This window comes from Vibrio hibernica (genome assembly GCF_015223435.1).
GTDB classification, from domain to species: Bacteria; Pseudomonadota; Gammaproteobacteria; order Enterobacterales; family Vibrionaceae; genus Vibrio; species Vibrio hibernica.
Genome location: NZ_VHKO01000017.1, coordinates 1 through 57,286, shown reverse-complemented (window position 1 = coordinate 57,286; position 57,286 = coordinate 1). Strand labels below are relative to the sequence as shown.

Sequence of the window (57,286 nt, the reverse complement as noted above, 5' to 3'; positions counted from 1 at the left end):
AAAAAGAACACTATGAAGATAATCAACGTTGGTCGATTGGTACCACCTACCAGCCTGTAGATAGTGTCATTTTACGCGCAGGTTTTGCGTATGATGAACAAGCAGGCGCAGCGACATTAAGTATTCCAGATACCGACCGCTACTGGTACACCGCTGGTTTAACTTACTTGTGGACTGATAATTTATCACTTGATGCAGGCTTTGCTTATATTGATGGAAAATCAGGTTCATTTGATGAAGACGGTAAAGCTGGAACCATGAATTTTGATTCATCAGGTCCGGCTTATATCGGCTCTGTGCAGTTGAACTACGCGTTCTAAATTTAACCTGAGATAAGCGTTCAAAACCCACCGAATACATACGGTGGGTTTTCTTTTTATTCCTCTAACATTTTTTCTGATTTAATCTTGTGGCTTTACACTTCACTTCTCAGTACCCTACTTTTCTGTTTATCGACCAATAATACTCACCCATGTTTACTTTACGCCCTTACCAAGCTGATTCCGTCAAAGCCGTTATCCATTACTTTAGATATAATAACGATCCTGCCATGATCGTATTGCCCACTGGTGCTGGTAAAAGTTTGGTCATTGCCGAGTTAGCCCGCTTAGCCAAAGGACGAGTGTTGGTATTAGCGCATGTGAAAGAATTGGTTGAACAAAACCATGCCAAATATGAAAGTTATTCCACCCCAGATCGCCCGATTAAAGGTTCGGTATTTTCAGCAGGTCTTGGTCGCAAGGAAACCGAGCAACAAGTGGTATTTGCTTCTGTTCAATCTGTGGTGCGGAATTTAGATTCATTTGCTAATCAGTTTTCATTATTGGTGATAGATGAATGCCACCGCGTGCCCGATAACCCTAAAAGCAGTTATCGAAAAGTTATCTCTCATCTTCAATCGATAAATTCTGGCATTAAAGTCTTAGGGCTCACCGCAACCCCTTATCGTTTAGGCATGGGCTGGATTTATCAATACCATGTGCGCGGAAAACGTGGCCAAGTCAAATCACAAGAGCCACGGTTTTTTCGCGACTGCATCTTCGAACTTCCTATTCAGTATCTACTCGATGAAGGCTTTTTGACACCAGCTAAAATGATTGACACGCCAGTATTAAGCTATGATTTCTCCCACTTAAAACCTGCACTGGCAGGGCGTTATAAAGAATCTGAATTGGATTTAGTGATCGAACAATCCAAACGTGCAACACCACAGATCGTGGCGCAAATTATTGAGTTATCCAAAAATAAACAAGGCATCATGATCTTTGCGGCTACCGTACGTCATGCACAAGAGATCTTAGGGTTATTGCCGTCAGATCACTCTTCGCTGGTGATCGGTGATACCCAGCAAATTGAACGCGATCGCATTATTAATGCGTTCAAAAATAAGCAGATTAAATATTTAGTCAATGTTTCCGTTCTTACCACTGGATTTGACGCACCACATGTCGATTTAATCGCTATTTTACGCCCAACTGAATCGGTCAGTTTGTATCAGCAAATCATTGGGCGTGGGCTTCGTTTAGCCGATGGAAAACAAGAATGCTTAGTGTTGGATTATGCTGGCAACAATTACGACTTATACCAACCAGAAGTGGGTGAGCCAAAACCAGATCCAACAAGTGACACTGTAACCGTTCCGTGCCCCACCTGTGGTTTCAATAACAGCTTTTGGGGCAAACTGGATAGTAATGGAATGTTGTTGGAGCATTATGGAAGACGTTGCCAAGGTTATTTCGAAATATTAGATGATAATGACCAATCAACAGGCGAAAGAGAACATTGCGGTTATCGCTTTAAAGCTAAGTTTTGTGGGGAGTGCGGCGCCGATAACGATATTGCAGCGCGTATCTGCCACCAATGTGACGCCACGTTAGTTGACCCAGATAAAAAGCTGCGCGACGCACTGAATCTAAAAGATGCGTTAGTTTTCGAATGTACCGATATGCAATTCGATGTCCACAAAGATACAAATGGTAAATCTCAACTCAAAATCACTTACTTAGGGGATTCAACCGAGGAGAAACAACACGCTCAAGTGCATGAATTTTGGCCATTAACCACAAAAAAACAAAAGCAAAATTTTGCCGATCAATTTGTACGCCCCCACCTTGCAGACAGGCACCGCCCCTTTGAAGAAAGCTCTCCTACAAAAGTCGTCAACCATCAACATCGGTTTCGATTACCATTATTTATTATTGCCAGAAAATCAGGTCGTTTTTGGAAAATAAGAGATAAAATTTTTTCAGATGAATTAAATTAAGCCGCTTTCTTTCCTTCACTATTTTTATTTATGTTTTAATTTAAGTCCTATAAAACTCGTGAAAAACTAATATCTCTTTGATTTAAAATCAGAATAAATCAGTCGTTCATCTCTCCTAGTCATTATTCATAAAATCTTATTATGTGATCTAGTTAATAGCTTACTAGAATAGTTACCGGTAACATTTATTTTACAAAGTTACCGGTAACATAATTCTAATAAATCGGAAACTAGTACCGTGAAACGTACATCAATATGTAAATAAAAGGATAGAGCATGAAACTTACCTATACCCTGATCACCACCGCGCTCGCTGGGATATTCTCCACCTCAGTGTTGGCTGCAGATTTTAATCTTAAAATTCAATCTTCAGATCCATCTGGCGATAAAAACTTCCAAGTACAACAAAAATGGGCCAAACGTGTTGGAATAATGACCGATGGCCGCATTAAAATCACCTTGCTTCCAACCGGAAGTGTCGTCAAAAACACTGAAACGTTAGATGCTATTCGCCAAGGTATTTTAGATGGTCAAGTCACTGCAACGGAGTATTTCTCTGGTAAAGATCCTGCTTTTGGTCTGATTGGTAATATGGTCGGTGCTTGGTCTAACACCAGCCAACTTCTGCAGTACATCAACTACGGCGGTGGTTATGAGCTAATGACTGAACTTTACAAACCTTACGGTGTGAAGTTTGTGGGTGGTTCAACAACTGGCGTCGAGTCGTTAGTGTCTAAAGTGCCACTCGATAGCGTGGCTGATCTTAAAGGCTTAAAAATCCGTGCTCCAGAAGGCTTAGTTCAGCAAGTATTTGCAGCAGCAGGTGCTACTCCAGTGAACTTACCGGGCTCTGAGGTTTTCACAGGTTTAAGCAAAGGTGTTATTGATGCCGCCGACTACACCGTTTTTTCTACCAACCAAAAAGCAGGTATGAATGAAATCGCACCTCATCCTGTTCAACCTGGCTTCCACTCTTTACCTTTAATTGATATTTCGATTAGCCAGAAAAAATGGGACAAAATGACACCTGATCTGCAAGAAATCTTAACTGTGTCTGTGCGTGATTTTGCCTATGATATGACGACAGAACTTCGCATTGCAGACCAAACAGCCGTTGCAGAAGCTGAAAAAGATCCGAAAATCACTATCCATAACTGGTCTTCAGAAGAGCGTAAAAAGTTCCGCGCTATCGCAAAGACTCAGTGGAAAGTGTTTGCGAAACGTTCACCAAACGCTCAAAAAGTGTATGACTCAGTCACTCACTACTTAGAAGTAAACGGACTGCTTTAATACTAGCTGTGTAAGGGCTGAGCTCACTCACGAGAACAGCCCTTAATCTTGATAGGTTTGCCAATATGACTGAAAATTCAACACCTCAACATTCAGATGAACAAGAAGAACAACCCAAAAATCGACTTGATGCGTGGATTATTAAGATCAGCCAAGCATTAAGTCTGTTATTTATTTTCACGGTGTTTATTTCATTTTATGAAGTTCTGATGCGCTATGTCTTTGATGCGCCAACGACTTGGGTACATGAAAGCGCTTCTTTTATCGGTGGCAGCTTGTTTGTTGTTGGCGGCATTTACGCTTTTGCTACTGATAAACATGTACGAGTAGTCTTAATCTATGATGCCGTATCCAACCGAACTCGTCGTTATCTTAATATGTTCCACCACATTGTAGGGCTTGCATTTGCAGGCATGATGGCATGGGCTTCTTTCACCATGGTTGAAACTTCTTGGTTTACACCTTGGGGAGAGTTCCGCTTAGAAACATCAGGATCGTATTTCAATCCTCCTTATCCTGCACTTTTAAAAGCTTTAATTTTCATTATTTTTTGCATTCTCGTCATGCAATTCATCTTACACATCATTGGTGAAATCAAAGGATTAAGGAATAATAAAGATGTTTGATTTATCTTCGATTGGTATCGGCTACGGCAGTTTACTCATGCTGATTATGATGATTGCCTTATTACTTACCGGTATGCAGCTTGCTTTTGTTACGGGTTTTGTGGCGTTATTTTTTACGCTCGGTTGGTTTGGTGTCGATGCACTGCCGCTAGTCTCAAGCCGCATGTATAGCTTTGTTGATGGCTATATTTTCCTTGCGGTTCCCATGTTTGTATTGATGGCAGCATTGCTTGATCGATCTGGTATCGCTCGTGATTTATTCGATGCTATGAAATCGGTTGGTCGTAAAGTACGTGGCGGCGTCGCGGTTCAGACTCTATTAGTCGCGGTTTTATTAGCCTCAATGTCTGGCGTGATTGGCGGAGAAACCGTATTACTTGGCATTTTAGCGCTTCCTCAAATGCTGCGCTTGGGCTACGACCGTAAATTGGCCATTGGTACCACCTGTGCTGGCGGAGCACTAGGCACAATGCTTCCGCCAAGTATTGTTCTGATTATTTATGGTTTAACCGCGAGTGTTTCCATTGGTGATCTATTCAAAGCTTCATTTGTTCCGGCCCTACTCCTTGCTTTGTTTTACATTGCTTACGTATTAATTCGTAGCCACCTAAACCCCGCGCTTGCTCCTCTTCCTACTCAAGAGGAATTAGAAGAAGATGCGAGAACCAAACCTAATTATTTTAAAGCTTTATTCTTTCCATTACTGTCCGTTGCGACGGTTTTAGGTAGCATTTATAGCGGCGTGGCTTCGGTGACAGAAGCATCCGCATTAGGTGTAGTAGGAATCATGATCAGTGCGGTGATCCGCCGTGAAATGAATTGGACCATGCTAAAAGAAAGCGCCATCGCCACTATGCGTACCTGCGGTATGATCATCTGGATTGGTATTGGTGCGACCGCTCTCGTTGGTGTCTATAACTTAATGGGTGGTATCGATTTTGTAGAAGATACCATTTTAGCGCTAAGTGGCGGCAGCCCAATGGGCACATTATTGATCATGATGGTCATTTTATTAGTACTTGGTATGTTCTTAGATTGGGTTGGCGTAGCCCTACTAACGATGCCAATTTTCGTGCCTATTATTATCAACCTCGGTTTTGATCCTGTGTGGTTTGGTGTGGTGTTCTGCTTAAACATGCAAGTATCATTTTTATCACCACCGTTTGGCCCAGCAGCGTTTTACCTTAAATCTGTTGCGCCTAAAGACATAAGCCTTGGTGAAATATTTACTTCTTTATTACCATTCATTGGCTTACAAATTATAGCGCTCGCGTTGGTTATTATATTCCCTCAGCTTGCTCTTTGGTGGCAGTAATTTACAAGCTTTAAAGCAATCATTTTTTTAAAACTGCGCCTTAGAATAAACCGCGCATTACTTTCAATTTATACCCTACGGACTAAGTAGGGTTTTGGTAAGGCCCCGTTATGGTAAAAGATAAAGCATTAGGCACGAAAGAAGCCGGCCTCGAAAAAAAAAGCATCACACAAAAAATACTCGTAATGGGTGTTTCGGGTTGTGGTAAAAGTCATGTAGGAAACTTATTGGCACAACAATTAGGCTTTCCCTTCTTTGACGGTGATGATTTCCACCCCGAGCCCAACGTCGAGAAAATGAAGCAAGGCATTCCACTCACAGACCAAGATAGAATTGGCTGGCTACATACACTTAATCAATTATTTTTAGATAATGACCAAGCCGTTATTGCATGCTCAGCTCTAAAGCCAGAATATCGAGATATTTTAAGGCATAACAATAACGACCTCGTCATCGTTTATTTACAGGGTGATTTTGATACTATTTGGAAGCGTCACCAAAAACGAAATAACCATTGGTTCAATGGTAAAAGTATGCTCGAAAGCCAATTTGATGCGTTAATTGAACCTCAGACAAGTGAAGCGATTTTTGTCAACATTTCACCATCAATTTCAGATGTTATTATCAATATCCACCAACAACTTGATGCCTATTCATTAGAACAAGGAGCGCCCATGACCAGCACTTTAAAAACGCCCCAATGTCATATTGCCATGATCGGTCTTGGCGTGATGGGCAAAAGCCTAACCCTAAATTTATTGGATAACGGCTTTAATGTGGCAGGCTTTGATTTAAACAGCGTCAATTCGGATAACACAGCACATGAAGCTGAAAAACTAAATAAAGGACAATTTTTTGCATCTTCATCACTGGAATATGCATTGAACCAATTACCTTCACCACGTGTTATTGCGCTTTCTGTTCCTGCTGGCGATATTGTTGATACCGTCATTCAAGACTTATTAAATGCAGATCTAGAGCCTGATGACATTGTCATTGATACTGGCAACAGTTTATGGACCGATACCATTGCACGCGATAAAAAATATCAAGGCCAGCTCAACTTCTTCAGCACTGCGGTTTCAGGTGGAGAACAAGGTGCACGCTTTGGTCCTGCGCTGATGGCTAGCGGCGATCCTAAAGCATGGCAATATGTGAAGCCAATGTGGAATGCCATTGCGGCGAAAGTAGATCCGCATGGAATGCCAGTAGAACCATTGCAAGATGGCGAAGCTTGTGCCACTTACACGGGGCCAAGTGGCTCTGGTCATTATGTCAAAATGGTGCATAACGGTATTGAATACGCCGATATGCAAATTATTTGCGAAGTGTACCAATACTTGCATCAAGTCATCGGATTAGAAGCGGCAAAAATCGGCGATATTTTTAGTCAGTGGAATCAAGGCGTTCTTAATAGCTACTTAATGGAAATCAGTGCCGATATTTTGCAGCAAAAAGATTTTCACAGCGACAAGCCTTTAGTTGAAATGATCTTAGATAAAGCGGGCCAAAAAGGCACTGGCGTTTGGACTGCAATCAACAGCTTAGAAGTAGGTTGCCCGGCTCCAAGTATTGCCCAATCCGTTTATGCTCGCTCTCTTAGCAGCTTAAAAGAGCGCCGCCTGCAAGGAGAACAAAAACTGGCCGTGGTAACGGAGCCTCAGCAACAAGACTCACTCAATACGACAATAGCTGAGCTTCACGATGCTTTATACTGCGCGAAATTATGCATTTATGCGCAAGGTTTCGATTTAATGAAAACCACCTCAGAGCAGCAAGGATGGCAACTTGATTTTGCCCAAATAGCAAAAGGATGGCGCGCCGGTTGTATTATCCGCGCGGTATTTTTACAAAGCATCACACAAGCATTTGAAACGAGCCCGCAATTAGATAACCTCCTTTTTGATCAAAAGTTTGGGGACGAAATCAAAGCCCGGCAGCTCAATTGGCGTCGATGTGTTGCCCACGCCAGTTTATACGGCGTTGCAATTCCAGGTATTGGTTCAGCCTTGAGTTACTTTGATTCCATGCGTTGCGCCACACTGCCCGCTAATTTATTACAAGCCCAACGCGATTATTTTGGATCTCATACTTATTCTCGAATTGATCAACCTGAAACGCAGAAATATCATGTAGAGTGGAGCCAAAACCCACGTGTAGAAATCCAAAAATAATCATCAGGAGAAGATCATTACTTAATGATCTTCTTCTACTTTTTATCGTATTTTGATTTATATCGAATCCTTTTATTACATCAATGGCAGTCAATATGGCACCGAAAAAGAAACGACCTACACTGCAAGATGTGGCCAATTTAGTTGGCGTGACAAAAATGACGGTCAGTCGTTACTTACGCAATCCCGAGCATGTTTCGACGACTACGCACAAAAAAATAAATGAAGCGATTGAAACCCTAGGTTATATTCCCAATAAAGCGCCGGATCTCCTTTCCAATGCAAAAAGTCGTGCCATTGGTATTTTGGTTCCTTCTTTAACCAACCAAGTATTTGCTCAAGTCATCCGTGGGATTGAAAGTGTTACCGAAAAAGCAGGTTACCAAACGATGCTTGCGCACTATGGTTACAGTCCAGAAGTGGAAGAGAAACGCGTCGAATACTTATTGTCTTATCATGTTGATGGTTTAATTTTATCGGAAAGCATGCACACCAATAAAACAAAAAAAATGATTGAAACCGCGGGGATCCCTGTGGTTGAGATTATGGATATCACTTCGCCTTTTATCCAACAAGCCGTTGGTTTTGATAATGTAAAAGCGGCTTTTGATATGACGAATACTATCCTGGATTCAGGATATAAAAATATCGTCTATCTTGGTGCTCGTTTAGATGTGCGCACCCAATTGAAATTACAAGGCTATCAACAAGCGGTACTAGCAAGAGGTTTAACGCCTAAAAGTATCATGACAAATCAAGCTTCGTCTTACAGCTTAGGGGCTGAATTAATCCAAAAAACACTTAAAGATTACCCTGAAACGGATTGTGTCTTTTGCACCAATGACGATTTAGCGATTGGTGCTATTTTTGAATGCCAACGCCAGCATATCTCTGTTCCGGAACAAATGGGTGTTGTCGGCTTTCATGGCCATAACTTTGGGCAATCTATGGTTCCTCAGTTAGCCAGTGTGATCACACCTCGTTATAGCATTGGCGAAATTGCTGCCCAAGAACTGCTGAATGCGATCAATGCTGAGGGTGATGCCACATTGCCACAAAAAATCATCGACACAGGTTACACCATTCACAAAGGTGAGAGCCTTTAGTTTCTGTTACTTTTACGACCTATGAATATTAGGAATGATTTACTTTCCACCATTTTGCCAATTGCCTCGTTTCATTAGTGTTATATTGATGACAATTGATTATCTACAGGAAAGAAAATGGACATTTCGCTTCAAGTCATGGCGCTACTAGTTGGTGTTGCAGGAATAGCTGGCTTTATTGACGCGATTGCCGGTGGTGGTGGATTGTTAACATTACCCGCATTACTTGCAGCCGGCATTCCACCAACTCAAGCCTTAGCGACAAATAAACTGCAAAGCTCTTTCGGCAGTTTTTCTGCCAGTTTATATTTTATTCGCAACGGCGCTGTAAAACTTCAATCGATGTGGCTTGCCATTGCATGTACATTTGTCGGTTCCGCCTGTGGGGCACTTGCGGTCCAATACATTGATGCTAGCGTATTAATGAGTTTGATTCCTATTGTATTAATTGCCATCTCTACTTATTTCCTGCTGTATTCTTCTACTCCAAACTCTGATGTCACTCCAAGAATATCTGAAGCTACTTTTGCCTTTGTTGTGGGTGGAAGCGTAGGGTTTTATGATGGCTTTTTAGGCCCAGGAACGGGTTCTATATTCAGCGTCTGTTTTGTTGCACTGGCGCGTTATTCAATTGTTTCTGCCACCGCGCACACTAAGGTGCTCAACTTCACTTCCAATATTGCTGCTTTGGCGTTTTTCATTATTGCAGGTTTACCTATTTGGGAGTTGGGTTTAACCATGGCGGTGGGTGGATTTATTGGCGCACGTTTAGGCGCAAAAATGGTCTTGGGTAACGGTCAAAAGTGGATTCGTCCGTTAGTCATTGTTATGTCTATGACAATGGCTATTAAGATTCTGTGGGAACAACATCCGCAATGGCTTTCATCAGTTTTTTAATCCGTTCATTTCGATAAGTATTCGCTCGGACACATAAGTGAACCGGGCGATATAAAGGCTTTAATTCATCAAAACTAAAACAATACTGAGACTCTATTTTTAACGCATTAATAATGGAAAGTGGCACAAGCGATGCCGCCACCCCACCTAAAGCTAACTGAACACTGGCTGTATAAGAATCCATCTGCATCAAGGGCTCTATTCCCAATTGAGATAAAATATCCAACTGATAGCGGTTGGCCGGATTTCCTAAATCATTGGTTAATATTTTTTTTGGTAACTCAGTCAATGATTGCTGACTCACTATGACAAAAGGTTCTTCCCACAACTGAATTACTTTCAATCCATGGGATGAGGTGATGTAACCCGCGCAAAACCCTAATGTGGCTTGACCTGATTGAACACGCTCAACAATTCTTGGCGTATGGTGCGTAGTAATAGTAATAGCGGAGTCTTGTTGTAAATAATCGCCCATCATTTGATTCAAATAACCGGCCACTAAAGTTTCAGAGCAATCTAATCGAATAAGCGTATCATCTTGCAAAGCATGCTGATCATAAAGTCGGCCTTGTAACTCTTGGAAAGTTGGAGCCACGCTATCAATTAATTCTTTTGCATCTGCCGTTAAACGAATGTAGCGCCCATCTGGCACAATCAATTTTTTTCCCAGCTTTTTTTCCAGTAACGAAATTCGCTTACTCACTGCTGATTGGCTGATATAAAGCTGACTACCCGCTCGACTCATGGTTTTTTCTTGGCTCAGCATTAACAGAGTTTCAATACCCTCAAGTAACATAATAAAGCTAATATCGGTTGGAAATCGGTCGCTCGATAATAACTTAAAATCAGGCGTCAATCACTCTCACCATCATGGTTAATCGCAACGCTTTTTAAGCATGAATAACCAGGTATTTGAAAACGGATATGACTTGCTCAAACGTAGCTTGAATGGTAGTATCCGCGCTCGTTTCAGTCCTTCTTTTATTGATATGGATTTGAAACAACGCTTAATCACAAGGTCGCTATGTGATTAAACATCTTTTAATTTACTAATTTTGAGAGTAAATACTATGAAATTTGAAACAGTAGTACGTACTGAACTAGGTAAGGGTGCGAGCCGCCGCCTACGTCTAACTGGCCAATTCCCTGCAATCATCTACGGTGGTGAAGCTGCGCCTGTATCTATCGCATTGGTTCACTCTGACGTGATCAACCAAATGGATAAGCCTGAGTTTTACGAAGCAATCACTCTAGTAGTTGATGGCAAAGAAGTAAAAGTTAAGCCACAAGATGTTCAACGTCACGCGTTTAAGCCAAAAGTTGAGCACATGGACTTCATCCGCATCTAAGACTACCCGTCTTTGATTCGATTGAATCCACCTTTTGCATAAAAGGAAAAATGAGACTCGAATTTACCACTCGAACCTCAGCTAGAAATAGCAAAAACACAGAAAGCCCGATAGCTACCAACTATCGGGCTTTCACCGTTCTAATATGCTTCAATTTACCACTGCATCATCTTTTAAGCGGCATTCTCAATTTATTGCGTTTATATCAATCAAGTATAAATCCGGCTCAGCGACGAGTTATTCTTGAGCTCGAGAACAAACTTGAGTGCTAGAACAAGCTTAGGTGCTAGAACAAGCTTGGGTGCTAAAACAAACTTCCTTGCGGTGGCAATGGATCTTAATCTATTGATTTAATTGGGGATTTGTTGTCTCTGTGCGAGACGTTTACGATAATAACGTTGTTTACATAATTTAATAATGTTGCGTTGCTCGGCAGGAGTGAAACTTAACCAATTGAAACGCTCTTCTCGTTTACGCATCAACCTTGGCAGAGGCCTTTATCATCGACAGTACAAACGCCAACGCAAGGACTTGGTACGGTAAAGAATTCAAGTTGTTCCATACGTCCTCCTATCCAAAGACTTCATGATTGATTCAAACGATGCCAAACATTAAAGATAACGGTTTATAGTTCGAACGATCTCCGTCATCACTTTGTTATAAAATCAGCGTTCAGTAAATGAATGTAAAATAACAAGGTTAAATTTGTCATCTTCTCTCCCATTTCATTATACTAGCTCCATTGGATGTTTGCTTTTCTCTATCCATTAAATCGGAGACGATAATGAAAAAAATTATTCCTTTAGTTGGATTATCAATGTTACTCGCGGCTTGTTCTTCTCATGATAAAGCGGATTTTGTTACTGCCAGCGATTTACAGCATCATCATTGGGAGCTTTCTGCAATAGATGGCAAACCCGTAGCCAAAAACAAATTAGATAAAGTGGCCGATATTGAAGTAGGTGAAAATCTAAATACTCATGGCTTTGCTGGTTGTAATAGTTATCGTGGAATGGCAGAAATCAATGCTGAAACCGACGAATTTCGTGTCAGTCAAATGGCAATGACAATGAAAATGTGTATGGATGACTCAATGGCGACGGAGCGAGCAGTTGCCAGCACCTTATCGGCTTGGAGCAAGATTGATTTAGATAAACAAACGCTCAAACTTTCCAATGATGAACACACGCTTACCTTCACATTAAAAGATTGGGTGCAATAAGCGCTTTACCTTCTTAGCTGACAAATAAATACAAAAAACACCGATGAAAGTCATTCAGGACTGCATCGGTGTTTTATTTTAGGTGCCAATTCTAGGCTATAACAGATTCTGATTAACTTGCTTTTTGTGTATTCTCACTCACTTGGTAAAGAGCACGTAATGTTTTAGCTGCTTCTACCATATTTTTTAATGACGCTTCCGTTTCTGCCCAATTACGCGTTTTTAAACCACAATCTGGATTCACCCATAAACGTTCAACTGGAATTTTCGTTGCCGCGGTTTCAAGTAAGCTTACAATCCATTCTTGAGTGGGAATATTGGGTGAGTGAATATCGTAAACTCCAGGTCCTATCTCATTTGGGTAATTAAACGCTTCAAAGGCTTTCAGTAACTCCATATTCGAGCGCGAGGTTTCAATGGTGATCACATCAGCATCGAGCGCGGCCACCGAATCAATGATTTCATTAAACTCGCTATAACACATATGCGTATGAATTTGAGTTTCAGGTTTTGCACTTGCCGCCGAAATCTTAAATGCATCCACTGCCCATTCTAGATATGCTTTATGGTCACGTTTTTTCAATGGCAGACCTTCACGAATAGCAGGCTCATCAATTTGGATAATATTAATGCCAGCTTGTTGTAAATCATCAACTTCATCTCGTAAGGCGAACGCTAATTGCTCCGCTATTTGCTTACGGGTGATATCCTCACGAGGGAACGTCCAACAAAGAATCGTGACTGGCCCGGTCAACATCCCTTTCATTTGCTTGGAAGTCAAAGATTGCGCATAGACCGACCAATCTACCGTCATTGGTTTTTCACGCTCAATATCCGCCACAACAATTGCCGGTTTGACGCAACGAGAACCATAGCTTTGTACCCAACCAAATCGAGTCACTTGGAAACCGGCTAAATTTTCAGCAAAATATTCCACCATGTCGTTACGCTCTGCTTCGCCATGTACCAATACATCTAAATCTAATGCTTCTTGGCGTTTAACGGCGTCTTGAATATGACCTTTTAACGCTTGTTGGTAATCCACTGCATTAAGCTGACCACTACGGAATGCACTACGTTGTTGGCGAATTTCAGCGGTTTGCGGAAATGATCCAATCGTCGTTGTTGGCAATAATGGTAAACCGAGTACTTTCGCTTGATGGTGAGCGCGCTCTGCGTATGGCGCGCTGCGTTCGGTCAACGCTTTGGTTAGCCCATTTAGTCGCTGTTGAACTTGTGGCTTATTCACATGGGTCGCCGTTAAGCGATCCTTAATCGGTTGGCTGTACGTTTCGCATGCCGCTATCGCATGACTATTTCTATCCAATGCTGCGCCAAGTAAACTCACTTCATTAAGTTTTTGTTTTGCAAAGGCGAACCAGCTTTTTACTTCTTCAGTTAATTCCGTTTCTAACTCTACATCAATGGGGCTATGCAATAATGAACACGAACTCGCCAACCATAATTTATCACCTCGTTGTGCTTTTAACGGCTGCAATTTTTCTAACCAAGATTGCAGATCCGCACGCCAGACATTACGGCCATTAATCACGCCGACAGACAATACCCAATGATGCGGAATGGTCGAATTCACGGCATCAAGTTGCTCTGGTGAGGCGGACAAATCAATGTGTAAACCGTCAACGTTTAACTCAACAATTTTCGTTAAATTATCTTCTACAGAATCAAAGTACGTGGTGAGCAACAACTTTACGTCGCCGCCAAGAACTTGATAAGCCAATTTAAAAGCATTGGACCATTTATCCTCTAGTTCTAAACTTAAAATTGGCTCATCGATTTGTACCCACTCGACACCCAACGATTTTAATTTACTCAATATCGCCTGATAAGCAGATAACAATCGTGGCAATAAACTCAAACGCTCAAAGCCATTTTCGACTTCTTCGCTGTTCACTTCCTTGCCAAGATACAAGTAACTCAAAGGGCCAAGTAAGACCGGTTTAACATTGTGACCGGCTTGAATAGCTTGGTTTACTTCATCAAATAATTGCGGCCAACTGACTTTAAAACTGTCGCCTTCGCTAAATTCAGGCACGATATAGTGATAGTTAGTATTAAACCATTTAGTCATATCAGAGGCAGCAGCGCCATTGCTGGCATCACTATGAGTGGAGCTACAACCACAGCTTTCACCATCTAATGCAGATTGACCACGTGCGACTTTAAATAAAGTATCAAGATCCGGGGTGCCACCATTAGAATGCCTTGCTGGAACATGTCCAACGAGAAAACTGGTGGTCAATACATGGTCATACCATGCAAAATCGCCAGCGGTAACATAACTTAAGCCACTAACCGCTTGATCGTTCCAATGACGCTGACGTAGTTCACTGCCCACTTGCTTGAGTTGAGCTTGATTAATGTCCCCTTTCCAATATTGTTCTTGCGCAAATTTTAGCTCTCTCTTATCTCCAACACGTGGGTAACCGAGAATATGAGTGATGGTTTTATTATTAGAATACGTTGCTGTGGTCATGCTGAATTCCTTATCTAAAAAAGTAAATAGGTCCACCTGCGAACTGCTTAATCAAGCTGTCTGGATGGCTAAATAATCACTCTTTGATCTAACATGAGCAAACGCTATTCATTCACATTGATTATGAAAAAACCTCATGAGTATAATCTTCTCTCTCCATACTTAGACATCTAGACGTTTACAATATGAGTTTTAGCGAGTACTTTATGAACATACCGAAAGGAATCAACTGATGTGATGAGGATTATTCATGATTGAGATAAAACATTTAAAAACACTCACCGCTTTACGTGACACAGGATCGCTAACTGCAACCGCAACCACACTGCATCTCACTCAATCTGCATTGTCTCATCAAATAAAAGATCTAGAGTCTCGAATCGGTGGACAATTATTTTTACGAAAAACTCGCCCGGTAAAATTCACATCAGAAGGAACGATTTTATTAAAACTCGCTGAAGACGTATTACCAAAGCTTGCTCGAGCGGAAAATGATATTGCCAGTTTAAAAGAGGATGTAAATGGTCGATTACACATGGCAATTGAATGTCATTCTTGCTTCCAATGGCTAATGCCAGCACTCAAAGAGTATCAAGTGACCTGGCCAAGCGTTACCTTGGACTTTTCATCAGGCTTTGGTTTTGAACCTCTTCCTGCTTTGGTCTCTGGTGAATTGGATTTAGTGATTACGTCTGATATTCAACCGAGATCTGAGGTGCATTACGAGCCCTTGTTTGATTTTGAAATGCGCTTAATCACCGCGACCAATCACCCACTCGCCGACAAAGAATATATTACGCCTGAGGATTTGCCCCACTTCACTATGTTGTCTTATCCTGTGCAAAAGCAGCGTTTAGATGTCGTAAAACACTTTTTACAACCAGCAGGAATTGAGCCAGCTAAGTGGAAACAGGCGGATAATACCTTGATGTTGGTACAAATGGTGTCGGCAGGTTTAGGTGTGGCAGCTTTACCTAATTGGGCAATTAGTGAATTTTCTCGTCAAGGGTTAATTACCAGTAAACCGCTCATTTCTCATGCTCCCAATAACACAGGGTTATGGCGTAGGCTTTTTGCCGCCGTAAGAAATTCAGAAAAAGATAAACGTTATTTAGAGGCATTCTTCAGCACCGCTAAACAGCAGTGCCAAAGTCATTTAGATGGGATAAAAATGGCCTAAGATTACCGAGAATAAGCTTTAAACTGATTGGTGAGTGGATCGTATTGATACCCTAATACATCCAACTTACCAATCAGATCTTCAATATCCATTTCATACATACTGATCAGTTCGTTGAAGCTATCGCATTCTAAGCGTAATTTTTCGTTCACAATTCCAAGCAAAATCACACTATCAATGCTTTTTACATTACTTAAATCCATTGTAACTCTCCTGCTTATCAGACTATATAAATAGCTTAATAAGCATAGACCGAGAGAGACAAATTTTCTGTGATCATTGGCTATAAGTTAAAATTGAAAAAGCAAAGCACTAAACCCGATCACTGATGTTAAGCAAACAATAAAACCACAGAAAGGCTGAGTTTTTTGAATGGTTTGTTGGGTAAATAAGTGCCAACTAGAAAAGACAACACTCGCAATTAAGGACATGTAACACACCATAAGAGGCACGATAATTTGATTTACATAGCTCATGCTGTACTGAAAAGCTTGCAGCAAAACCACAACAGTGATGAGGATTGCACCAATAATCACAGCAACTGGTAATAATCGGTGGAAAGCTTGCAATCGAGTACGAGCGAGCAGTAAGAAGAAATGACTCAAACTTGCCCCCAATATCACCATAACAACCAACATGAATAGCATATTGCCCCAGTCGCCCGCCAACATCAGTTGTATATTAAAAATACTTGCTGCTGCGATGGCAAAATACAACAACCAAATAGGACCAGAGTCACGAGTTTTACTCACTTTTACCTGAGAGAAAAAAAACAACATTAACATACCGACGAGAGTCAGCGGCCAGTATAGAAAACCTAATACTAACCAACCGAGCGCAATGATCGGCAATTGTTTATGGATACGACCACGTTGCCCCGGGCAAATATCACCTTTCAGCAATATCAGTAATAAAATAAGTTGAGCCCCAAGTAACATGGGTGGAATAACACTCAATAAATAAGTAAACATAATTAATTCAATTATCCAGCAGTCATCTTTTAAGTGCCGCAAACTCTACCAAAATTGAGGATAAAAATCTTGAACAATTAAAGCCTATAATTCTAGAACAAAAAACACCCAACAAATCAGTTTATTGAGTCAATAATTATGCAATTTATCGCCAGTAATGGTTAGATCTCATCAACATATAGCCCTTGATAGTGCAGGGCTATAACCAAGAAAATAGTTCTCTTTTACCCTAGTGGTTTACCCCTGAAATCTGTATACTTCGGCATCCCAAATTAGAGGTCGATTTATGTACAGTGACATCCCACTTTCATCCAAGCCAACACCGATCAATCAATATCCAAAGTATTGGGCGGAATGTTTTGGCCCTGCTCCGCTCTTACCGACCAGTCGAAAAGAAATGGAAGCCCTTGGTTGGGATAGCTGCGACATCATTATTGTAACGGGTGATGCTTATGTTGATCACCCAAGTTTTGGCATGGCAGTGATCGGTCGCCTGCTTGAAGCGCAAGGTTTCCGCGTTGGAATTATTGCTCAGCCTAAGTGGGATAATAAAGACGATTTTATGCAGCTCGGTCAACCAAACCTCTTTTTTGGTATTACCGCTGGCAACATGGACTCCATGATAAATCGCTACACCGCCGACAAAAAGCTTCGTCACGATGATGCTTACACACCAAATAATGAGGGTGGTAAACGCCCTGATCGTGCAGTATTGGTTTATTCTCAACGCTGCCGTGAAGCTTACAAAGAAACGCCAATTATTTTGGGTGGTATTGAAGCTAGTTTACGCCGTATCGCACATTATGATTATTGGTCAGATAAAGTTCGTCGTTCAGTATTATTTGATGCAAAAGCCGACATTTTATTATTTGGTAACGCGGAACGTGCATTAGTTGAAGTGGCGCATCGCCTTGCCAACAATGAATTGGTTTCAGACATGACCAACATTCGTGGTACCGCGATTAATATTGCTGCCGCACCTGAACACTACAATGTGATCGACTCGTCTCGAATTGAAAAACCAAGCAAAGCTGTCTTTGTTGCTATCAATCCTTATGAAGTCGAAAGTAATTGCGATACACAATCTAAAGATCAACAAGCAGAAGATGCAGCGAAAAATGCGGTTCAAATAGTAGAAATGCAACCTGCGCCGATCAAATTAGATCGTAGGCCTCGTCATGATTCAAAAACGACAGTCGTACGTTTACCACCTTTCGAAAAACTCAATAACGATCGTATCTTGTATGCTCATGCTAGTCGCGTGATGCACTTGGAAACCAACCCTTATTCTGGTCGTGCTCTCATTCAAAAACACGGTGATCGTGAGTTGTGGGTCAACCAAGCACCGATCCCTCTTTCCACAGAAGAAATGGACTTTGTATTTGGTCTTCCTTATGCACGCGTTCCACATCCGATGTATGGCAAAGCGAAAATCCCTGCCTATGACATGATTAAAACATCGGTCAATATTATGCGTGGCTGTTTTGGTGGTTGTTCTTTCTGCTCAATTACGGAGCATGAAGGCAGAATCATTCAAAACCGTTCGCAAGAATCTATTTTGAATGAGTTAGAAGAAATTCGCGATAAAGTTCCAGGATTCACTGGTACCATTTCCGATCTTGGTGGCCCAACAGCAAATATGTACCGATTAGGTTGCTCTGATCCTAAAGCAGAAGCGAACTGTCGTCGCCCATCTTGCGTATTCCCAGGAACATGCAACAAGTTAGACACCGATCACCAGCACACCATTAATTTATACCGCGCCGCTCGTAAAGTGCCAGGAATAAAGAAAGTTCTGATTGCTTCTGGTGTGCGTTATGATCTTGCGATTCAATCGCCTGAATACGTTAAAGAGCTAGTCACGCACCATGTTGGTGGTTATTTGAAGATTGCACCAGAACATACTGAAAAAGGCCCATTAGATAAAATGATGAAGCCGAGTATCAGTGCATACGATACCTTCAAAAATATGTTTGAAAAATACAGTAAGGAAGCGGGTAAAAAACAATATTTGATCCCTTACTTTATTTCAGCCCACCCCGGCGCTGAAGATGAAGACATGTTGAACTTAGCGTTATGGCTGAAAAATAATAACTTTGAGTGTGATCAAGTACAAAACTTCTATCCATCACCAATGTGTAATGCAACGTCTATGTATTACTCAGAAACCAACCCATTAAAACGCGTTAAATATAAGCAGCGTGAAAATATTGTAGTTGCCAAAGGTGAACGTCAGCGTCGTTTGCATAAAGCTCTACTTCGTTATCATGATCCAGCTAACTGGCCGATTATTCGTGAAGCTTTGATCAATATGGGTAAAAAACATTTAATTGGTGATAAGCCAAGTTGCTTGATCCCAACAGAAGATTCGGTTGATGTCTTAACGCCGGCGCAGCGTCGCCAAACGGGTCGTCATGGGGCAAAACGTTTTGCCACTAAACATACCAATTTCACCAGTAAAAACGGTGGAGGCCAGCCTGACATTCGTAAAGAGCATGAGCGTAAAGAAAAAGAGCCTAAAGCTGGCGGCAAGAAAAATACGGTTAGTCAGACTAAAAAGCCAATAACCGCTAAAAGTAATTCTAAGCAAACACCCTCTACCCAAAATAAGACAGGCGCAGGGAAAGCAACTTCAGCAGGTAAGGCGCACACGGGTAACAAGCCAATGAATAATAAAGCACCGAACAGAGCTAGGCAGCCATTTTAAATTAATGTCATCTATCGCCTAATATCAAGCCAGTAATACATAATTTACAGGTTTGATATTTCTAGGTTATGTTTTCTAAACGCTATTTTCTAAGGCGTGTTGGGATTAAAAAAAAGCTCAGTTCAAACTATGAACTGAGCTTTTTTAATTTCATTCAATCAGCGCTAAATTTACTCTTTTGCGATGATCTTACGCACTAACTCTAAATCTTCGGGTGTATCCACCCCTGCTGCTGGAGCTTCTTTTGCTACGGCTACATGAATTTTTTCACCGTACCAAAGCACGCGTAATTGCTCTAATGATTCGATTTGTTCGAGCGCGCTAGGCTGCCAACTAATATAAGTATTGATAAAGCCAGCACGATAAGCATAAATACCTATATGGCGCATTAAGGCATTCTTCACTATTTTAGGATCGCTCGCCCAAGCATCACGATCCCAAGGAATAGAAGCGCGGCTAAAATATAAAGCATAGCCATCTTTATCGGTGACCACTTTCACGGCGTTGGGATTAAACACTTCACTTTCATGTGTTATTTCGACTGCAAGTGTCGCCATTGGCGCAATACTATTCGCAAGGTTATTAGCAACTTGCTTAATAATACTTGGCGGAATCAAAGGTTCATCACCTTGAACATTAACAATAATGTGAGCATCGGCAATCGCCATTTTTTTAATCACTTCCGCTAGACGTTCAGTGCCCGATTGATGATCGGGTGATGTCATACAAACTTCACCACCAAAGCTTTCCACTACCGATTGAATACGGGCATCATCCGTTGCCACAATGACACGTTCTGCGCCAGATTGCATAGCTTGATCGTAAACCCGCTGAACCATAGGCTTGCCAGCAATATCCGCTAATGGTTTACCCGGCAGACGAGAGGACTGGTAGCGAGAAGGAATAACAACAGTGAAAGACATTATCTGCCCTCATCCATCGCTATTTTACGCGCTTCCACTTCAAGCATCACAGGAATGCCTTCTTTGATTGGATAAGCAAGGCGATCAAACTTACAAATAAGCTCTTGTTTTTCTTTATCCAATATCACTTTGCCTTTACATACAGGGCACGCCACTATTTCAAGTAATCTATGATCCATAACCGCTTTTTACCTTAATAATTTTTTGAATAATTCGTTGTGTACTTTCTTCACTGATATTGGCAGAAACCGGTAAATACCACCAATTCTCTTGTGCAAATTGATGACATTTAACCGCATCTTTTTCCGTCATGATTAGGTTATGTCCTTGCTTGGCCAATTCATTCAATTCAGATTGATCAAAATCTTTATGATCGGCAAAGCCTTGAGTTTTTACTACCTGAGCACCTAAATCATTTAAAGTTTGAAAAAATCGCGGTGGATGGCCAATACCAGCAAAAGCAACAAGCTGAGATAACTCTGTAACGGATTTTTTTTCGCCCGTTTTTAGGTTTACCGCTAAACTTGGTTTCAAACTCATCGAGATTTCATGCCCTTGAGCATTCCCGCCATTGGTAATAAGAAAATCGACTTGCTTTAAGCGATCTAACCCTTCACGTAATGGGCCAAATGGAATGAACTGCTGATTACCAAAACGGCGCTTTCCATCAATGACGATAAACTCAATATCACGCTGTAAGGCATAATGCTGTAAACCGTCATCGGTCACAATAATATCCACACCTTGTGCTTCCAATGCCTTAACCGCTTGACTGCGCACAGGATCAACGACAACAGGCACCCCTGTTCGACGCTTTATCAGTAGAGGTTCATCTCCAGATTCGGCTGGCTTTGAATCTGATTGCACCACAAATGGGTATTCTGCCGCTTTACCGCCATAACCTCGCGATACCACGCCAGGTTTAAAACCAAGTTCTAATAAAGTTTCCACTAACCAAATCACAACGGGCGTTTTACCATTACCACCTGCCGTGATATTACCGACAACCATGACTGGAAGACAGGCACGGTAACTGAGTTTATCTCCAGATGAAAACTGGTTGCGACGACGTTGGCTAATCCATTTAAATAAGAGGCTTAGAGGCCATAGCACGGGTGATAATAAAAAGCCCAACCAGTGGCGTTGAAACCAAATTTTTTCAATCATATTCTGCAGCATCCATGATTACATTGGTTTTACCCTCTATATGATTGAACTGATTAGAGGCAGCGGCAACTTCAAATAGGGAACATGAATTACTCACCGAATTGAATCCGGTGTAGTTGTGCATACGCCCCATCTTTTTCAATCAATTGAGCATGATTACCACGTTCAATGATTTCACCTTCATCAACAACTAAGATTTCATCAGCACTTTCAATCGTTGATAATCGGTGCGCAATCACTAATACCGTTTTATTCTTTTGAAGTTCATCTAAAGCGGCTTGAATAGCTCGTTCTGATTCAGTATCTAACGCCGATGTCGCTTCATCTAAAATCAGCACCGGAGAATCACGCAGTAATGCACGAGCAATAGCTAAACGTTGGCGCTGACCACCCGAAAGGCTGGCACCGTTCTCACCAATCATGGTATCAAAACCTTGATCCATGCCTTCGATAAATTCCGTGGCATGCGCTAATGTCGCAGCCTGTTTGATTTGTTCGATGGTGTATTGGTCTTGTGCCGCATAAGCAATATTGTTGGCAATCGTGTCATTAAATAAATGCACATTTTGCGAAACCAAAGCAAACTGCGTGCGTAAGTTTGACAAGGTATAATCGCGGATCTCGGTGGCATCGAGGAAAATTTCACCTTCATCAATATCATAAAAACGAGTAAATAAGTTCGCAATAGTACTCTTACCAGAACCAGAACGGCCAACTAAGGCGACTGTTTTACCCGCTGGTAGATCAAAGCTGACGTTGCGTAATGCTGGAGAGTCTTTACTTGGGTAAGTGAAGGTAACATCTTTTACTTTAATATTGCCTACCGCTTTCGACTTTTCAAACTTACCGTTATCTACTTCCGTCTGCATTTCAGTTAAACCAAATAAAGTTTGACACGCAGCCATCCCTTTTTGGAAATCAGAAGTTACGTTCGTAAGTGATTTAAGTGGGCGCATCATCGCAAACATAGCAGAGAAAATAACCGAAAAAGTCCCCGGGGTTAATTGCTCTTTAATCGAATCAATACTAGCAAGGTACAGTACGACGACGAGTGCTATTGAAGCAATCACCTGAATAATTGGGTTTGCTGCCGCCTGCGCCGAAACCATTTTCATGGATTGTTGACGCATTTGATTACTCACTTTATCAAAACGTTCTTTTTCAACATTCTGACCGCCATAACTGAGTACAACTTTATGACCTTTTAACATTTGTTCGGCTGATGAGGTAACGTGCCCCATCATATTCTGCATATTTTTACTGATCTTACGAAAACGCTTAGAAACCAGCCCTATTGCCCAAGCCACAATAGGCGCGACTGCAATCAAGACAATCGATAACTGCCAGCTGTTATAAAACATTAAGAATAGTAAACCAATAATACTCGCGCCTTCACGCACAATACTCACTAATGCTTTACTGGTAGCAGAAGCAACTTGTTCAGAGTCATAAGTAATACGAGACAATAACGAACCCGTCGATTCTTTATCAAAATAACTAACGGGCATTTCCATGAAGTGATTGAATAGCTTGCGGCGCATTTGCATCACCACATTACCAGACACCCAACTTAAGCAGTAAGTCGATACAAACCCACTCAAACCACGAACTATCATCATCCCCATAACGATAAGTGGTAGGATTTTCAAGAAATTAGATTCGGTACTCCCAAAGCCTTCATCCAGCAATGGCTTTAGTAATGACACCATGTAAGTATCACTCGCGGCATTAATAATAAGCGCGATACTGGCAACAATAAGACCCGCTTTATAAATGCTGATCATTGGCCATAATTTTTTAAAGGTTTGGAACGTGCTTTCGTCTTTTTCCAATATCGTGTCTTTTTGGGTAGTCATAGAGGCTTATAATTTAATAGACAATTGCTATCATTCTAACCCCTTATGCACAATCTGCCTATACCAAGGGTCATATTGCTGCTGCCTTAATGACCGAATAGACCAATTGTTTTCTTCAAATTGGATACTGATTTGCCCTGCATTCTCTGTATCCCACCAGTTTATACCTTGATCCTTATATCTTTGCTTCACAATCGGTGATGGCAGGCCCCATTGATTATTTTTCGCTAAAGACGCAATAGCCATCTCGGCATGAGTCTGTTGCACAAAATGGATAGACGATGAGGTTTTGCTCCCATGGTGTGGGACAATAAGAATATCGGACGGTAGAATAGAAGAATATTGATACGAATTTCTGGCAATTAGCATTTCTGAAAGAGCATCAATATCACCGGTAAGTAATACACTATATCGACCATCTGTGATTCTAATGACACAAGAATGCGGATTATAAGCACGAGGCACTAACTTAGGAGGCCATATTACGGTAAACGTAAGTTGCTTCCATTTCCAACGCTCTCCTGCAATACAAGGTTGATAACCAATGATCGTTTGACTGCTCCGTTTCCATTTTGGCTTTAACGCTTTCTCTATAATGTCTCTACCACCAGCATGATCTGAGTCGGTATGGCTAATGATCATCCCCTCAAGTTGATCAATCCCTTTTTGTTGCAACACAGGTAAAATAACGGATTGTGCCATACTACCACCCTCCCAACGATTACCAGTGTCATACAACACCCATTCTTTTTTCTGCCCAATCAATATTGCGAGTCCTTGCCCTACATCCAACACTTCTACCTGCCACTTAGCCGAAGGTTTGAATCCATAGTAAGTCATCGTTCCAAGAATGCTTAATCCTACAAAACTTCGATACCAACCTAGATATTTAACAATTAATAGCAATACCGCTATCAGTAATGCACTGTAAGCCCAAACATGCGAAGCTAGGATCCAGCTGCCTTCTACTTCTTTCATCACAATGAAAACAGGCGAAAAGCTCCAATCAGCCAATTGCCATAACGCTTTTGCCCAATCAAACGGCAATCCTATTGCCGTGAATAGAGTCATTATCAAGGCAATAAAAACAATCGGAACCGTGAGTAAACTCACCCACGGAACCACAATAATATTCACCAAAGGTGACACCCAACTAAATCCGCCAAAAATGAAAGTCGTCGTGGCAACCAAACCGATAAATAAGCCAAGTTGGATAATGCAAACATTGATAATTTTAACCAACAACGTACGAGATTTTGATTGAGTTTTGACCCAAAACCATGACGACATATAAATCACCATCACAGCAGAAAAAGATAACCAAAAGCTTGCCAATAGAACCGCGAAGGGTTGAACCACTAAGATAATCGCTAAAGAAAATAATAACACTTGCCATAGCGACCAATGAATATGGATTACATTACGAAATAGAAAGCATAAACCGAAAATAAACGCTCGCTCTGTTGGCAACGAAAAGCCAGCTAAGTAGGCATAGATCCCCGCACATAAAATAGCCAAACCATAAGGTAAAAAGTAAGCCACTGGATCAAAATGGCTATAGATAAAAACTAGGCTCATCAATCTCTTGCCTAACCACCATCCGATAAAAAATGCTAAGCCAATATGTAACCCTGAAATAGCCATCAAATGAGATAAACCACTATCTCTGAGCCATTGCCAATCTTGCGATGACATTGATGCGCGCTCACCAAAACTTAATGCTAATAAATAAGGTGCTGCATTCATATTTGAAATCATAGATTCCGCTTGTTGGTGCAGCCAGTTACGCGGCGATCGGCTATCTTGACGTTTGTTATTTTCGAGTGATTTGGTATCAACAACGGCTTTCGCATGCCAACCATTCGCAAGGTAATATTGTTCACTGTCGAACCCAGCTTGATTCAGCTGGCCGATGATTGGTTTAAGAGTAACTTTAAATTGCCACTTTTCACCCAATTGAGGAAGTGAAGACGATATGCTGTCAGAATTGTGAGGCAGAAACACATTAAGCTTAGGAACATACCACCACGGTAAAGGTTGATGGTTTATCTGCCTCACCTGAAGAGTAAATTTACCGCCATGATTCTGTGATTTAAAAAAATCGGAAACCTGACCTTTTATGATAATATCATCGCCACGTTGAAAGAGGGTTTGAGTCATTAAACTGAAGTTATTGGCTTGCGTGATCACAACTAAGCAGCCTAAAATCAAACCACGCGACCACTTAGCGAAAGCCCAGTGAGTGAAGTAGCTAATAATAAAAAGAAAAACAATCGGTACTAGCCAGAACAATGTCGGCATCCATGGCCAAAATGCACCACTTGCGATGCTGATAATAAAACTGAGCAGATTCCAATTGCGATTAATGTGAGCCCCCCTGACTTATGCCAAAAAAATTAATTAAACGTTTTATGCCCGATCATGAAACGATAAAACGCCAAAAAGCCTTAAAGATATTTGGCTCTGTTTTATACAACCCAAATTTATGGTCTTTGAACCGACGCTCTGCAGCCGGCGCTTTTGCTGTGGGTTTATTCATTGCGTTTATCCCTCTTCCAAGTCAGATGATCATGGCCGCGGGAGTCGCGATTTTATGTGGTGTAAATTTACCATTATCCGTTGCGTTGGTATGGGTAAGTAATCCGCTAACGATGCCAATCCTCTTCTATTTTGCCTATCGTATTGGGGCTTGGATAATGCATACACCACCACAAGATTTTCATTTCGAATTGTCGTGGAATTTCTTCATAGAACAGCTTCATACTATTGGCCCGCCGTTGCTACTTGGCTGCTTTATCTGTGGTCTTGTATTATCTATCGTCGGTTACTTTGGTATTCAAGGCTTATGGCGATATTCGGTAGTACGAAGCTGGCAAAAACGTCGTTTACGATAACTGATTAACGTTAAAATTAAGACCTCTACATCAAGACAAAATAGGAGACATAAAAAAAGTGCTATCCAGTTAAAGTTCTTGATGAACCAAACTGATAGCACTCTTATTTTTAAGACTCGATACTCGTCTTACTTATCTTAGATTTCTTACTTAACCTTTACTTAGCACTCAAAACCGTCGCTGGGTTCAAGTTACTCGCACGAGATGCCGGATACCATGTGGCAAGTAAGCTTAATGTGATAGCCGTTCCCGATACTAGAAAAACATCAGACCACACCACTTGCGATGGTAGAAAATCAATAAAATAGATATCTCCAGACAAAAATTGATGCCCTATTAATGTTTCTAGACCTTGTATTAACGGCGTTAGATTCATAGCGACTAGAATGCCAAATACACTCCCGACAATACTACCAAATACGCCAGACAATACGCCATACCAAATGAATATCCGCTTTATCAAGCCATCACTTGCGCCCATCGTTCGTAGAATCGCAATATCAGAAGCCCTATCTTTCACTGCCATCATTAAGGTTGAGACAATATTAAAACTTGCTACGCCAATGACTAGCACCATCACTAAGTACATGATTGTGCGTACCATTTGAATATCATGATGTAAAAAGCCATACTTTTCTTTCCAGCTTTTTAAATACGCATAAACTGGGATTTGAGATCCTACCTGACGCACCACAATATCCGCATTGAAAACATCACGAACCTTCAATGAAACGCCCGTCACACCATCGCTCAACTTCATATATTGCTGACCATCTTCTAATGGTATTAACACCAAACTATGATCAATTTGCCCACCAAGATCTAAAAAGCCAGTAACCGTTAAACGTACACGTTTAGGAGCACTTAATTGCGCCGTATTCGTTGTATTACTCGGCGGGATCAATACGGACACGGAATCCCCTACTTTTACGTTAAGTTTATCCGCAACCCCTCTTCCTAAGATGATTTGTTGCTGATCGGGTCTGAAATTTTGCCACGCATTCTTGTCAACATAATGAGACATTGTTGATACTGCACGTTCAAAGCTCGCATCGACAGCACGCACTTCAACCGCTTTTAATTTGCTGCCTCGCTCGATCAAGGCAGTAAATCGAACATAGGGTGCAACCGCTTTAACATCTTCATTCTTATGCGCAATTTTTGCAACTTGCTGCCAATCATTAATCGGGCCTCGTACGCCTTCAATTTCTGCTTGAGGGATCACCGACAACACACGATTCTCTAATTCACGTTCAAAGCCATTCATCGCAGACAAGCCAATGATGATCACGGCAACACCAACGGCGATGCCTAAAGTAGAAGATAGCGATATAAATGAAACTAATTTATTCCGTTGTCTTGCTCGACTAAATTTCTTACCAATAAAAAAAGATAACAACATCGTTATTGACCCATCAAACTATCGGCCGTAGCATCACGGCTCACAGACCAGTCTAAAATGCCATCTTGCATGGTAAATTGCTTATCCATTTTTTGCGCAAGATCATCATCATGGGTAACCACCAAAAATGCTGTACCAAAATCGCGGTTTAACTGACGCATTAAATCGTAAATGCCTAACGCTGTCGTTTGGTCTAAATTCCCCGTCGGTTCATCGGCAAGCACCAAATCTGGCTTATTCACCAATGCACGAGCAATCGCAACACGCTGTCTTTCTCCGCCTGATAATTCAGAAGGCCTATGTTCAAGCCGATGTCCTAGACCAACTCGTTCTAGTACATCACTTGCCATTTTTTTAGCTTGCGCAGGTTTAGTTCCACCAATCAATAAAGGCATCGACACATTTTCGAGCGCCGTAAAATCAGCTAACAGGTGATGAAACTGATACACAAAACCAATATGTTGATTGCGCAATTTTGCTTGCTTATTAGCACTTAAACTCAATAAAGATTGATCAAGCAATATCACATCGCCTTTTGTCGCACTGTCTAATGCACCTAATATATGCAGTAACGTACTTTTCCCTGAACCTGACGAACCGACGATCGCTAAAAAATCACCTTTCTGAATGTCCAGACTGACGCCTTTTAATACTTCAGTTTCAAGGCTACCTTCACGATACGTTTTACACACGCCATGACAGCTTAATAATGATTTCATAATCTGTACTCTATATCTGACAATCTGACTTAACAGACAAAATTCTATTCATAACGTAATGCTTCAGCCGGCTTCACTGACGCTGCGCGATAAGACGGAAATAACGTAGCTAACAAACTTAATGCAATTGCTGAAATAATCACGATACCTATTTGCATTGGTGAAATGACTACAGGTAATTGAGTGCCACCACCAAACAATGAGAAACCAACAGTATTGAGTACATCATTTAAGTTAGCCGCTAGCAACGTACCCAGTACCCCACCAACAATAGCCCCGATAACACCACTGCTAGCACCTTGTACGATAAAAATTGCAAGAACTTGATGATTGGTCATGCCTTGAGTTTTTAATATCGCCACTTCAGATTGTTTTTCCATGACCACCATGATTAAAGCGGAAATGATGTTAAATGCTGCGACCGCGATGATAAGACCAAGCATAAGTCCCATCATGTTCTTTTCCATTCTCACCGCTTGAAATAATTCTCCTCTTTGATCACGCCAATCAGACCAATGCCACCCTTCAGGCAACGCTTTCGTTGAAAGCTCGGAAACGACAAAAGGATCGGAGAAAAATAGACGCCAACCAGAAATTGTTGTTGGCGAATAGCGCAACAAACGGCCTGCATCTTGAATATTGGTCACCATCAACATGCCATCGACATCTGAACCCGTATTAAAAATCCCGGCAACGGTGAAGTTACGTTGGCTCGGTATTCTTCCTAATGGGGTAAATTGGCTGGCTTCAGTCACCATTAAGCGTACTTTATCGCCTAGCGTTACATTTAACGTTCTGGCCAGTGTATGGCCTAAAAATACATGATAAGAGCCAGGTGATAGGTCGGAAACTTGCCCCATCATCATTCTATCGGCAATAGGATCAGTTTCACTTGGTTCAATGCCAATCATCAGACCCGCGCTCAAGCGTGATGAACTTTGTATTACCGCTTCACTTCGTACCAATGGCGAGATTTGTTCAACATAAGGCAGTTCAAGTAAAAATCCTGGTAGTTTTTGTGAATTGAATAATGTTTTTCCATCAAATTGACTGACTACAGCTTGCGGTAAAACACCCAAAATCTTTTGCTTTAATTGGCCTTCAAAACCATTCATTACCGAAAGTACGGTAATTAATGACAAGACACCGATGGAAATACCGGCAGTTGACATATAAGACACAAAGCGGCTGAATTTATCACCGGAACGACCTCGTAAATAACGTAACCCTATAAAGGCCGATACTGGATGAAACATGAAGTGAACCCTACAAACAAGAAAGAAAACACAGAATAACGATTGTGCCACGGATTTACCAACATCTAATCACTCTAACGTCACTTTTGCGTCATTTTGAAATTTACCCATCGATATAACTCAATGCTCGATTAATATATACACAATTTATCAGATGAGCTTGATTAGTTGCGCCACATGACGATAATCAAAAGAAATATTGCGATCAGAAAATCTATTCTGGTTCAAACCTATAAAAGAATGCCCAATCAAAATTATGACTAAAACTTCGTCAAACTCTGCTATTAGCTCTACGGCTCTGCTCAATGTGCCCATGCCAACCAAAGCTGGTGATAAAAAACACCTTGGCCAACTTGTTGGTGGTTCGCTCGCATTATCAATTGCCAACTATACACAACAGCATCCCGGCGTGACTCTACTTGCCGTTCCTGATCACCAACTCGCCATTAAGTTACAACACGAAGTTACCCAATTTACTCAGCATTCCGTGTCTTTATTTCCAGATTGGGAAACACTGCCTTACGATAGCTTTTCTCCCCACCAAGATATTATTTCTGATCGCATTGCACAGTTGTATCAATTACCGACTCAGACTTCAGGGCTAATCATCATACCGGTAAGCACCTTACTGCAACGTCAGTCACCAAAAGAATATTTATTACAAAGCACCTTAATGGTCAAAAATGGTGATTTGTATTCGCTTGAAAAGCTGCGTCTGCAACTGGAAAAATCGGGTTATCGACACGTTGCTCAAGTCTTTGGGCCGGGTGAATACGCGCATCGTGGTTCTATCATCGATTTATTCCCAATGGGGTGCGAGAACCCTTATCGCATTGATTTTTTTGATGATGAAATCGATAGCATTCGCACCTTTGATGCCGAATCACAACGCACCATTGAAGATATTAACGAAATACGTTTATTGCCAGCGCACGAATTCCCAACAACAGAAGCCGCAATTGAAGATTTTCGGATCCGCTGGCGTCAACGATTTGAGGCGCGTCGTGAGCCAGAATCGGTTTATATGCAAGTATCCAAAGCGATTTGGCCAGCAGGTATCGAATATTGGCAACCGCTATTTTTTGAGCATACTGATTCTCTCTTTGACTACTTACCTGATAACACCTTATTGCTCACTATCGGCGATTTGGAAACAACGATTGATAATTTCTTAGCCGATGTCGATTATCGTTACGATCAACGAAAAGTCGATCCGCTACGTCCATTACTAGAACCAAATGAACTGTGGCTTAAAAAAGATGAACTGTTTGGCCACTTAAAATCAATGCCGCAAACAACTCTCAGCATTGAACCTTTACAAGAAAAAGCCGGACGCATTAATGCCAGTGTCAGCCCACTTCCTAATTTACATGCTCAGCACCAATTAAAAGAACCACTGGCAGAATTAAGGAAGTTTTTAGAACGCTACTTATCTGAAAATACTCACGCCAAAATTATTTTTTCCGTAGAGTCAGAAGGTCGCCGTGAAGCACTCAATGACTTATTAAAAAGCAGTAAAGTGCGCCCTAAAGAAGCTAAATCACTCGAAGATGCCTTAACCAGCTCAGAACAGTTTTCTCTTATTTTAGGTTCGACTGAACATGGCTTTATCCACCATAACAATGGTTCACCATTACCTAACTTTGCCTTTATTTGTGAAAGCGATGTATTGGGCGATCGCGTTATACAACGGCGTAAAAAAGACCGTAAAGCTGTCAATAGTGACACCATTATTCGCCACTTAGCGGAGCTAAAGCCAGGCCAGCCAGTGGTGCACTTAGATCATGGCATTGGCCGCTACATCGGGCTACAAACACTTGAAGCTGGCGGAATGATGACGGAATACGTCACGTTAGAGTATTTAAACAAGGCAAAACTCTATGTTCCTGTTTCTTCGCTCAATTTAATCAGTCGTTATTCTGGTGGCGCAGAAGATACCGCGCCATTACATAAATTAGGCAGTGATGCTTGGAACAGGGCTCGCACTCGCGCGGCCGAAAAAGTCCGCGATGTGGCCGCCGAGTTATTGGATATTTATGCCAAACGAGAAATCAAAAAAGGCTTCACATTTCTGCATGACCGAGAGCAATACGCCAACTTTAAAGCCACCTTCCCATTTGAAGAAACTGATGATCAAGATACCGCGATTAATGCAGTGCTGTCTGATATGTGTCAAGCCAAAGCAATGGATCGTTTGGTCTGTGGCGATGTCGGTTTTGGTAAAACGGAAGTGGCGATGCGGGCGACTTTTCTTGCCGTTGATAACAGTAAGCAAGTGGCCATTTTAGTGCCCACCACCTTACTGGCTCAACAACATTTTGAAAGCTTCCGCGACCGCTTTGCTAACCTGCCGGTTCGAGTGGAAGTATTATCGCGATTTAAATCCGCTAAAGAACAAAAGCAAATTTTAGCCGATCTCGCCGAAGGCAAAGTCGATATCATTATTGGTACTCACAAATTATTGCAAGATGATATTAAGTTTCGCGATTTAGGATTACTCGTTGTCGATGAAGAACATCGCTTTGGTGTGCGTCAAAAAGAAAAAATGAAAGCCATGCGAGCCGATGTCGATATTCTCACTTTAACCGCGACCCCTATCCCACGAACCTTAAATATGGCCATGAGTGGCATGCGGGATTTATCCATTATCGCCACACCACCTGCGCGTCGCTTAGCCATAAAAACGTTTGTGCGCCAGAACGATGATGCAGTGATCCGAGAAGCTGTCTTACGTGAAGTAATGCGTGGGGGGCAAGTTTACTTCCTGCATAACCAAGTCGAAACCATCGATAAAGTTGCAGAAGATCTGGCAAGACTTATCCCTGAAGCACGCGTCACCACCGCTCACGGCCAAATGCGCGAACGTGAGCTTGAAAGCATCATGAATGATTTTTATCATCAACGCTTTAATTTGCTGGTCTGTACAACCATCATCGAAACGGGTATTGATGTCCCAACCGCGAACACCATTATTATGGATCGAGCGGATAAACTAGGTTTGGCTCAATTACACCAATTACGTGGCCGAGTTGGGCGCTCTCACCACCAAGCCTATGCTTATTTACTCACACCACATCCAAAAGCATTAAGTAAAGATGCGATAAAACGATTAGACGCGATTGCCTCTTTAGAAGATTTAGGCGCTGGATTCACCTTAGCAACCCACGATCTCGAAATTCGGGGGGCAGGAGAATTATTAGGTGATGACCAAAGTGGTCAAATTCAATCGGTTGGTTTTTCTTTATATATGGAAATGCTCGAGCAAGCAGTGGCAGCCTTAAAATATGAAGGCAAAGAATTGTCATTGGACGAACTTTTACGTGAACAAACTGAGGTAGACTTGCGCCTGCCAGCATTGTTGCCGGATGATTACATTCCCGACATTAATACTCGCTTGTCTATGTATAAGCGCATAGCCAGTGTTGCGGATGAAAATGAATTAGCCGAGATGAAGGTAGAGCTGATTGACCGATTTGGCACACTGCCAGATTCTGCAAAAAACTTATTAGTTATCAGTGGCATGAAATTACAAGCGGCCAGTATAAAAGCTAAAAAAATTGAAGGTCATGCCAAAGGTGGTTATATTGAATTTTTACCTAATGCAGATATTAATCCAATGTTTTTAGTCAAGTTACTGCAATCCGCACCAAAAAAATATGGTATGGAAGGACCCACTAAGTTCAAGTTTACTGTACCATTAGTAGATAGACTCGAGCGCATTGCTTTTATTAACGATTTGTTAGTGCAGTTTAAGCAAAACCAACTGCCTAAAGTATAAAATCAGCAAGCTTTAGCGAAAAAATTAACGCATCACTACCCAATAAAACAAAGGTACAGCAGCATAATCGTACCTTTTACAACGGAGCAATAATGAAAAAGCTGATTATATTCCTATTGGTTTTTATTTCTTTACCAACATTTGCACGATCATTTGATATTGAAGTGATTATTTTCAAGCGTAATATTGAGCCATCACGAGTAAACGAAGCTTGGCCAAGTAATCTTGAACCTATCAATTTTGAGCGTTCATTTTCTTATCGCAACAAAGATATGATGTCATCAAATGGTGCGTATTTGCTGCCAAGTGGCTATTACAAACTTAATAAACAATATCAGGCACTAAATAATCACGCTGGTTTCAAACCACTGATACATGTTGCATGGCGTCAAACTGATCGTGGACAAAGCCGCTCACCTATCTTCCACATTCAAGCTGGCCAAGATTTTTCTAGTACTTTTGCCAACGATGGCCGGTCTTTAGCGCAAATTAAAGATGAATCACCAGATGGCACTGTGCCTCCTGCGTTAGCGAAAGGCCCTGTCGATGAACTGGACGGCACGATGCAAGTGTATGTTCAGCACTATCTCTATGTGCAAACTAACTTAAATATAAAAATCCCGGGTCAACATGAGATCATTTTACAAGATGCTGTCACCGATACGACATTAAATGACAATGACGACGATGAAGTGCAAGTTGGCAACCTAGAGCCAATCAAACCAAAAACGGAAGTAAAAGACTTCTTAAATAGCTATCGTATGCAACAAAAACGACAAATGCGTAGTGGTGAAACACACTATCTGGACAACCCATATCTGGGCATGATTATCCAAGTGCGCAAAGTAAAATAAATGTAGATGAGAGGTTCAATGAGCCTCTTTTTTTAGAGCCAAAATAACCAGTCACAAAAGCCTATGCCTCCAGATTTCACCTTAACAACGAGTCGTTTAATTTTAAGACTCATTGAAGCCGATGAAGCTGCAATCTTTGCAGATACAATTTGTCACTCCCCTTCTCTATACTCTTGGTTAGATTGGTGTAGTAACGAATTTAATACTAACGATGCTCAAGAGTTCATTCTTTTTACAAGATTAAGCTGGGTGAAAGATTCAGCCTATGGCTTTGGGGTTTTTGATAAGCAAACTGGTCAGTTTATCGGTATGGCTGCGCTCACCGATCAACGATTAAATTTTAACCTTGGTAGTTTAGGTTACTGGATAGGCGATGAATATCAAAAGCAAGGCTATGCAACCGAAGCAATAAAAGCGGTGATCGAGTTTAGTTTTACTCTGCTGAAATTAACTCGTCTAGAATTTATTTGCGATCCTAACAATATCATCAGTCACAAATTAGCTTATGCATGTGGTGCACATAAAGAAGGGATCGCAAAAAACCGTTATCTATTTAATGGCGAACCAAGAGATGGATTGGTATTTTCATTAATCCCAGATAAATAAAAACGAGGCCAGATTAGCCTCGTTTTACTCTTGCCATTTCAAACATTGATTAGCTAAAAATCATTCTATTAATGCAGCTTCAAATTAGGTCGCAATACTCGGTTAATACGGCCAACCAACATAATCAAGCCTGTTTTAAAGTAGCCATGAAGTGCGACAAGGTGCATGCGATACAATGAGATATAAACGATACGTGCAATTCTCCCTTCTATCATCATTGAACCTTTCGTCAAATTCCCCATTAAGCTTCCCACTGTAGAAAAACGACTTAATGAGACTAATGAACCATAGTCTTTATATACGTAATTTTTAAGTTCTTGATCATTCAGTTTTGCCACAATATTGCGATAAACACGGCTTGCCATTTGATGTGCAGCTTGAGCTCGAGGCGGTACAAACGAACCATCTTCTTGCTGACATGATGCCAAATCACCAATGACAAATACATCATCATCTCGTGTTGTTTGTAAGGTCGGTTTAACCACTAACTGATTAATTCGGTTAGTCTCAAGGCCTGCAATATCTTTCATGAAATCAGGTGCTTTAATGCCTGCAGCCCACACCATCAACTGCGCTGAAATACGTTCGCCATCTTTAGTCACAAGCCCTTCGCTATCTGCCTGTGTCACCATTGTTTGAGTCCGAACATTAACGCCTAGCTGGACTAACTCATGATGCGCAGAAGCAGAAATACGTGGTGGTAATGCAGGAAGAATACGCTCACCCGCCTCGACTAGATTAATGTTTAGTTTTGTGGAGTCTAAATCTTCAAAGCCATAAGTATGCAATTCTTTAATCGCATTATGGAGCTCAGCAGATAATTCAACGCCAGTTGCACCGCCACCAACAATAGCAATATCCACAGTACCTTTACCATGATTTGCATGCAGCTTTAGAAACAGATTATTCATTTCTTTACGGAAGAGATGCGCCTGTTCAGGGCTATCTAAAAAAATACAATTTTCACGAACACCTGGCGTATTGAAATCATTCGACTTGGAGCCAATTGCTAACACTAAAATATCATATTCAATTTCACGAACAGGGATCAGCAACTCATCATTCTCATCACGAACTTCACTCAAAGAAATAACTTTGCGTTCACGATTTATGCCATCTAGGCTTCCCATCTGAAAATCAAAATAATGGTTTTTAGCATGAGCACGATAACTCAATGCATCTACGCCTTCATCTAAAGATCCTGTTGCCACTTCATGCAGTAATGGTTTCCATAGGTGGCTGGTTTCTCTGTCCACCAAGGTGATTTCAGCTCGTTGCTTACGCCCTAAAGTACGGCCTAGTTTCGTCGCTAACTCTAAACCACCAGCGCCACCACCAACTACAACTATACGCGCCATTTGACACTCCTAAATGATAAAAATAAAAAAGCTTCTGGCTCGGCTAGATTATTTACGTTTCTGCCAAACCAATAAATCTGATTGTTCATCAATACACAAAATGAGATTTTTAGTTGCACTCGATAAAAACTTATCTCTATCTATACAGATAAGTAAGTGACCAAAAATGAAATGTGGGTGGTATTAATTATTAAAAATTTGAGATAGATATCGTTTTATTTTCATAATAGGTAGTGAAACTTGATCTAGCTCATTATATCTACACAAAAACCAGGATCAATGAAAAGCTGACAATACTGAAAAATAAAAGCAGAGATATTAAAAAAGAGCCACGAAAGGCTCTTTAGTAATAATAGAAAGGGTTTATATCAAATTTAAATCGCTTTAAACACTTTAATTTGCTGGAGATGCTGAGAGATTTTTTTAAACTTATGCGATTCGTTATCATCCCAAACTATTGAGTAATAAGGCGACAATACTTCATAAGTCAAATCACTATCTCGAATATCATCATTTTTAGAGAGTATAACCAAACAATTATCTTTGTTCTTACTCCGAAACTCGCTAATGCATTTAGTGGCAATATCCACATATTCTTCTGGACGATCAATTCGACCTTGCATATTGTCTTCTGGAGATAGGTTTGGATTAAAAATCACCTGCTTCACACCACATAAAAAACCAATACGCTCAGCCCAGTAACCACCTAAGCCAACGCCACAAATAATAGGTTTTTCATCTTTATTTTCTTCAACTAACTTAGACACTTCCTTTAATAAGTGTTGCATATCATGCTTAGGGTGCAACGTGCTGTAATTTACAAAGCGCACATCATTGTCTATGAATTGAAACTGCAGTACTTTTTCATGGTTACCCGGGCTTGTACTGTCGAAGCCATGTAAATAAATGATCATTGAACCATCCTCAGTTCTGATTGCTGCACTTTCTCGTTGAATGACTTTAATTTACCACGATTATTAAGGTTTTAAACTGATGTTTATAGATTTATTGCTCAAGAAAGTGAACGATGATCTCAACTTTCTTGAAAAGATAAACCCACCCTAGGATTAAGTTAGTAACCATCTAACTCTAACTGACTGTTTAAAAGCTTAATAGCATCTTGATCCGATTGCCTAGAATGAAGAGTAAAAGATATCTGGTGCCATAACATTGCCATAAAGCGTAGATACGGAATCCATTGTTGGACTATCTCAAACCATTGACGTTCTTCTATATTGTAATATTGAGCATAAAGATGAACGCCTTGCTTCACATCAAACTGCCCTGCAAGAATAGTCGTCGCTAAATCAATGATAGGCGAAGAGAAGGCCGCATATTCCCAATCAATGACCACCAAATGATGAGGCGAAGTTTGGATAATATTGTAATCGCCTAAATCAAAATGGCATAAACATTGAGGCGTAACCGATAAAGTCTTTTGATATAGTTCGCTAGCATGAGTATAGAAATAATCGAACCGTTTTTTTTGAATCGAAGACTGCTGAAGACCAGTTAAGCCTAACCAATAGGCATTAATACATTGTTTATAGTCAAATATTTTGAGATTTTTAGCATTGAGTAAAGAGGTTGCGGAGTACTGATGTAAATCTGAAAGCGCCTTCATAACAGAGTTAATGGTACAACCTGTGATGCGATTTAAACATTGTCCATCCACCCACTCTATCAGTAAGCCTTCAGGGATTAAAAGTTCTACTTTTGGTGAAAAAGAAGCATTTTGAAGTGATTGTAATACTTGATACTCATCAGAACGATGTAGAGAAAAATATTCGGTAGATTTCGAATGTGGCCGCCAAACATAATCATTGCCACATTGAGTAGAAACTTTCCAGCATTGATTAGTCAAACCGCCCGTGAGAGGCTGTGCACTCACGAGCTGTTTAAACCACCGATCTTGTAATGTACGCAAGCTTGACTCTTGTTCTAGAGCCTGTTGCCAACCGCCAGTGATCATTATTATTTATACCAACGTAATTACATACCAAAGAAACTTTTTGATTCTTGTTTACGTATTTCAGTTTCATCAGCCCATTCAATCAGACCTGTTTTTAGATCCATCAAACGCATGGTCATCTTGTAATATACATCTTTATCGCTGCCTGCTTGCTTCACGATACTAGAAAGGTTGCCATACAACATGTATTGCGCACCAACCATTTGACCAAATTTTATCGCACTGCTTTGATCAACTAATTCATCGTTATTTTGGAAGTTGAGTTGTTTACGCACGGTTTCCACTTTATCCATATCAACAAAGCGGAATTTACCTGAGTTCAGCATTTTGGTGCTCACCGAGTCAGTGACTGATTCTGTATCTATATGCTCGCTGGTTTTGTTTTTAATTGAATCAACAAACACAATTGGACGACTATCTTTTGTGATAGCAGCAACCGAACCAGACGCCAGCATACTATCTACCATCTCATTTGCGATCTTTTGTAGATCGGTTGATCCAAAATCTACCGTTGTTGTTTCTGCAGAATTGGCATCACCATATTGAACTTTATTCGCACAGCCACCAAGGATCACAGCTAAACCTAATAATGCAATTGCACTTTTTTTCATTTCAAATTTCCTTTATTAATCTTGTGGACGAATTTGGATACGAAACTCTTTCGCATTTGGATTCACCGATACTTCAGAAAGACTGATTGACTCATAACCACGTAGCATAAACTGACGCCAAGCACCTTGCTTTGCATTCACTTCAATACCATTATCATCATACCAATAAAAGCGATATTGCAGCTGCTGGTCACTTGAATATTTACTTTCCACTTGAACCACACCACGGGTATTGCCATTCATATCTTGAGTACTAATATCATTAATCGCTAAACGATCATCAAGAGCGCTGTCTCCGTACAACACTTTCTGGCTACCACTATCCACTCGTAGGCCAGCTGTATTGTTTGAACAGCCAGCTAATATTACGATGCCTAAACAGGCAATAATCCACTTTTTCATTTAATTTCTCCTAGTTGCTTATGCCACATAGTAACCGAATTTCCTTGCCTTGAAACCCATACAAGCATTCTGCGGTTTTCTCTTACTGGTAGCGTATAAGCTTCTCCATTAATCGTAACCGAATGATCACCTGCCGGTAAATTAACGCTGCTGCTATAAACTTTTCCAGGTAGAGTCTGCCAACTACGAGTATCCGGCTGCTCTGTTGCTATATTCCAAATGCTCACTAATAAATTGGCGATACCTGAATCATCATTTTTTTGAGCCTCATGGCGCAATTGATCTTTTGTATATAGACGTAACCCTTGTTTTAGTACCATGGTTGGAATACGTTCAGATAAATCATTCTGCGCCATTAGATTGGTATCCGCTAGCAAACTTGGTTGTAATGTTCCTTGGTCAATCTGAATCGATGGAAAACTCTGTTTTGCAAATGATTTATAATAAGGCAAAGTGACACTATAAAAACGCACCTGACCTGAACGCCATAACGGCAAATCTAAGCGCCAGCTATCTCTCGCCGCAACAACACCTTGCTCGTCAATAAAAATAACTTGCCCTTGCCCTTTAAGAACCTCATCCGGTTGGCCATATTGTTTGGTTAATGAGGCTAGGTCTTGTCGCATACCTAAAGCTTTCGCAACGCGTAACGTAGATTCAATAATTTGCCGATTATCAGGGTATACCGCCAGCGCTCGTTTATAATCAATATACGCATCATTTAATTGGTTACCCGCCTCATACAGTGTGGCTGATAAATACAATAAGTAGGCATTTTGTACAGCTTGTAATGTTTTTCCCGCATCAGGATAATTTGATAAAATACTCCCAACATTTGGCTGAACACCATTATATTTCATGTTCGATTGAGCTTCTTGTAACTCTTTTTCTCGTCGTTTTTTAGCTTTCTCTTGTACTTGGTTTGCACGGCGAACTTCAACTAAAGCCCCTTGCAAATCATTTTGCTGCAAATAATTTAATCCTAAATAAAGATGTAAATAACCAAGTTCATAATCGGCTGGCTCATAAGTGGTTAAGTTATCATTCGTCGCAAGCGATCCAACTTGATTTGCCGTTTCACTCACCGATAAGGTTGCTCGTTGTTCCAGAACATTAACGGCTGTATCACTTAGCTGAAAGAAAGAAAAACTTTCGGGATAGCTTGCCGCTAAGAACGACACTCGCCCTCTTTCCATATTGCTTAAGATCGGCCCACCGACATCTGAATCTTTGAGCTCTGAAACCGCATCTTGATAATCGCCAGCCATGACATCTTTGTAAGCGTCACGATTTTGAGCTGAATAATGACTAAATAAACCACCCGCTGATAAATTCGCACAAGCCGATAAAACCAAAGTTGAGACGAATACGATCATCACGCGCCATGATGAGTAAACCGCTGACATCAAAGGGTCAGAAAATCGTATTTGTAAATTTAATTTATTCATTTGTTTTTCATGGTTAAGGCAACAAATTAATTAACCAACATTGGCCCTAAAGGCTGACCGCCAACTAAATGCATATGAATGTGGTATACCTCTTGGCCACCATATCCGTTGCAGTTCACAATTAAACGATAGCCTTTTTCAGCGATACCTTCCGCTTTAGCGAGCTTTTTTGCGACCGTAAACAAACGCCCCATAACGGCTTCATCTTCGTCTTCAACATCATTGGTCGTTGGTATCAATTTATTGGGAATGATCAGAATATGACTTGGTGCTCGTGGATTAATATCTCGAAAGGCAGTCACTAAATCATCTTGATATAAAATATCGGCAGGAATCTCTTTACGGATGATTTTACTAAATATTGTTTCTTCAGCCATGTGGCCTCCATGCGATAAAATTTACCACCATATTTACTATCATTGCTGTTTTTTGCTAAATCTGCTCACTTTGAACAGACAACAATGCATCCGTATTTATGGCTTAAGTTATTAATAAATCGATTGTAAATATTAAGTCTAATAGTATGCGTCAAGGCTTATGATATAACAATATTTTCTGCCTATAATGGCATATCCTTATTACTGCCATAGTAAAAAAACAAAATAAGTACCTATGATGTTGAACCTTACCAGCATTATGACGTCTATTGATTTAAGTGAGGTAGCAATGTCAGTTTATTCAAAGCAATTGATCAATATAATAAAATTGGAATGTACTTGTTATTTAACCGTATTAACATCATATTAATTATGTTCTTTAATTCACCTCATCATTTATCTTTTTGTGTAATATTACCTTTTAATCTCATTTTAATGCACACCAAGATTGATGATCCGTATATGTTTATAGAGGCCTCATCGGCCTAAGAAGGAAGTAGTATGGCGATTCATGTTGGTATTATTGACCAAGATCCTGTTAGATTAATTACCCCGTTACTTGATAGCCGTTCTGAGTGCACTCACATGATTTTCATTGGGGATAACAGTCAAAGGTGCATGTATTCACGATTACATTCTGTTTTAGAGGGCCGCGGACTTAGTTCTGATTTTTTTGAAATACCAAGTGCCGTCGACACCTCTGAAATAAAGAGAAATGTAAAACTTCTAGCAGAAAGCTTGCAACAACAAAATCAAGTCATTTACTTTAATGCCAGCTGTGGTATGAGACACCGATTACTCTCCGCTTATGAAGTCTTTCGCAGTTATAGTTGGCCTATTTTTGCAGTTGAACCGTTTAGTGACAAACAGTGTTGGCTTTACCCTTCAGATAAAACCGATAGACAAGTCCAAGATCATATTCGAATTCGTGATTACCTGACTATTTTTGGTGCTCGTTGTGAATTTCCTACCATCGAAATCCCTGCTCCTTTAGATGCTAAATTACATACATTAGGCAAGCGTTGGGCAAGTAATGCTCTAGAGTTAGGTCCGGGCTTAGCTACACTAAATTATTTAGCTACAACTTGCCGAAAGGAACAAAAGCTGGATGTAGCTTTAACAGAGAAACAACAAGGTTATAAAGAACTGGATATGCTGCTAAGTGATTTAGTAGATATTCAACTGGCGACCTACGAGAATGGCGTTCTGACTTTTCATAACGAAGATGCTCGTCGTTTTTCCAATGGTGAATGGTTAGAAAATTTAGTTCATAACACCGTGCGTGAGATTCAAGATGAACTCACCACCATTCAAGATCACTCATTAAATGTTCAGGTTTACCGTGAGATTGGTGACCGAGAAGTCAGAAATGAACTTGATGTTGCCACTGTGGTGAATAACAAGCTTCACATCATCGAATGTAAAACCAAAGGTATGCGAGATGATGGTGATGATACCTTGTATAAATTAGAATCATTGCGCGATTTATTGGGAGGTTTACAAGCCAGAGCAATGTTGGTCAGTTTCCGCCCTATGCGCCATAATGATATTTCTCGCGCTGAAGATTTAGGCTTAGCACTAATCGGGCCGGATGAATTAAAGGATCTCAAAACTTACTTAACAAGCTGGTTTACTGAAGCCGGTGGCCAAGAAGATATTTAACTTCATTTTTTTAACGCAATAGAAAATCAATCCGGATAGAAAATGCCCAAATGAATCACTTCATTTGGGCATTTTTCATTATATTTGATTAAAGCTATCTAGTTTATACACTTCACACTGAAATATATAACCTGACCTATAAACAATAATGCTTAATTATAACAACTTTAATTACAACAACTTAGCAGCAGCGCCAATCACCACGCGTAATGAGTTCTTCTCAGCAGCTTTTAGCTTCTCATGATCTGGAATTTCATCTTTACTACGATTTACAACGACAGCCGCAACACAACCGGCTCGTAAGCCAGAACTTGCACACATCGTCAATAAAGTGGCAGATTCCATTTCAAAATTCAGCACACCCATTTGCTGCCATTCTTTCATCGAACCTTGAAAGCGGGATACAACACGGCCAGTATAAGTGTCATAACGTTCTTGACCTGGGTAGAAAGTATCACTCGAAGCAGTAATACCGGTATAAACCACGCTACCGGTTTCTTCTGCTGCCAACTTCATTGCAGTCGCAACATCAAAGTCTGCAACGGCTGGAAATTCCAACGGTGCAAAATGCGTGCTCGCGCCATCAAGACGGACTGAGCCTGTTGTCACTATCATATCGCCAACATTTAAATGTGGTTGAATAGCGCCCGTCGTACCTACGCGTAAGAAAGTACGTACACCAAGCTGAGCTAGCTCTTCAACTGCAATAGAAGTCGAAGGCCCACCGATCCCAGTAGAGCATACCACAACCGATTTTCCATTTAGTTTTGCCCGAAAAACCGTATATTCACGGTGGCTAGCTAAAAACTCAGGTTCATCCATAAGCTGTGCAATTTTTTCAACACGAGCAGGATCACCAGGAATAATGGCTAAGGTTGCGCCATTCAGATCTTGTTTATTAATGCCTAAGTGGAATACGTTAGAAGAATTTGATGTCGTCACGTGTGACTCCTTAACTAAAAATGGATTCGTTAATACGAACCTTAAATACAATCAAAAATACTTGTCCCCAATCTAGTCAATAAACCATGTTAATTGAGTGATCGAAATCTCATCTCAGAATGAGAAAAGGCAACAGAATACATAAGTAAACGGTTGCCATCACACTATTTTGTAACTTGGATATGTCATCCATGGTTTAACAAACTAGCTAGAATACCTCTCTGCAATAAAACAAACTCACACATTGCTTCGAGAAACACTCAGTCCCCCTTAATGGGCAGTTCATTTAAAGCGGCTTTTTAAAGCAACTATTAAAATTATCACTGACAGCTTTCAGCACTTCTCGACGTGATATTATTCCGACAAGTTTTTTATTTTCAACCACTGGATATACTTTAGGTTTACCAATTTCCATCATTTCAGCCAAGGCTAACACTGACATTTCTGGGCTAATGGTTAAAGCATCTTTATTCATACAGTCACCCACCGTATGGGTGTCCTGACAGTGATAACTCACTTGTACTAAACGGTTGAGCAAATCCTGCTCTGATAAAAACCCGACGACTTCTTGTTTTTCATTAATAACTGGCCCACCAATATTGATAGCATTTAACACTTTATCCAAGGCAGTAGAAAGTGACATGTTTTCAGTAAACGTCACAGCGCGTGGACGCATATAATCTCGTACTTTTAAAGATGCCATAACGATCTCCTATTATGGTGCCTATATACTCGCGTTGCTTAAAGTATCATTGGCTTTATTATTAATTAGGTGGGCAACATTAATGCCCTGACTTAAGTGTCGTCTAATTTCTTGATTTTACTAAATGGATTTCACCGATTTTATTCATTGTTAAAACCAATGAGGCCATTATTTATTTCTTTGCCGGATTAGTTTTTGCAAATTTATAGAGATCGGGGCGACGATGCTTTAAGTTCGTCACCGAGCCTTCACTATGCAACAGCTTTAATTTAGACAAATCCACATCGGCATAAATCATCATTTCAGTATTAGGATCGGCTTCAGCAATAATAGCGTCATGTGGGAAATAAACATCTGATGGCGAAAATACCGCGGATTGTGCATATTGAATATCGACGTTATCGACTCGCGGCAAATTTCCCACGCTACCACTAATAGCAACATAGCATTCATTTTCAATCGCTCGAGCCTGAGCACAAATACGCACTCGCAAATAGCCATTTTTAGTATCCGTCCAGAATGGAACAAATAATATTTGCACCCCTTGCTCAGCCAACATGCGACCAAGCTCTGGAAATTCAACATCATAACAAATCAATATGCCGACTTTGCCTGCATCAGTTTCGATAACCTTCACTTTATCGCCACCTTCAATCACCCAATCCCACTCTTCATGTGGCGTAATGTGGATCTTATATTGCTCTTCAATACTGCCATCACGATGTAGCATGTAAGCAACGTTATACATTTTCCCATCTTGCTGAACTGGCAGGCTACCTGAAATAATATTAATGTTGTATGTCACCGCTAAGCGCGAAAACCTTTGAATAATTTCCTCTGAATATTCACTCAAATAGCGCATCGCTTCAACCGAGCGAAGATCCGGTGCAAGCCCCATCAATGGCGCACTAAAGAACTCAGGAAATAAAGCAAAGTCAGATTGATAATTGGCGAGTGATGTAATAAAAAATTCCGCTTGATTTACCAAATCGTCCAACGACATCACATGACGCATTTGCCATTGAACTACACCAATACGCACGATACTTTTTTCATTTTGGTGGATAGATGCAAGCTCTTCTTCATAGAAGATATTATCCCACTCTAATAAGGTGCCATACCCTTGCGATTTTTCATCTTCAGGTAAATAACCGCGCATCAAGCGCTTAATATCAAAATCATTAGAAAGTTGAAAGGATAAGATTGGATCGTGGAACTCTTGGCGTTTTACTTTTTCAATATAGTCACTGACTTTCATTTGATCTGAATATTGTTGAAAGCCCGGAATTCGACCACCCGTTAAAATGGCTTTTAAATTATCGGCGCGACATAACTCTTTACGTGCTTCATATAAACGGCGGCCTAAACGTAAGCCACGATAGTCAGGATGAACAAAAACATCCAAACCATAAATTGCATCACCATTGGGGTTATGTTGAGCGACATTTTTTAAATCGACAATATCCGTGTATTTATGTGGAAGGGAGAAACGCGAATAATCCACCTTGATAGTCAACGCCGCGCCAATAATTTTACCGCTATCTTCAATACAGATTTGACCATCTGGGAACTGAGTTACGAGCTCCATAATCGTCGATTCTGGCCACGCGCCACCCACATCTGGAAAAACCAAATCCATTAATGCGGCTAATTCTTGGTAATCTTCGGGCGTTACGATTCTAAGATTTAGCAACGGAGTATTATTTTCTTCCATAGGTATTATTCCTCACTTTTCATTATGTCTTCTAGAGTAACGAATTATTCACACCAAACAAGCGCTTATCTGTATAAGCGCATAACCAAGCTTAAGAAAATAAAATTTATCTTTTAATTTCAGTTATCTATATTTTTAGAACATTGATTTTGTTAAACTCTTTTATGCCCTTTCCTCATAAGCTATTGTGACCATGAAGCGTTTTATTTACTCATTATTTCCAGGTTCTCAGCCAGATAAAATTACGGCATCTTTACTGTTCAGCTGTTTTTTTGTAGGTATTGCTGGTGCATTTACCGCTCCAACTATGAGCCTTTTTATTTCAGAAGAAGTCGGTGCAAGGCCATTTTTGATCGGCGTATTTTTTATGGTAATGACCATTTCTGGAGTGGTCATAAGTCAAGTTATTGGTTGGTGGTCTGATCATGGTATTGACCGAAAACGCTTGATCCTTGTTTGTAATCTTATGGGTGCCATCGGCTTTATTATTTTTGCATTTAACCGAAACTATTGGGTTTTATTAGTGTGCTCTGCAATTTTCATCAGCACCACATCAGCGTCTGTTCCACAAATTTTTGCTTTAGCCCGAGAAATATTAGACCGTAGTACCAAACCTTCAGAAAAATTCAGTGCCGTGCTTCGGGCGCAAATTTCACTAGGCTGGGTCATTGGTCCTCCGATTGCTTTTTTCATTGCGACTGGGTTTGGTTTTACTCATTTATTTTTACTCGCCGCAGTGATGTTTTTTTTACTATGCTTTATTACTCATCGAACTTTACCAAGTATTGAGCCTACTCCAAAAAACCCAGTAGAAATTGAAGACTCCCTCTGGAAAGATAAGAATATTATTTTATTGTCTATTTCTTTTGTTTTTATGTACTGCTCAAATAATATGTATTTGATCAGCATGCCTTTGTACATTACTAACGATTTAAACATGGACTCATCTGTGGCAGGCTTAATGATGGGAGCTGCCGCATTTATAGAAATTCCAATAATGTTACTTTGCGGAAGTTACGCAACGCGGTTTGGTAAAAAGCGAATGATCATGGCTTCTATTATTGCTGGAATGCTGTTTTATGTTGGCATAATCATCAATACTAGTTTAATCGGATTTATTGCCCTGCAAGCCTTAAATGGCGTATTCATTGGTGTTACCGCAGCGCTTGGAATTTCTTTTTTTCAAGATTTAAAACCAAAAAAAATGGGACAAGTCACCACCCTCTACTCTAATGCTATCAAAACGGGTGGCGCATTTGCTGGTAGTATTGCTGAATACTTTGGGTTTCATGCCGTATTTATTGTTTCAGGCATCATGAGTGTCGTGGCTAAGTCATCAAAAAAAACGAACCTATCGCGTGATTACCGATTATTCATGCAGACCAGAATTCATCAATTTTAAGCGTTTTATAAAAGGCGGTCATTGGCTCGATTTAGACTGGTTATGGCGTATCACCATAGATGACATCCCCATAGATACCAACACTCTGTTCACTCAGAATATTCCTTTCTATGTTGTCACCACCAATATCAATACAGGCAAGGCGCATTATATCCAAGCAACTCCAGACAATGTGATCGAACTATTAAAAGCCTCTTGCTCCGTCCCTCTTGCTTATAGAAACTACCCTCTGATTGACAACCAACCGATGACAGATGGCGGTGTTGCAGATTCTATTCCGGTTGAAAAAGCCTACCAAATGGGTGCAAAAGAAATAACGGTTATATTATCCAGACCACTGGGATATGTGAAAAAAGCCAGCAAAGTTCCTTGGCTCACTCGTCAATTTTTATCAACACAGCCACAACTGGCAGAGGCTGCACTTCAACGCGCCAACATTTATAACCGCACTATTAGCTTTATTAATAATCCTCCTCCAGACTGCGTCATTCATGTCATTGCACCACCGAAAAACTTTCCTGTTGGGCGCCTAACGAAAAATCGCCAAAAATTGGATATTGGATATCAAATGGGCATAGAACAATCAAAAACATGGCTGTCCCAAATAACCAGCACCTAAGAATTTCCCAGCGAATACCATGATATTTTAAATAAACATATATAAAACTTTCAAATTATTAATGATCATTTAACCACCACATGTAATGATAACTTTTTGGCAACAATTGTAGGTGCTACATGGATGTTCGAAGCCTTTTACTTATTTTATTAGTGGTGTTCGTTTGGGGTATTAACTTCGTTATTATCACCGTTGGGCTTCAAGATGTTCCGCCTTTTTTCATGGCAGGATCTCGTTTTATTTTTGTTGCCTTACCACTCATCTTCTTTTGTCCTAAACCTGCGGTACCATGGCGCTGGATTATCGCTTACGGGTTAACTATCAGCTTTGGCCAATTTGCTTTTCTTTTTTATGCTTTACATGTCGGAATGCCGTCTGGGCAAGCCTCATTGATATTACAGATGCAAGTGTTCGTTACCGCTATTTTAGGTGTATTAATCTATCAAGATAAGATAAATAAGCTCCAAATCATCGGTGGCTTAATCGCATTAGGTGGCGTCATCTGCTTATTACTTGGCGTACTTGAAACCCACATTACATTCTTGGGCTACTTCTTGACCTTATGCGCGGCGTGTTCGTGGGGAATTGGTAATCTATGTAACCGTACCATTTCCATGCGTTATCCAAGTACTAACATGGTGCATCTTGTGGTTTGGGCAGCTCTTGTGCCGGTCATTCCTTTCTCTTTCTTTAGTTACTTGCTTGACGACCACAATTTAATAATACGAGCCGTTACCCACCCTTCTCTTGCAACCATTCTTACTGTTCTATATCTCGCTTTTGCCGCCTCACTTTTTGGCTACAGTGCATGGGGAGCAGCTATCGCTAAACATGGAACGGCAAATGTTGTTCCTTTTGCGTTATTAGTTCCGGTAATTGGCTTATTTTCCGGTTGGATAATTCTTGATGAAACCTTAAACAACCTTCAATTCATCGGTTGTGGCATTGTGATTTTAGGTTTGTGTATTTATATCTTTAATCAAAAAATTAAGCTGTGGGTTCAAAGCCAAAGAAAGTCAGACTTAAATATGAATTAGAAATGGAGAACCACACTATTATCTAAAAGGAAGTTGGTTAAAGCTCACGATTTTTATACGTACTATTTGTTGTATAACGCTTTCAACTCTAATCTAAACGCTTGTTTGATTTTAAGGATAGTAAAATGAATTCACTGTTAAATGGATTTCCAGTCATCACTGAAATTCCTGTTGCATGGGGAGAAATGGACGCTCTACAACATGTTAATAATGTTATGTATTTTCGTTACTTTGAAACAGCCCGAATTGATTATTTCAAACAGATTGCGTTAATGGAGCAAATAGCACTCACTCAAATTGGCCCAGTCGTCAGCGAAACTAGTTGTCGATATAAAATACCCGTCACCTTTCCAGATACTTTGCTGGTTGGGGCTAAAATTACTGACTTGCAAGAAGATAGATTTACCATGAAATACCAAGTGGTGAGTACCAAGCTCAATAAAGTGACAACACTAGGAAGCGCAACGGTGGTAATGTTTGACTTTAAAAATCAAACTAAAGCGCGTTTAAGTTCAGAAATATATGAAGCTATCCAATCTATCGAGCACTTAAGCTAAGCTCCTCATCCTTTTAAGGCAGCCAGTGATGACATATCTGGTTGCCAAGCCTTCCTCATATTTCAATCTATAAAAATATCAATGACATAAAATAAAGAAGAACTTCAGATTTTCTAGGCTATATATCACTTATCAGCTTCAAATCAAGCTAATCACACCAATTGAGAGTAGACTCTTCTTATACTCTGCTAATCTAAAGATATACTTACTATTAAGGAAATTTATGAACATTCCAATGGATCTCATTTTTGGTAATATTGTGCCAATTGTTCTCTTTATTTTTATTGTCGCAATTTTAAAAAGTGGTATTAAATTTGTTCCACAAAATCAAGCTTGGCTGGTTGAACGTTTTGGGAAATATCATTCAACAAAAGTGGCAGGACTTAATTTCATCGTCCCTTTTATTGATCGAGTTGCCGCAGAGCGCAGCCTAAAAGAACAAGCTCAAGATGTGCCTTCTCAATCCGCCATTACACGCGACAATATCTCATTAGTCGTTGATGGTATTTTATACTTTCGTGTGTTGGACCCATACAAAGCGACTTACGGTGTCGATGACTACGCTTTCGCCGTCACACAGCTAGCACAAACCACTATGCGTTCTGAACTAGGTAAAATGGAGCTGGATAAAACCTTTGAAGAGCGTGATGTATTAAATACAAATATTGTAGCCGCCATTAACTCAGCAGCAGAACCTTGGGGCATTCAGGTTCTACGCTATGAGATTAAAGATATCGTTCCACCAAGCTCCATAATGGAATCGATGGAAGCACAAATGAAAGCCGAACGAGTAAAACGTGCTCAGATTTTAGAGTCCGAGGGTGATCGCCAAGCGGCAATAAATGTTGCAGAAGGTAAAAAACAAGCGCAAGTATTAGCGGCTGAAGCTGATAAGACTGAGCAAATCTTAAGAGCTGAAGGTGAAGCAAAAGCAATTATTGCGGTAGCTGAAGCACAAGCAGAAGCACTAAAAACAATCGGTGATGCTGCCAATACCGAAGAAGGTCAAAAGGCCATTCAGCTTGATCTAGCAACCAAAGCCATTGAAGCCAAACGTGCGATCGCGAAGGAGTCATCGGTAGTATTACTACCAGATAACGGCACCGATGCCAGCTCACTCGTCGCTCAAGGTATGTCGATCATTAACTCGTTAAACAAAACCTCTAGAGGATAGTTATGGATTGGATCGTCAGTTATCTTCCGCAAGTTTTAATGGCACTAGGTACGATTGCATTAATTATTGAAATTGCGGTATTCGGCTTCTCTACGTTCTTACTGTTCTTTGTTGGGCTGGCACTATTTTGTACTGGCCTTGCAATGCAATTCAACTTAATTGAAGCTAGCCTTCACCACGCCGTTTGGTTAAGTGGAGCATTAACCTGCATCTTTGCTTTGATTTTATGGCGACCACTGAAACGCCTGCAGAATCAACCAAGTAATGAGACATTAAAAAGCTCTGACTTTGCTCAAATCACTTTTGTTTTGACCGATGATATTAATGCCTCTTCAGATACAATGGTGCATGCCTACTCCGGAATTAACTGGAAAGTTCGTAGCCAACAGCTGCTATCAAAAGGTCAGACGGTAAAAGTGATACGCCATGATGTTGGTATTTTATGGGTTGAATCAGTCGAAACTCCCCTAAAGTAGCCAATGAATAAAACCGTCCAAATAAAAAATGGTTTAAGGGTGGTCATCGCACCACCCTTGCTTTAAATAAAGGTCGGTGGTTTACTACTCGTCAACTTTCTCTATCGATTTAGAGAAAGATTTAGAGAAAAAATAGTAGCCTTAAAATAACGAATACCCTGCACCAAACTCATCAATAGAAATTTTAATCCTAATTCCTGTAATGGATTAATATTACTTTCCAATCAGTTACGAGTGAATCTCCAATTTAATCCCTGACAGATAAGTTCAATTAACATCCAATGCGGATAATAAACAAACACATCAATAAGATGAACGAGATATGTGTCAATTCTTTGTGATTAATTCGTTACAATCCGCTCACTTGCATCTAATATTTATATGTTTGGAATGATTTCATTCGATTTGTGATTGATTTCAACCAACTAACGTTAAATTGACTTGCATGGAGAGAAAGATGAGCAGCGACACATCAAAAATAAATGGAATTAATAGACGCAGATTTATCCAAGGTTCGGCAAGCTTTGCCGTCGCTGCGGGGCTAGGTTCAACCATATTCAGCTCTGAAGCAGAAGCACACAACTGGAACTCTGGGTGGAAACACCCTCCACACCATGACAATGATAAAAAACTGTGGCATAAAGTGAGAAATGAGTTCTCTCTCAACAAAGCAAATACCTATATGAATACAGGAACCACTGGCTCGATACCAAACCAAGTTCTTGAGCAATATGAAAAGAATAGTAAAATTGTCGCTCGCTCACCTTGGGATATGGAAAACAAATTTGGTGATTTTCCTTACACCACTGAAATGGTAGACGATATAGCATCGAGTTTTGGTGCTGATCCATATGAAATCATCTTAAGCCGCAATACTACTGACGGTATGTGTACAATTATCAATGGACTACAATTCGAGCCGGGTGATGTCATTTTAACGACCCATCATGAACACATTGTCGCAACATCACCTTTAAATGTGGTCAAACAACGTTTTGGTGTTAACGTAGTTGAAGTACAGTTGCCAATTTATACTGGAACTGAAACCGTATCAGAAGATGATTATATAGAGGCTTTCCGTTCTGCTTTAAACGCCCATAGTAATGTCCGCTTACTCACTTTTTCACACATTACTTATAAAACCGGAACAAAACTACCAGCAAAACGTCTTTGCGAATTAGCCTAACAATATGGCATACCAACACTGATTGATGGTGCTCATACTTTCGGTATGCTAGATATAGATTTACATGATATAGATTGTGATTTCTATGCAGGATCTGGTCACAAATGGCAATGCGGGCCAGGCGCGACAGGCATACTTTATGTTCGAGATAATGCAAACCGACTAAGTAACTATTGGAGTGATCGCAGTAATCCTCTTTGGCTTATTAACTCTTCATTGTCTGAAGCGGCTTATTTAGGTACTCAAGTCCAAATGCAATATATCGGCAATGACAACTACCCAGCCAAGCAAGCGTTAGCCGACAGTTGTAAATTATGGGATAAAATCGGTCGAGATAAAATTGAAAAACGTATTTTTGAATTAAGTCGGTTATGCAAAAGTTTACTCGCAGATGCATTGCCTCATGCTTATCAATTCTCCCCGAATGATGATGCTTTTCTTAGTGGTATCACATCCTTTAACCCATTTAAATTAACTGATAATGAACGACTACTCGAACTCAGAGATCGTTTGAGAAATGAATACGGTTATATTATCCGGACCACGGACTTTAAACTGTACAAAGACGATACTGAAGACAGCCATGCTTTACGGATTTCTACACACATTTTTAATGATGAGGATGATATCCGCGGACTTGTTTCAGCCATCAAGCATTTGTACAAAAAAATGGCTTAACGCCTGTATGAGTTAATAAACTCAATAATAAAGGTCATTAAGGGCCTAAATTGGCCCTTAATTATATAAAATATCAAAAAATACGAATGCTTAAACCATTCTTATTCGCGATAATAATCTCAAGTGAAAATAGCATCGTTGAAATGGACAAAAGAGGACATCATGTTGCATAACATATTCGCAAAATTTATTTTTCATACCTCACTAACTCTGTCTATTCTACTGTTCAGCAGTTCTCTTTTAGCTCGAGACTTAGAGGACATAAAGAAAGAGGGGGTATTACATCATCTCGGCGTGCCATACGCTAACTTCATATCCTATATTCACAGTGATGGATTTGAATCCGTTACGGGACTCGATATCGAAATCACACAAGGATTTGCTAAGTACATTGGCGTTAAATATGAATACGTTCCCGCAACATGGGGTAATGTAATAGGAAAGCTTACTGGAATAGATTCCCAATTTAAAGATAACCAAATCATTGTTGGGAAACCTGTCCCTATTGAGGGTGATATTATTGCCAATGGTATAACCGTTTTACACTGGCGATCTCAGTTATTTGATTTTTCGGATGACTACTTCCCTTCTGCGGTATGGCTAGTATCACGAACGGATTCACACTTGAAACCAATCATCCCTTCAGGTTCCTTACAAAAAGACATAGAAATGGTAAAAAAATTAATGTCTGGCCAACATGTCCTTGCTATGGAGGACTCTTGCTTAGACCCAAACCTATACAATCTTTATGGTAAGAATATCGATATGATCCTACCGACTCGTAAGCGCAATTTAAATGAAATGGTCCCTGCAATTTTAAATAAAGATGCCGAAAATACACTATTAGATGTGGCAGATACCTTAATTGCCCTCGAGAAATGGCCAGGTCAAATAAAAGTGATTGGACCGGTTTCAGAATCACAAAAAATGGCTGCTGGATTTAGAAAAAGCTCACCAAAATTACGTGAAGCTTATAACCAATATTTAACAATCATTAAATCAGACGGTACATATCAGCATTTGGTCGAAAAGTACTATCCCTCTGTATTTGATTTCTACCATGATTATTTCAAGTAAAGATTAGCCACCATGAGCAATAACTGGATTAAAAAAGTTTCAAGTCATCAATTACTCATTAGTGGTTCGATTATGCTTGGATTGTATTTAATACTAATTTTAGGGGTTACTAACTTAGGTCAAACAAGGCTAAAAGAATCTCAACAACGCGAATTAAGTTTGAAAGTTCAAAGCTATGCCCATGTGCTAGATACATTATTTATGGTGACAAAAGACAGCATCAACAATGTGTCTACTGGAAAGTCCATGCAAACATTTTTCGCAAACTTAGCCTCTGGTATGTCAATGGAATATGGCTTAGGTGCCAGTTTAGTTAAATTAAAGCGAGAGCTAATACAACTGATTGAAACAAGGAAAATGTATAACGAATCCATATTCGAGCATCTCCTTTTAGTTAATTATAATGGCGATACTATTTCTGAAACGGATGACTCTTTAACTCTCAGCACCAATATGTCTAAATACCATAAGTTGAAGGGGGCAGATATATTTATTGATGCCAGTAAAGAGTCACAAGTGATTCATATAAAACTCATCAAACCAATTCAATACGATGGTAAAACTGTCGCCTATCTTATTGCCCAACTGAACAAAAATATCATCATCCAACAGTTAACATCTCAAGAATATGAAGAAAACCATAGCCGTATGGTTCTCACCACACCTCCCAGTGACATTCTCATTTGGGATACACTTACAGGAAAAAACCATTCAACTACTCGTCCCAATTTAAGCGAAAACATTTACTTTGAAACCCCTATCGCCAACTCTCCTTTTAAATTAAAAAGTTGGTTTGAACCATTGGCAGAAAAAGATATTCTGACATCCAGTTGGTTCATTATCGGCTTATCACTATTAGCCATTCCTGTCATTCTAGGTTTGCTATACATTTTTATGATTAATAATGCCAACCTGATTCTAAGAACCAAAGTTCAGCAAAGTCATCGCCAGCAAAAAATGCTATCAGTAAAAAATCAGCGCTTACTTGAAGAGGTAGAAAAACGAAAACAATCCGAAGTACTGCTAGCTTACCAAGCATCCCACGATGCGCTTACTGGGCTAGCCAATCGTAAATATGGCAATGATCAATTAGAGCTAGAATTAATAAAAGCAGCCCAAAATAATACTCTTACGCTCGTCATCTTTATTGATTTGGATAACTTCAAACAAATTAACGATACCTTAGGTCATTTAGTCGGCGACATGGTTCTCATTGAGACGACCCAACGCCTACAACGAATTATTACACCATCCTCCACACTATCGCGTTTCGGAGGTGATGAATTCTTACTTATTATCCCAGATCTTAAAAACAGTAATGATGCGAAACATATTGCTGCCACTATTCTTGCCCTGTTTGAGCTCTCTTTTGTATCAAATAATCAAGAGTTTTTCATTTCAACAAGTATTGGCATGGCGGTGTATCCATATGATGGAACCACATCACAGCAATTATTAGCGAATGCTGATATCGCGATGTATAAAGTAAAAGAAGACGGCCGTAACGCATTTAGCTTTTATAATGCGGATATGAATATTGATGTACAGCGAATGCTAACCCTCGATAGTCATTTACGCCAGGCTATTACAAATAAAGAGCTAGAACTTTATTACCAGCCTATCATTGATTTAAAAACAGAAAAAATCATCGGTGCTGAAGCATTAATGCGCTGGAATGATAGTGAGTATGGATTTATCCCTCCAGATGAGTTTATCCCTATTGCTGAAAAAAATGGTCTCATACATCAACTCGGTGACTTTGCACTTAATACTGCTTGCAGCCAAGCGGCTAAATGGCAAAAAATTTCACCATTACAAATCTCCGTTAATTTTTCGAGCGTCCAGTTCAGATACTACGAGCGATTATTATCTCAGATTCAAAAGGCTTTAGAATCATCATCGTTACCGCCACAGAAACTCGATATTGAAATTACCGAAAGCCTACTGTTTGATCATAACGACGGTGTAATAACTATGCTTAATAAACTCCAAAGCATGGGTGCACAGTTGACAATTGATGACTTTGGAACTGGCTATTCGGCCTTAAGCTATCTTCAGAAATTCCCTTTTGATCGCCTTAAAATTGATCGAGAATTTTTAACTGATATGCGTTACAGCGAAGAAAAGCGAGAGCTGGTAAGTGCAATTATTGCGATGGCTAAAGCTCTAAATTTAGAAATTGTTGCCGAAGGTATTGAAGACAATTGGCACGCAAATTACTTAAAAGAGATGGGATGCGGATTAGGCCAAGGCTACTATTACAGTCGCCCCGTTCCCGCTAAAGAGTTTGAAGTAATTCTGAAGCAAGGGATTAATGGCAATACCTTGTGATATGAAGAATAAATACCATTTAAAAAGCCGCAGACAACCGTCTGCGGCTTTAAATGTGGCGGTGAGCAAGGGATTCGAACCCTCGATACGTTGCCGTATACACACTTTCCAGGCGTGCTCCTTAAGCCACTCGGACAACTCACCGTATTGTTGTTAAGACTAACTTAACGAGGCGCTAATTTAATGATTCTATAAGATAAGGTCAAGCTTAAAACTAAATTATCGGGCTATTCTTGTTTAACTGCTCAATATTTAGCTATTTAACCAGTTTTTGGCTTCCAATTCATCCTATCATCACTTTTATATATTAATACACTGCAACCCTAAACATCGTCGGCACAGTTCTAAAAATGAATCATATATGCACACACGATACGATCGCATTACTACTACAGACGTTATGATTTGTACTGCTAATTAACACATACGCAAATATATCTGTATCTTGCTGCTCAGATTTTCAGATAAAAGCCTCTGTACTTGGCTAACAGTTCAGCCACGAAACAAA

Annotated in this window: 47 protein-coding genes, 1 tRNA gene and 3 pseudogenes; 27 read left to right on the top strand and 24 right to left on the bottom strand. The window is 40.3% G+C overall.

What is annotated here, in order from left to right:
• The 9 genes and pseudogenes from FH976_RS08725 to FH976_RS08690 all read left to right on the top strand — a co-directional run.
• Positions 1-320 (top strand): outer membrane protein transport protein (locus tag FH976_RS08725; protein ID WP_194090480.1); only part of this gene is annotated, 320 nt, incomplete at its 5' end.
• A 152-nt stretch (positions 321-472) separates the two neighbouring features.
• On the top strand, positions 473-2,263 hold the full coding sequence (locus FH976_RS08720) for a DEAD/DEAH box helicase (RefSeq protein WP_194090479.1): 1,791 nt from the start codon (positions 473-475) through the stop codon (positions 2,261-2,263).
• A gap of 276 nt (positions 2,264-2,539) precedes the next feature.
• Positions 2,540-3,553, top strand: coding sequence for a TRAP transporter substrate-binding protein (locus FH976_RS08715; protein WP_194090478.1), 1,014 nt, complete (start codon positions 2,540-2,542; stop codon positions 3,551-3,553).
• Between the two features lie 65 nt (positions 3,554-3,618).
• Positions 3,619-4,179 carry a TRAP transporter small permease subunit gene (locus FH976_RS08710; protein ID WP_194090477.1) on the top strand — a complete coding sequence of 187 codons (561 nt, stop codon included), beginning with the start codon at positions 3,619-3,621 and terminating at the stop codon, positions 4,177-4,179.
• The gene (locus tag FH976_RS08705; protein ID WP_194090476.1) at positions 4,172-5,494 is read left to right on the top strand and encodes a TRAP transporter large permease; all 1,323 of its coding nucleotides are present in this window, start codon (positions 4,172-4,174) and stop codon (positions 5,492-5,494) included. The genes FH976_RS08710 and FH976_RS08705 overlap by 8 nt, the downstream gene beginning before the upstream one ends.
• A gap of 110 nt (positions 5,495-5,604) precedes the next feature.
• A pseudogene (locus tag FH976_RS15890) lies at positions 5,605-6,138 on the top strand (gluconokinase); the annotation flags it as partial.
• A gap of 30 nt (positions 6,139-6,168) precedes the next feature.
• The gene (gene gndA, locus FH976_RS08700; protein ID WP_228767384.1) at positions 6,169-7,668 is read left to right on the top strand and encodes an NADP-dependent phosphogluconate dehydrogenase; all 1,500 of its coding nucleotides are present in this window, start codon (positions 6,169-6,171) and stop codon (positions 7,666-7,668) included.
• Positions 7,669-7,763: 95 nt separating this feature from the next.
• Complete coding sequence (gntR, locus tag FH976_RS08695; RefSeq protein WP_194090474.1) at positions 7,764-8,774, top strand: gluconate operon transcriptional repressor GntR; 1,011 nt, start codon at positions 7,764-7,766, stop codon at positions 8,772-8,774.
• Positions 8,775-8,891: 117 nt separating this feature from the next.
• On the top strand, positions 8,892-9,671 hold the full coding sequence (locus FH976_RS08690) for a TSUP family transporter (protein WP_194090473.1): 780 nt from the start codon (positions 8,892-8,894) through the stop codon (positions 9,669-9,671).
• On the opposite strand, the gene FH976_RS08685 is transcribed toward FH976_RS08690, so the two are convergent.
• Positions 9,622-10,467: a LysR family transcriptional regulator gene (locus tag FH976_RS08685; protein WP_194090483.1), complete on the bottom strand. Its 846-nt coding sequence runs from the start codon at positions 10,465-10,467 to the stop codon at positions 9,622-9,624. The genes FH976_RS08690 and FH976_RS08685 overlap by 50 nt on opposite strands.
• Positions 10,468-10,741: 274 nt before the next feature.
• On the opposite strand from FH976_RS08685, the gene rplY reads away from it, so the two are divergent.
• Complete coding sequence (gene rplY, locus FH976_RS08680) at positions 10,742-11,020, top strand: 50S ribosomal protein L25 (protein WP_194090472.1); 279 nt, start codon at positions 10,742-10,744, stop codon at positions 11,018-11,020.
• A gap of 350 nt (positions 11,021-11,370) precedes the next feature.
• On the opposite strand, the pseudogene FH976_RS08675 reads toward rplY, so the two are convergent.
• Positions 11,371-11,582: pseudogene (locus FH976_RS08675) on the bottom strand (DUF1289 domain-containing protein).
• 222 nt (positions 11,583-11,804) lie between these two features.
• On the opposite strand from FH976_RS08675, the gene FH976_RS08670 reads away from it, so the two are divergent.
• On the top strand, positions 11,805-12,242 hold the full coding sequence (locus FH976_RS08670) for an META domain-containing protein (protein ID WP_194090471.1): 438 nt from the start codon (positions 11,805-11,807) through the stop codon (positions 12,240-12,242).
• Between the two features lie 112 nt (positions 12,243-12,354).
• Here the strand turns inward: FH976_RS08670 and metE are convergent, their stop codons facing one another.
• On the bottom strand, positions 12,355-14,739 hold the full coding sequence (gene metE / locus FH976_RS08665) for a 5-methyltetrahydropteroyltriglutamate--homocysteine S-methyltransferase (RefSeq protein ID WP_194090470.1): 2,385 nt from the start codon (positions 14,737-14,739) through the stop codon (positions 12,355-12,357).
• A gap of 250 nt (positions 14,740-14,989) precedes the next feature.
• Here metE and FH976_RS08660 point away from each other — a divergent pair, with 250 nt between their 5' ends.
• The gene (locus FH976_RS08660; RefSeq protein WP_194090469.1) at positions 14,990-15,919 is read left to right on the top strand and encodes a LysR substrate-binding domain-containing protein; all 930 of its coding nucleotides are present in this window, start codon (positions 14,990-14,992) and stop codon (positions 15,917-15,919) included.
• 2 nt (positions 15,920-15,921) lie between these two features.
• On the opposite strand, the gene FH976_RS08655 is transcribed toward FH976_RS08660, so the two are convergent.
• On the bottom strand, positions 15,922-16,122 hold the full coding sequence (locus tag FH976_RS08655; protein WP_194090468.1) for a DUF4250 domain-containing protein: 201 nt from the start codon (positions 16,120-16,122) through the stop codon (positions 15,922-15,924).
• Between the two features lie 87 nt (positions 16,123-16,209).
• On the bottom strand, positions 16,210-16,890 hold the full coding sequence (locus tag FH976_RS08650) for a hypothetical protein (RefSeq protein WP_194090467.1): 681 nt from the start codon (positions 16,888-16,890) through the stop codon (positions 16,210-16,212).
• A gap of 286 nt (positions 16,891-17,176) precedes the next feature.
• Between FH976_RS08650 and FH976_RS08645 the strand changes: the two genes are divergently transcribed.
• Positions 17,177-19,597 carry a YgiQ family radical SAM protein gene (locus FH976_RS08645; protein ID WP_194090466.1) on the top strand — a complete coding sequence of 807 codons (2,421 nt, stop codon included), beginning with the start codon at positions 17,177-17,179 and terminating at the stop codon, positions 19,595-19,597.
• Positions 19,598-19,767: 170 nt separating this feature from the next.
• Here FH976_RS08645 and kdsB read toward each other — a convergent pair whose 3' ends face one another.
• The 5 genes from kdsB to FH976_RS08620 all read right to left on the bottom strand — a co-directional run bounded on the left by kdsB (position 19,768) and on the right by FH976_RS08620 (position 25,844).
• On the bottom strand, positions 19,768-20,520 hold the full coding sequence (gene kdsB / locus FH976_RS08640; RefSeq protein WP_194090465.1) for a 3-deoxy-manno-octulosonate cytidylyltransferase: 753 nt from the start codon (positions 20,518-20,520) through the stop codon (positions 19,768-19,770).
• Positions 20,520-20,699, bottom strand: coding sequence for a Trm112 family protein (locus tag FH976_RS08635; protein WP_194090464.1), 180 nt, complete (start codon positions 20,697-20,699; stop codon positions 20,520-20,522). Before FH976_RS08635 ends, kdsB begins: the two co-directional genes overlap by 1 nt.
• Complete coding sequence (lpxK, locus tag FH976_RS08630) at positions 20,689-21,687, bottom strand: tetraacyldisaccharide 4'-kinase (RefSeq protein WP_194090463.1); 999 nt, start codon at positions 21,685-21,687, stop codon at positions 20,689-20,691. The genes FH976_RS08635 and lpxK overlap by 11 nt, the downstream gene beginning before the upstream one ends.
• Before the next feature lie 89 nt (positions 21,688-21,776).
• Positions 21,777-23,543, bottom strand: a complete 1,767-nt coding sequence (msbA, locus tag FH976_RS08625; RefSeq protein WP_194090462.1) for a lipid A ABC transporter ATP-binding protein/permease MsbA — start codon at positions 23,541-23,543, stop codon at positions 21,777-21,779.
• A gap of 30 nt (positions 23,544-23,573) precedes the next feature.
• Complete coding sequence (locus FH976_RS08620; RefSeq protein WP_194090461.1) at positions 23,574-25,844, bottom strand: DNA internalization-related competence protein ComEC/Rec2; 2,271 nt, start codon at positions 25,842-25,844, stop codon at positions 23,574-23,576.
• An 83-nt stretch (positions 25,845-25,927) separates the two neighbouring features.
• Between FH976_RS08620 and FH976_RS08615 the strand changes: the two genes are divergently transcribed.
• Complete coding sequence (locus FH976_RS08615; RefSeq protein WP_194090460.1) at positions 25,928-26,437, top strand: DUF2062 domain-containing protein; 510 nt, start codon at positions 25,928-25,930, stop codon at positions 26,435-26,437.
• A gap of 157 nt (positions 26,438-26,594) precedes the next feature.
• On the opposite strand, the gene lolE is transcribed toward FH976_RS08615, so the two are convergent.
• From lolE to lolC, 3 genes are read right to left on the bottom strand one after another with little or no spacing between them, the layout of a single operon-like run.
• Positions 26,595-27,839 (bottom strand): lipoprotein-releasing ABC transporter permease subunit LolE, encoded by a 1,245-nt coding sequence (lolE, locus tag FH976_RS08610; RefSeq protein WP_194090459.1) that lies wholly within the window; start codon positions 27,837-27,839, stop codon positions 26,595-26,597.
• A gap of 2 nt (positions 27,840-27,841) precedes the next feature.
• Entirely contained in the window at positions 27,842-28,558 is a 717-nt protein-coding gene (gene lolD / locus FH976_RS08605) for a lipoprotein-releasing ABC transporter ATP-binding protein LolD (RefSeq protein WP_194090458.1), read from the bottom strand.
• Between the two features lie 44 nt (positions 28,559-28,602).
• The gene (gene lolC, locus FH976_RS08600; RefSeq protein ID WP_194090457.1) at positions 28,603-29,814 is read right to left on the bottom strand and encodes a lipoprotein-releasing ABC transporter permease subunit LolC; all 1,212 of its coding nucleotides are present in this window, start codon (positions 29,812-29,814) and stop codon (positions 28,603-28,605) included.
• A 313-nt stretch (positions 29,815-30,127) separates the two neighbouring features.
• Here lolC and mfd point away from each other — a divergent pair, with 313 nt between their 5' ends.
• From mfd to FH976_RS08585, 3 genes are all read left to right on the top strand, one after another.
• Complete coding sequence (gene mfd / locus FH976_RS08595; RefSeq protein ID WP_228767383.1) at positions 30,128-33,592, top strand: transcription-repair coupling factor; 3,465 nt, start codon at positions 30,128-30,130, stop codon at positions 33,590-33,592.
• A 92-nt stretch (positions 33,593-33,684) separates the two neighbouring features.
• Positions 33,685-34,446, top strand: coding sequence for a peptidoglycan binding protein CsiV (locus tag FH976_RS08590; protein ID WP_194090455.1), 762 nt, complete (start codon positions 33,685-33,687; stop codon positions 34,444-34,446).
• A gap of 63 nt (positions 34,447-34,509) precedes the next feature.
• Positions 34,510-35,052 (top strand): GNAT family N-acetyltransferase, encoded by a 543-nt coding sequence (locus FH976_RS08585; RefSeq protein ID WP_194090454.1) that lies wholly within the window; start codon positions 34,510-34,512, stop codon positions 35,050-35,052.
• 68 nt (positions 35,053-35,120) lie between these two features.
• On the opposite strand, the gene FH976_RS08580 is transcribed toward FH976_RS08585, so the two are convergent.
• The 7 genes from FH976_RS08580 to hinT all read right to left on the bottom strand — a co-directional run bounded on the left by FH976_RS08580 (position 35,121) and on the right by hinT (position 41,220).
• Positions 35,121-36,410 (bottom strand): NAD(P)/FAD-dependent oxidoreductase, encoded by a 1,290-nt coding sequence (locus tag FH976_RS08580; protein WP_194090453.1) that lies wholly within the window; start codon positions 36,408-36,410, stop codon positions 35,121-35,123.
• Positions 36,411-36,784: 374 nt separating this feature from the next.
• Positions 36,785-37,324 carry an alpha/beta hydrolase YcfP gene (gene ycfP, locus FH976_RS08575; RefSeq protein ID WP_194090452.1) on the bottom strand — a complete coding sequence of 180 codons (540 nt, stop codon included), beginning with the start codon at positions 37,322-37,324 and terminating at the stop codon, positions 36,785-36,787.
• 158 nt (positions 37,325-37,482) lie between these two features.
• Positions 37,483-38,382 carry a phosphotransferase gene (locus tag FH976_RS08570; RefSeq protein WP_194090451.1) on the bottom strand — a complete coding sequence of 300 codons (900 nt, stop codon included), beginning with the start codon at positions 38,380-38,382 and terminating at the stop codon, positions 37,483-37,485.
• 20 nt (positions 38,383-38,402) lie between these two features.
• Positions 38,403-38,993, bottom strand: coding sequence for a penicillin-binding protein activator LpoB (lpoB, locus tag FH976_RS08565; protein ID WP_194090450.1), 591 nt, complete (start codon positions 38,991-38,993; stop codon positions 38,403-38,405).
• Positions 38,994-39,008: 15 nt separating this feature from the next.
• On the bottom strand, positions 39,009-39,395 hold the full coding sequence (locus FH976_RS08560) for a YcfL family protein (protein WP_194090449.1): 387 nt from the start codon (positions 39,393-39,395) through the stop codon (positions 39,009-39,011).
• Entirely contained in the window at positions 39,392-40,771 is a 1,380-nt protein-coding gene (locus FH976_RS08555; protein ID WP_194090482.1) for a COG3014 family protein, read from the bottom strand. The genes FH976_RS08560 and FH976_RS08555 overlap by 4 nt, the downstream gene beginning before the upstream one ends.
• Positions 40,772-40,869: 98 nt before the next feature.
• Complete coding sequence (gene hinT, locus FH976_RS08550) at positions 40,870-41,220, bottom strand: purine nucleoside phosphoramidase (RefSeq protein ID WP_194090448.1); 351 nt, start codon at positions 41,218-41,220, stop codon at positions 40,870-40,872.
• Between the two features lie 501 nt (positions 41,221-41,721).
• Here hinT and FH976_RS08545 point away from each other — a divergent pair.
• Positions 41,722-42,882, top strand: a complete 1,161-nt coding sequence (locus tag FH976_RS08545; protein ID WP_194090447.1) for a Card1-like endonuclease domain-containing protein — start codon at positions 41,722-41,724, stop codon at positions 42,880-42,882.
• 171 nt (positions 42,883-43,053) lie between these two features.
• Here FH976_RS08545 and udp read toward each other — a convergent pair whose 3' ends face one another.
• The 3 genes from udp to FH976_RS08530 form a co-directional block, all read right to left on the bottom strand.
• Positions 43,054-43,824, bottom strand: coding sequence for a uridine phosphorylase (udp, locus tag FH976_RS08540; RefSeq protein ID WP_194090446.1), 771 nt, complete (start codon positions 43,822-43,824; stop codon positions 43,054-43,056).
• A 286-nt stretch (positions 43,825-44,110) separates the two neighbouring features.
• Complete coding sequence (locus tag FH976_RS08535; RefSeq protein ID WP_194090445.1) at positions 44,111-44,527, bottom strand: CBS domain-containing protein; 417 nt, start codon at positions 44,525-44,527, stop codon at positions 44,111-44,113.
• A 172-nt stretch (positions 44,528-44,699) separates the two neighbouring features.
• Entirely contained in the window at positions 44,700-46,241 is a 1,542-nt protein-coding gene (locus tag FH976_RS08530) for a bifunctional GNAT family N-acetyltransferase/carbon-nitrogen hydrolase family protein (RefSeq protein WP_194090444.1), read from the bottom strand.
• A 193-nt stretch (positions 46,242-46,434) separates the two neighbouring features.
• Between FH976_RS08530 and FH976_RS08525 the strand changes: the two genes are divergently transcribed.
• The 9 genes and pseudogenes from FH976_RS08525 (at position 46,435) to FH976_RS08485 (ending at position 56,778) form a co-directional block, all read left to right on the top strand.
• A complete protein-coding gene (locus tag FH976_RS08525; RefSeq protein ID WP_194090443.1) occupies positions 46,435-47,643 on the top strand; it encodes a sugar efflux transporter in 1,209 nt (402 codons plus the stop codon).
• Complete coding sequence (locus tag FH976_RS16095) at positions 47,600-48,262, top strand: patatin-like phospholipase family protein (RefSeq protein ID WP_194090442.1); 663 nt, start codon at positions 47,600-47,602, stop codon at positions 48,260-48,262. Before FH976_RS08525 ends, FH976_RS16095 begins: the two co-directional genes overlap by 44 nt.
• A gap of 119 nt (positions 48,263-48,381) precedes the next feature.
• Positions 48,382-49,299 carry an EamA family transporter gene (locus FH976_RS08515; RefSeq protein WP_194090441.1) on the top strand — a complete coding sequence of 306 codons (918 nt, stop codon included), beginning with the start codon at positions 48,382-48,384 and terminating at the stop codon, positions 49,297-49,299.
• Positions 49,300-49,424: 125 nt separating this feature from the next.
• The gene (locus FH976_RS08510; protein ID WP_190331968.1) at positions 49,425-49,856 is read left to right on the top strand and encodes an acyl-CoA thioesterase; all 432 of its coding nucleotides are present in this window, start codon (positions 49,425-49,427) and stop codon (positions 49,854-49,856) included.
• 223 nt (positions 49,857-50,079) lie between these two features.
• A complete protein-coding gene (locus FH976_RS08505) occupies positions 50,080-51,030 on the top strand; it encodes an SPFH domain-containing protein (protein WP_228767380.1) in 951 nt (316 codons plus the stop codon).
• A gap of 2 nt (positions 51,031-51,032) precedes the next feature.
• Positions 51,033-51,506 carry an NfeD family protein gene (locus tag FH976_RS08500; protein WP_194090440.1) on the top strand — a complete coding sequence of 158 codons (474 nt, stop codon included), beginning with the start codon at positions 51,033-51,035 and terminating at the stop codon, positions 51,504-51,506.
• Between the two features lie 457 nt (positions 51,507-51,963).
• Positions 51,964-53,370, top strand: a pseudogene (locus FH976_RS08495) (aminotransferase class V-fold PLP-dependent enzyme).
• 162 nt (positions 53,371-53,532) lie between these two features.
• Entirely contained in the window at positions 53,533-54,447 is a 915-nt protein-coding gene (locus FH976_RS08490) for a transporter substrate-binding domain-containing protein (RefSeq protein ID WP_194090439.1), read from the top strand.
• 12 nt (positions 54,448-54,459) lie between these two features.
• A complete protein-coding gene (locus tag FH976_RS08485; RefSeq protein ID WP_194090438.1) occupies positions 54,460-56,778 on the top strand; it encodes a putative bifunctional diguanylate cyclase/phosphodiesterase in 2,319 nt (772 codons plus the stop codon).
• A gap of 56 nt (positions 56,779-56,834) precedes the next feature.
• Here FH976_RS08485 and FH976_RS08480 read toward each other — a convergent pair.
• Positions 56,835-56,922: transfer RNA gene (locus FH976_RS08480), tRNA-Ser, on the bottom strand.
• Between the last annotated feature and the right edge of the window lie 364 nt (positions 56,923-57,286).

Coding starts and splice junctions, on each gene's coding strand:
- FH976_RS08720 (WP_194090479.1), top strand. CDS start 473: ATGTTTACTTTACGCCCTTACCAAGCTGATTCCGTCAAAGCCGTTATC.
- FH976_RS08715 (WP_194090478.1), top strand. CDS start 2,540: ATGAAACTTACCTATACCCTGATCACCACCGCGCTCGCTGGGATATTC.
- FH976_RS08710 (WP_194090477.1), top strand. CDS start 3,619: ATGACTGAAAATTCAACACCTCAACATTCAGATGAACAAGAAGAACAA.
- FH976_RS08705 (WP_194090476.1), top strand. CDS start 4,172: ATGTTTGATTTATCTTCGATTGGTATCGGCTACGGCAGTTTACTCATG.
- gndA (WP_228767384.1), top strand. CDS start 6,169: ATGACCAGCACTTTAAAAACGCCCCAATGTCATATTGCCATGATCGGT.
- gntR (WP_194090474.1), top strand. CDS start 7,764: ATGGCACCGAAAAAGAAACGACCTACACTGCAAGATGTGGCCAATTTA.
- FH976_RS08690 (WP_194090473.1), top strand. CDS start 8,892: ATGGACATTTCGCTTCAAGTCATGGCGCTACTAGTTGGTGTTGCAGGA.
- FH976_RS08685 (WP_194090483.1), bottom strand. CDS start 10,467: ATGTTACTTGAGGGTATTGAAACTCTGTTAATGCTGAGCCAAGAAAAA.
- rplY (WP_194090472.1), top strand. CDS start 10,742: ATGAAATTTGAAACAGTAGTACGTACTGAACTAGGTAAGGGTGCGAGC.
- FH976_RS08670 (WP_194090471.1), top strand. CDS start 11,805: ATGAAAAAAATTATTCCTTTAGTTGGATTATCAATGTTACTCGCGGCT.
- metE (WP_194090470.1), bottom strand. CDS start 14,739: ATGACCACAGCAACGTATTCTAATAATAAAACCATCACTCATATTCTC.
- FH976_RS08660 (WP_194090469.1), top strand. CDS start 14,990: ATGATTGAGATAAAACATTTAAAAACACTCACCGCTTTACGTGACACA.
- FH976_RS08655 (WP_194090468.1), bottom strand. CDS start 16,122: ATGGATTTAAGTAATGTAAAAAGCATTGATAGTGTGATTTTGCTTGGA.
- FH976_RS08650 (WP_194090467.1), bottom strand. CDS start 16,890: ATGTTTACTTATTTATTGAGTGTTATTCCACCCATGTTACTTGGGGCT.
- FH976_RS08645 (WP_194090466.1), top strand. CDS start 17,177: ATGTACAGTGACATCCCACTTTCATCCAAGCCAACACCGATCAATCAA.
- kdsB (WP_194090465.1), bottom strand. CDS start 20,520: ATGTCTTTCACTGTTGTTATTCCTTCTCGCTACCAGTCCTCTCGTCTG.
- FH976_RS08635 (WP_194090464.1), bottom strand. CDS start 20,699: ATGGATCATAGATTACTTGAAATAGTGGCGTGCCCTGTATGTAAAGGC.
- lpxK (WP_194090463.1), bottom strand. CDS start 21,687: ATGATTGAAAAAATTTGGTTTCAACGCCACTGGTTGGGCTTTTTATTA.
- msbA (WP_194090462.1), bottom strand. CDS start 23,543: ATGACTACCCAAAAAGACACGATATTGGAAAAAGACGAAAGCACGTTC.
- FH976_RS08620 (WP_194090461.1), bottom strand. CDS start 25,844: ATGCCGACATTGTTCTGGCTAGTACCGATTGTTTTTCTTTTTATTATT.
- FH976_RS08615 (WP_194090460.1), top strand. CDS start 25,928: ATGCCAAAAAAATTAATTAAACGTTTTATGCCCGATCATGAAACGATA.
- lolE (WP_194090459.1), bottom strand. CDS start 27,839: ATGTTGTTATCTTTTTTTATTGGTAAGAAATTTAGTCGAGCAAGACAA.
- lolD (WP_194090458.1), bottom strand. CDS start 28,558: ATGAAATCATTATTAAGCTGTCATGGCGTGTGTAAAACGTATCGTGAA.
- lolC (WP_194090457.1), bottom strand. CDS start 29,814: ATGTTTCATCCAGTATCGGCCTTTATAGGGTTACGTTATTTACGAGGT.
- mfd (WP_228767383.1), top strand. CDS start 30,128: ATGCCAACCAAAGCTGGTGATAAAAAACACCTTGGCCAACTTGTTGGT.
- FH976_RS08590 (WP_194090455.1), top strand. CDS start 33,685: ATGAAAAAGCTGATTATATTCCTATTGGTTTTTATTTCTTTACCAACA.
- FH976_RS08585 (WP_194090454.1), top strand. CDS start 34,510: ATGCCTCCAGATTTCACCTTAACAACGAGTCGTTTAATTTTAAGACTC.
- FH976_RS08580 (WP_194090453.1), bottom strand. CDS start 36,410: ATGGCGCGTATAGTTGTAGTTGGTGGTGGCGCTGGTGGTTTAGAGTTA.
- ycfP (WP_194090452.1), bottom strand. CDS start 37,324: ATGATCATTTATTTACATGGCTTCGACAGTACAAGCCCGGGTAACCAT.
- FH976_RS08570 (WP_194090451.1), bottom strand. CDS start 38,382: ATGATCACTGGCGGTTGGCAACAGGCTCTAGAACAAGAGTCAAGCTTG.
- lpoB (WP_194090450.1), bottom strand. CDS start 38,993: ATGAAAAAAAGTGCAATTGCATTATTAGGTTTAGCTGTGATCCTTGGT.
- FH976_RS08560 (WP_194090449.1), bottom strand. CDS start 39,395: ATGAAAAAGTGGATTATTGCCTGTTTAGGCATCGTAATATTAGCTGGC.
- FH976_RS08555 (WP_194090482.1), bottom strand. CDS start 40,771: ATGATCGTATTCGTCTCAACTTTGGTTTTATCGGCTTGTGCGAATTTA.
- hinT (WP_194090448.1), bottom strand. CDS start 41,220: ATGGCTGAAGAAACAATATTTAGTAAAATCATCCGTAAAGAGATTCCT.
- FH976_RS08545 (WP_194090447.1), top strand. CDS start 41,722: ATGGCGATTCATGTTGGTATTATTGACCAAGATCCTGTTAGATTAATT.
- FH976_RS08535 (WP_194090445.1), bottom strand. CDS start 44,527: ATGGCATCTTTAAAAGTACGAGATTATATGCGTCCACGCGCTGTGACG.
- FH976_RS08530 (WP_194090444.1), bottom strand. CDS start 46,241: ATGGAAGAAAATAATACTCCGTTGCTAAATCTTAGAATCGTAACGCCC.
- FH976_RS08525 (WP_194090443.1), top strand. CDS start 46,435: ATGAAGCGTTTTATTTACTCATTATTTCCAGGTTCTCAGCCAGATAAA.
- FH976_RS08515 (WP_194090441.1), top strand. CDS start 48,382: ATGGATGTTCGAAGCCTTTTACTTATTTTATTAGTGGTGTTCGTTTGG.
- FH976_RS08510 (WP_190331968.1), top strand. CDS start 49,425: ATGAATTCACTGTTAAATGGATTTCCAGTCATCACTGAAATTCCTGTT.
- FH976_RS08505 (WP_228767380.1), top strand. CDS start 50,080: ATGAACATTCCAATGGATCTCATTTTTGGTAATATTGTGCCAATTGTT.
- FH976_RS08500 (WP_194090440.1), top strand. CDS start 51,033: ATGGATTGGATCGTCAGTTATCTTCCGCAAGTTTTAATGGCACTAGGT.
- FH976_RS08490 (WP_194090439.1), top strand. CDS start 53,533: ATGTTGCATAACATATTCGCAAAATTTATTTTTCATACCTCACTAACT.
- FH976_RS08485 (WP_194090438.1), top strand. CDS start 54,460: ATGAGCAATAACTGGATTAAAAAAGTTTCAAGTCATCAATTACTCATT.